Here is a 54,551-nt window from a genome sequence, read left to right as displayed (position 1 = left end):
ATCAAACGCGTGCGCTATGGCATCGAAGCCTATCCCGAACTTGATCGCTTGCCCAAGGCGGCGATGCCGCGATTGAAGTCTGCGCAAGGTGCCTTGGGCGACTGGCACGACTGCTGGCAATGGCTGGTCAGGGCCGAACAGGAGGCCGATTTGCAGCCTTGCGTTGCGGTCTGGAAAACCACCATGGCCAAGGCCGAAGAACGCGCCGACCGCGTCCTCGACAAACTCAGCAACGCCTGCTTCAAATCCTGAAACCACCGCAAATCCCTGTGGGAGCTTGCTCGCGATGACGGTATGACAGCCAATATCAATGTTGAATGTCACGGCCCTATCGCGAGCAAGTTCGCTCCCACAGGGATGGGTGTTGAACATGGAATCAGTGTTCCAGTCCTGCACGGCCTATCTGTCAGCCTATTTGGCCGGAATAAGCGCTGTGCCGTCCTCGCCGGCTGGTTAACATCCTTCCATCTTTTTCCGCACCGAGGTTCTCATGCGCTTTTCCGATCTGCTCGACGCTGTCCGCCGCCAGCCGCTGGAGCTGTCTATCCCGGCAGCGTGGGCTCAGGGGCGTGCCAGTTTTGGTGGTTTGGTGGCCGCGTTGCAATACGAAGCCATGCGCGCAAAAGTCCCGGCGGATCGGCCGGTGCGTTCGCTGGCGATTACCTTTGTCGGACCGGTCGAACCCGAAGTGCCGGTCAGTTTTGAAGTCGATGTGTTGCGCGAAGGCAAAGCCGTCAGCCAGGTGCTGGGCCGGGCGATGCAGAAGGGCCAAGTGGTGACGTTGATCCAGGGCAGCTTCGGTGCGTCACGACCTTCCGAAGTCGCGGTCGCGGCCGAACCTGCACCTGAAATGAAACACTGGGACGATTGTCAGGAACTGCCGTACATCAAAGGCGTACTCCCGGAATTCATGCAGCATCTGGCGATGCGCTGGAGTGTCGGCGGTCTGCCGTTCACCGGCAATAAGTCCCGTGAGATGGGTGGCTGGGTGCGTTTGCGCGGGGATGTGAAGGAAGAGGTGGTCAGCGAGTCGCATATTCTGGCGCTGGTGGACGCCTGGCCACCGGCCCTGCTGCCGCACCTGAACAAACCGGCGATGGGCAGCACGCTGACCTGGACCATCGAATTCGTCCAGCCGCTGCTGGAGTTGAGCACGCTGGACTGGTGTAAATACCGGGTTGAAATCGAGCATGGCGCCGACGGCTACGGCCATGCGGCCGCGAAACTGTGGAGCGCGGACGGTCAGTTGATCGCCATGAGCCGGCAGACGGTAACGATTTTCGCCTGATCAGTGACGACGGTGGCGCTCACGCCAGGCGCGCCACCATCCACCACTCAGAAAAAACCGTGGGAAGGTCAGGAACTGCTCAACCAGTAAGCGCGATAGCGCATCTTTGCGATCACTGAACGGCTCGGAGGCTTGCGCCTCCAGGCTATGGCCGTGGCGTTGCAAGCCCAGTGCGGCGATCACGCCAATGACACCGATGGCGAAGTTCGCGAAATTCAGGCCGAACACCCCGGAAACAATCAGCAGAAACGCCACGATGAACAGCGGCACGGCAATCAGGTGCAACACCAGATTGGTCGGGTGCTGGTGATTGCCCGGGTAGACGCGCCATTGCCAGGCGGGAAGGTTGGGGTCACGTTTGCCCATGATGCTAATCCTCGATCCATGTTGAACACATGATTGAAGAATAGGCGGGGCAAGGGCGGGCGGCGAATCGAGGTTGGCTATCGAAGTGATAGCGGTCATGGTCAATATTGATGTTGGAGCGGGCTGGCGCCTCCGCGGGCAAGTCGGATCGCCGCACCGCTCGCTCCTACAGTTCGTGCGCAGTTCCTGTAGGAGCGAGGCTTGCCCGCGAAGGGGCCCTCAAAGCTTGAGCTGTCCGATAGCCTTGCTCAATTCCCCGGCCAACGCCGCCAGTTCATTACTGGTAGTCGCCGAATCCACAGTCTGCTGCACGGTGTTTTCGGTCACATCCCGAATACTCACCACCGCCCGGTTCATTTCTTCCGCGACCTGACTCTGCTGCTCGGCCGCTACCGCAATCTGCGTATTGCTTTCGCGCATCTGCGCCACCGCGCTGGTGATTTGCGCCAACGCGACGCCAGCCTCCTGGGCCTGTTGCACGCAGTCGTCAGCCTTGAACGAGCTTTCCTGCATGAAATCCACCGCGTCCCGGGTCCCGGCCTGCAGCGCGGACACCATGAGGGTGATCTCGTCGGTGGACGTCTGGACACGCTTGGCCAGGTTGCGCACTTCATCGGCTACAACTGCAAAGCCGCGTCCCATTTCGCCGGCCCGGGCCGCTTCAATCGCTGCGTTCAGCGCCAGCAGATTGGTCTGCTCGGCAATGCTGTGAATCACGCCGACCACACCGTTGATTTTCTGACTGTCCTCGGCGAGACGCTGGATCATCTCGGCCGTCTGCTGCACGCCGCTGGACAACCCGGCGATGGATTTCTGCACCCGACTGACCACTTCCTGCCCGCTGCCGGCCAAGGTGTCAGCGGTTTGCGAGAGGTCGCGGGTCGCGCCGGCGTGTTGGGCGATGTGATAGACGGTGGCGGTCATTTCGTTGATTGCCGTGGCGGCCTGATCGGTTTCGCTTTGCTGGCCGAGCATGCCGTGACGCACTTCGTTCATGCTTGAAGCCAGCCGCGCCGCGCCGACATCCAGTTGCCGGGCGGTGCTGGCGACGGTGTTGACCACTCGCTGGTAACCGGCCTGCATTGCGTTGAAGGCATTGGCCATCTGCCCGACTTCGTCCTTGCAGGCCAGCGGCACACGGGCAGACAGGTCGCCGGTTTTCTCGACGTGGAGCATCACGTCTTTCAAGGTGTTGAGCTGACTCAGCAGGAACCGGATCAACAGCTGCGAAGCGCCAAGCATCGCCAGCATCAGGATGAACACCGCCACCGCGTAGTTGGCAAAGCGTTCGCCGAACACCTGGCTCAGGCTCGGACCGTAGGCGACCACCGCGACCTGCTGGCCGTCGGGGCGAGAGAGCACCTCGGCGCCCATTAACGGGTTGTCGCCGAACAGCGGCATGAAGTTGATCTCGACCCAGCCATTGGCTTCACCCAGTTCCAGCACCGGCTGCTCGTTCAGCAACGGCGCCTGCCCGCGACTGAAAAACAGCAGATGATCAGCCTTGGGCAGCGGTTGCCCGGCAGGCCAGGCGTTGAGCAAACGTGCCTGCGCCTGAGCCGAGGCTTGGGAGGCATGGCTGCGGGCCTGTTGCTCGAGTTGCACGGCGTACAACACCAGCATAAGCGTGGTAATGAAGGCGACCGCATTGACCGCCCAGAATTTGTATTTCAGCGAGATGTTGCTAAGCCAGGCACCCATGGAGGTCTTCTCTGATAGCGGAAACAGCATTGGCAAGGTGCCAGCATTGTGCCGCTATGCAGGAACTTAGATGTTGATGCAGGTCAACGAGCACCAAAAAACCCCTGTGGGAGCGAGCCTGCTCGCGATAGCGTCGGCACATTCAACATTGATGTGACTGACAGGACGCTATCGCGAGCAGGCTCGCTCCCACAGGGAGATTTGTGGTTACTGGGGGATTGAGGGCAGGCTGTAAAACGCCCGCGCGCAGGCAGTGGTGTGAGCGGCCAGATCCTCTTCCGTTTCACCCCGATGCAACGCCACTTCCCGCAGCACTTCAGTCAAATACGCCGGTTCATTGCGACCGTTCTTCGGCTTGGGTCGCAAGCTGCGCGGCAGCAGATACGGCGCATCGCTCTCCAGCATCAAACGCCCGCGCTTGATCTCCTTCACCAGCGGATGCAAATGCGTGCCCCGGCGCTCGTCGCAGATCCAGCCGGTGATACCGATGTGCAAATCCAGATCCAGGTAACTGAAGAGCGCCTTCTTTTCCCCGGTGAAGCAATGCACCACCGCGGCCGGCAGCTGATCACGGTAGTCACGGAGGATTTCCAGCAGTCGCTGACTGGCATCGCGCTCGTGGAGGAACACCGGCAGTTGCAGGTCGACTGCCATCGCCAGGTGTTCTTCGAGGACTTTTTCCTGCTGTGGGCGCGGCGAGAAATCGCGATTGAAATCCAGCCCGCATTCACCCACGGCTACCACGTTGGGTTCCTTGAGCAAACTGCGCAGTTGCCGGGCGCTGTCGGCGTTCCAGTCGCTGGCCGAATGAGGGTGAATGCCCGCGGTGGCGAACAGCCGCTGAGCCGATTCGTCCAGCTCCCGGCACAGTTCCAGTGCCTGTTCGCTGCCCTCGACACTGGTGCCGGTCAGGACCAATTGGCAGACCCCTGCGGCATACGCGCGATCGAGTACGGCCTGGTGTTTATCACCAAAACTGGGGTTGGTCAGGTTGACGCCGATATCGATGAGTTGCATGGTGCTACCTCGGACCAAAGGCCGGAAAGCATATCAGAGCTGTAGATTTATAAGAAAAGCCAAGAACTACAACGAGTTATAGCTGTCTCTTGATGCCGCGAGACACGCTGGGGTGGCCAATGTGCCATCACTGTGCCAGTCTTTCGCACTTTGTCAGCGCTCAAGGCGCTCTGTTTCTGTCGTTCGATTTCATGAAAATTCTTGAGATCGGCCCAGTATTCTTTCCGGAGAGTGGATGACACGTCCCTCGATTTTGCTTCTGCTGTGCTGTTCGTTGCTGCTGCCGATGCCGGCGGTTGCGCGTCTTGCCGGCCCGCTGCAGGCCGTGCCGGCGACCAAGGTCCGTGACCTGACGGAGATTCGCAGCAGTCGTGTGTTGCGGGTGCTGGTCAACCAGAGCCGCAACAGCTCCGGCGAAGTCCAGGGCCAGGCCATCGGCGTCGAATACCACCGCCTGCGCGCCTTCGAGCAATACCTCAACGGTCACGCCCGTGACGGTCAGGAAATCACCCTCAAGATCATTCCCAAAGCCAAGGATCAACTGCTCGGAGCCTTGCAGCGCGGGGAGGGTGACCTGGTCGCGCCAGGGGAGTTGCTCGATTTGCAACCGGGCCACGCGGTCAGCAGCAGCGAACCGATTGCCAGCAATATCCCGTTGGTGCTGGTGGGAATCAAAGGTGAACGCCGTTACACCCGAGTCGAACAACTCTCGGGTAAAACCCTGGCGCTGCCCACCGGCAGTGCTGCCGGGGACGCGGTCAGTCAGATCAATTCAAAGCTCGCCCTGCACAAACTGGCACCGGTGAAAATCGAATGGGTCGACCCCAGTCTGGCGGTTGAAGATGTTCTGGAAATGGTTCAAGGCGGGATCTTTCACCTGACCATCGTCGAGCAACCGATTGCCGAACGCTGGGGCAAGATCCTGCCCAAGTTGCGCTTCGACAAGCAGGTGCTGATCAGTGAGCCGGGCGAAGAGTTCTGGTTCGTGCGCCGTGACGCTTCGATGCTGCGCGCGAGCATCGATCGCTTCCTGACGACCTACAAAAAACCGTCGGACCAGGATGCGGCGTTCCTGCGAATCTATCGACGTTTGTATCAAGTGCACTATCCGTTGGCCAAGGCTGATCGGCAGCGTCTGGAAAAACTTCGCCCGGTGCTGCAAAAGCACGCGGAGGCCCAAGGCATGGACTGGCTCAACCTGGCGGCGCTGGCCTTCAAGGAGTCCTCGTTGCAACCCAATGCCCGCAGCGGTAGCGGCCCCACCGGACTGATGCAGATCACGCCTTCCGCGGCCCAGCGCGTCGGGGTCAGCAACATTCAGAACCTCGACGCCAATGTTCAGGCCGGTGCCAAGTACCTGGCGATGATCCGTCGCAAGTTCTTCGCAAGCCCCAAACTCAATGAGCGCGAGCGCATGGCGTTCGTGCTAGCGGCTTACAACATGGGACCGGAACGGGTGCAGGGCATGCGCGCCGAAGCCCGGCGGCGCGGCCTGAATCCCAATCAGTGGTTTTTCCAGGTCGAGCGCATTGCCATGGAGCAGGTGGGCATGGGCGCCGTCAGCTATGTGAATAGCGTGAACAAGTATTACCTGGCGTTCGATCGTGAGCGGGAGTCGTTGGAGCCTCAGGGACAGAAAGTTGCCTCACGGAAATGATCGGCTAAACTGATTGTTATGTCGCAATTATTGCGCTTTTAACATTGGTTTTATCGATTAATATAGCGGCCAACCCACACACAATCACAATGGATGACACAGCATGAGCTCACTGATCAACAAGGTACTGTTTACCCGCGCTGGCTACGGCTTGACCGTTCTGCGGATCTTCGTCGGCATCATCTTCGCCGCTCACGGCGCGCAGAAACTCTTTGGCATGTTCGGTGGCTACGGCATTGCCGGCACCGCGCAGTACATGGAAAGCCAGGGGCTGGCACCGGGTCACCTGATGGCGATCCTGGCCGGTGGTACCGAGTTCTTCGGCGGTCTGGCCCTGATCATCGGTCTGCTGGTACGTCCGGCAGCACTGGGTCTGGCCTTCCTTTCGCTGGTCGCCATTTTCACTGTGCACATCAGCCACGGTCTGTTCATGTCCAACAACGGTTATGAATTCGCCCTGGCCTTGCTCGGCGGCAGCATCGCAGTACTGATCGAGGGTGCCGGCAAACTGTCGGTAGACCGCGCAATCGCTGACTGACCGCTCTGGCTCAACGAAAAGGCCCGCATCACGCGGGCCTTTTTTGTTGCGCGTCATTCTTGACACTGTCCAGTCAGCTTCTCTAGGATGCTGCTCATGCGCCGATTTAAACAGCTACTTGCGGGGCGCCAGGTGACTCATCCAGTTGCCGATAGAAGCTTGAAACAGGCTTCGAAATACCGCTAAAGCGCTGGTTCGGTGTTGCCTCTCACCTGCCATGCAGACTTTTGAGGCAGAGACACGACTCGATGAATGCACTAAGCCCCGTTGTACGCCCCGCGCCGATCACGGCACACCTCACCCAGCGCAATCCAAAAATCCTGCTTGGCGGAAAACATCAGCCCACGCTCCTGCGTTATCTCGATGGCTGGCCACGTCGCACTGGCGGGCCCGCAGCGTTCCTGATCCAGTTTGTCGAAGACGGCGAATCGCTGGCGCGATTTGCCAGCGACAGTTTCGATCTGGCGGTGATTCAATCGCCCAGCGTTGAAGAGGCACCAGAAGTGATCAGGCAACTGACCCGGGTCGCCCGGCAAGGTTTGATTACGCGCCGCTGATGCTTTAGAGATATTCGATCGCCACGATGTACACGCACTGCTCACCGGTCGGTGTCTGGACCCGCACTTCGGCGTCCAGCGCCTTGCCAATGAGCGCACGGGCGAGCGGCGAGTCGATGCTGATCAGGCCCAGTTTCAAGTCCAGCTCATCCGGCCCGACGATGCGGTAGCGTGACTCTTTGCCGTCTTCATCTTCGATGGTGACCCAGGCGCCGAAGTAGACCTTGTTCGGGTCGCTGGGCTTCTCGCTGACGACCTTCAGTGCTTCGAGCCGCTTGGTGAGAAAGCGCACGCGACTGTCGATTTCGCGCAGCATCTTTTTGCCGTAGGTGTACTCTGCGTTTTCCGAACGATCACCCTGTGCCGCCGCCTCGCTGACCGATTGCGTCACCTGAGGCCGACGGACATGCCAGAGCTCATGAAACTCGGCCCGCATCCGCGCTTCACCTTCGGGGGTGATCAGCGCGGTGCCAGCGGTGCGGGGAGGGCGATAACGGCTCATGGCAACTTCTTGTGATGGAAAGGCCTTGAGTCTATCAACCCTCGCGCAACACTGTCAGGGGGCTGGCGTTCAACGCGCGCCGGGTACCGAATACGCCGGCGCCGCCAATCAGCACCGCGCCAATCAGCGGCAACACCAGCAGACACGGATGCGGATGCCACGGCAGGTCGAAGGCATAGCGGTAAAGCACCAGGCTGACCAGTTCCGAACCCAACGCCGCCAACAACCCGCTGACCGCGCCGAGCAAACCGAACTCGATCCGCCGTGCCTTGACCAGCAACTGCCGTTCCGCCCCCAACGCGCGCAACAGCGCGCCTTGGCGAATGCGCTCATCGAGGGTCGCCTGCAAGCCCGAGAACAACACGGCCATCCCCGCCGCCAATACAAACAGCAGCACATATTCCACCGCCAGGGTGACCTGGGCGAGGATGCTGCGTAGCTGCTCCAGCAAGGCTTCGACTTGCAGAATGGTCACTGCCGGGAAGGCCCGGGACAGGTCGACAATCTGCTGATCGTGACCGGCCGCCAGATAGAAACTGGTCAGGTAGGTCGCCGGCAAATCCTTCAACGTGCCGGGCTGGAAGATCATGAAGAAGTTCGGCTGGAAGTTGTCCCAGTTGATCTCCCGCAGGCTGGTGACTTTCGCTTCGCGATTGGCCCCGCCAACGGTAAACACCATGTGATCACCGAGCTTGAGCTTCAGGCTTTCGGCGACCTTGCCTTCCACCGACACGCCAGGCACGTTGTCGGGTGGCTGTTCGCTCCACCAGTTGCCCGCCGTGAGTTTGTTGCCTGTCGGCAGGTCCGCCGCCCAGGTCAGGCTCAGGTCGCGCTGGATGGCCCGATCCCCCGCCGAATCCTTGCTGACGATTTCTTGCACCGGCTCGCCGTTGATGCTGATCAGGCGTCCGGGTACTACCGGGTACAGCGGCGCCGATTGGGCTGACAGTTCGATCAGGCGATCGGTGAAGGCCTGTTTGTCGGCGGGCAAGATGTTCAGGGCGAAATAGTTTGGCGCGTTTTTCGGCAACTGGTTTTGCCAGGTATCCAGCAACTCGCCCCGCAGCAATGCAATCAGCGCCATGGACAACAGGATCAGACCGAAAGCCAGGGCTTGTCCCGCTGCCGCTAAAGGATGACGCAGCAGTTGGCCCAGCCCGAGGCGCCACGGCAATGAAGCGCGTGCCAGCATCCGACGCAGGCTTTTGAGCAGCAGTAACAGCAGGCCACCGAGGATCAACGCCGCAATGACACCGCCGCCGAGCAGGGCGAAGGTCAACACCAGATCGAGGCTCAGGCGCCACATGATCAGGCCGAGGGCGCCCAACGCGGCGCCATAGACCATCCAAGTGCTGGAAGGAATCGGCAGCATATCCCGACGCAGTACCCGCAACGGCGGCACTCGACCGAGTGCAGCCAGCGGTGGCAGGGCGAAACCGGCCAATGCCACCAGCCCGGTGCCGATCCCGGCAATGGCTGGAAACAACCCTCCCGGTGGCACATCGGTCGGCAACAAATCATGCAGCAGCGCGAACAATCCAAGCTGTGCGAGCCAGCCGAGGAGGGCGCCACCGAGGCTGGCGAGCAGGCCGAGGACCGTCAGCTGCAAACTGAACAGCACCATGGTTTCCCGGCGCGACAGACCCAGGCAGCGCAGCAAGGCACTGGCATCGAAGCGGCGGGTGGCGAAGCGCGTCGCCGACAGCGCCACGGCCACGCCGGACAGCAGAACCGCCACCAGACTGGCCATGTTCAAGTAACGCTCGGCCTTGCCCAGCGCGCCGCCAATCTGCCGGTTGCCATCGCGGGCATCCTGTATGCGCTGGTTGGCGGCCAGGCCGGGTTTGATGAGTTGACGATAGGTTTCCAGCGCTTCGGCTTTGCCGCGCCAGAGTTCGCGGTAACTGACCCGGCTGCCCGGTTGCACCACGCCGGTCGCGGCGAGGTCGCTGAGGTTGATCAGCACCCGCGGCGTGAGGCTGTAGAAATTGCCGGCACGGTCCGGTTCATAGGTCAGAACTCGCGCCAGTTTCAGGGTGCGCAGGCCGACATCGATGCTGTCGCCGATCTTCAGATCGAGCGCGGTCAGAAGCCGCGCTTCGACCCAGGCTTCGCCGGGTTTCGGTCCGCCACCGGCTTCTTCCGGGGCGAAGGGCGCTGGGGCGCTTTTCAATTCGCCACGCAGCGGATAAACGTCGTCGGCCGCCTTGATGCTGGACAGCTGAATGCCGTTGTCAGTGGCGATGACACTGGAAAACTCCACCACTTGAGCGTGTTCGAGTCCCAGCTCCGTGCCGCTTTTGATCTGTTCCAGTCGCGCGGGAGAGCTGCCTTCAAGCAACAGGTCGGCGCCGAGAAATTCGGTGGCGCGCAGCATCATGGCGCCGTTCAGGCGGGCACCGAAATAACCGATGGCGGTACTCGCCGCCACGGCCACCACCAACGCGAAAAACAACACGCGCAGTTCACCGGCACGGGCATCGCGCAGGAGTTGGCGGATGGCAAGACTGAACAGGCGCAACAGCGGCAGGCGTGCCATCAAGGCTCCAGAGGGGCGACCAGCAGGCCGGCTTCAAGGCGGATCAGGCGCCGGCAGCGATGTGCCAGGCGTTCGTCGTGGGTCACCAGCACCAAGGTCGTGCCGCGTTCCTGGTTGAGTTCGAACAACAAGTCACTGATGCGCTCGCCGGTGTGGCTGTCGAGGTTGCCGGTGGGTTCGTCGGCGAACAACACATCGGGTTCGGCGGCAAACGCACGGGCAATCGCCACGCGTTGCTGCTCGCCACCAGAGAGCTGGCGCGGCGAATGGGTCAGACGCTGGCCGAGGCCAACGCGCTGGAGCAATTGAGTGGCACGTTCACGGGCGTCTTTGCGGCCATCGAGTTCCAGCGGCAGCATGACGTTTTCCAGTGCGTTGAGACTGTCCAGCAGTTGAAAGGACTGAAACACAAAACCGACATGCTCGGCGCGAATGCGTGCGCGCTGGTCCTCATCGAGATTGCTCAGGCCCTGGCCGGCGAGGGTGACTTCACCGCTGCTCGGCAGGTCAAGGCCGGCGAGCAGGCCCAGGAGGGTGGATTTGCCGGAACCGGAGGCGCCAACGATGGCCAGGCTGTCGCCCTTGTTCAGTTCCAGGCTGAGTTCGTGCAGGATAGTCAGTTCACCTTCCGCGCTGGGGACCACTTTGCTGAGGTTCTTCGCGGTGAGAATGCTTGCGCCCATGGAGAATCCGATGCGAGTGTGGTTTTTGAGTGCTGGCCTGGCCTTGATGTGCATGGCCCAGAACGCAGCGGCGGGTACAGTCCTGATCGTTGGCGATAGTATCAGCGCCGGTTTCGGCCTGGATACCCGCTTGGGGTGGGTCTCGTTGCTTGAACAACGGCTCAAGCGCGAAGGTTTCGACGATAAAGTGGTCAACGCCTCCATCAGCGGCGACACCAGTGCCGGAGGCCAGGCGCGCCTGCCCGCGCTGCTTGCAGAGCATAAGCCTGAGCTGGTGATCCTCGAGTTGGGCGGCAACGACGGGCTGCGCGGAATGCCCCCGGCTAATTTGCAACAAAACCTTGCGTCGATGATCGACACCTCCAGGGACAGTGGCGCCAAGGTGCTTTTGCTCGGCATGCAGCTGCCACCCAACTATGGCGTTCGTTACACCGAGGCCTTTGCGAAGGTTTACAGCGCGCTGGCCGACGAGAAAAACATCCCGCTGGTGCCGTTTTTTCTCGACGGCGTGGGCGGTCATCCGGACTTGATGCAGGCCGACGGATTGCACCCGGCTGCCGGGGCTCAGGACAAGTTGCTGGAAAATGTCTGGCCGACACTGAAACCGCTGCTTTGACGCTTTTCTAGCGGCGGTGTTTCGGCTAAGGTGGCGCCCCCGATTTGGAGCCCCCGATGCCGCGTCCTGCCTGGTCCCTTTTTGCCTACCAACTGATCGAGCCTGACGAACAGCTGGATCTGTTCGCCTGCCAGGAAGTGCGGGTGCATCTGGTGACTCGTCAGCTGGAGCTGGGCGGCTCGGCCGATCGAACCTTGTGCGGTAGTCTGTTGCCCGCGCAACCGCGCTGGTCGAGTGTCGACCGCCGGGTGTTTCAGGACCAGCGCCTGTGTTCGCTGTGCCGGGCCATCCTGGAATCGCAAAAACGCGGCACCTCGCCGATCTGGCCAGAGTTGCGGTTCGAGCTGTAAAGCGTCAAAGATAGCTTGCTATCGGCCAACTCCCCGAAATTCCAGACTCCGGTGTACAATCGCGTTTTTATACCCTTGTCGATCATGCGAAGGATTTTCCGGATGTTGCCGCGTTTTCCTGCCGTCACCCGCTGCCTGTCTCTTGCCGCCCTTTGTGTGGCGGGCCCCGTAGCCGCATTGGAGCTGCCCCTGCCACCACCCGGTGAAGACATCATCGGTCAGGTGCAAGTGATCAAGGCCAAGTACGAAGACACCTTCGCCGACCTCGGCACCACCTACGATCTGGGCTATACGGAAATGGTCGCGGCCAACCCTGGCGTGGATCCATGGTTGCCGGGCGCTGGTACCGAGATCGTCCTGCCGACGCGCTTCATCCTGCCGCCGGGCCCGCGTGAAGGCATCGTCATCAACCTGGCTGAATACCGCCTCTACTACTTCCCGAAAGGCCGGAACGTGGTCTACACCTTCCCGCTGGGTATTGGTCGTGAAGGCTGGGGCTCGCCGATTGCCCACACCAGTATCACCGCCAAGACGCCGAACCCGACCTGGACCCCTCCAGCGTCGATCAAGGCCGAGCACGCCGCTGATGGCGATCCGCTGCCGAATGTCGTGCCGGCCGGCCCGGATAACCCTCTGGGGCCGTTCAAGTTCACCCTGGGCACACCGGGCTATCTGATCCACGGTTCGAACAAGAAGTTCGGCATCGGCATGCGCACCAGCCACGGCTGCTTCCGCATGTTCAACAACAACGTGCTGGAAATGGCGGGCATGGTGCCGGTCGGTACGTCGGTACGCATTCTCAGCGATCCGTACAAATTCGGCGTCAGTGGTGGCAAGGTCTATCTGGAAGCGCACACACCGCTGGACGACAAGGGCAACCCTTCTGTGGTCGACAAACACACGGCGGTGATCAACGCGATGCTCAAGCGTGAGGACATCACCAATAACCTGCGCATGAACTGGGATGTGGTCCGCGACGTGGTTGCCGCTGAAGATGGCCTGCCGGTGGAAATCGGAGTGCCGAACTCCTCGGCGCCAATGGTGACGAGTGCACCGATTGATCCGCTGCAGTAACGCTTGAAAAAAACCCGCCGACGCAGGCCGCGTCGGCGGGTTTTTTGTTGCCGACAGGAAACATCAGGCAATAAAAAAGCCGACCCATAAATGGGTCGGCTTGATAACAATCCCGAAGGATTATTACTTGCGGCTAGCTTTGTCCAGCATGCGCAGAGCACGCTCGTTAGCTTCGTCAGCAGTCTGTTGTGCTTTTTGAGCAGCAGCCAGAGCTTCATCAGCTTTACGGTAAGCTTCGTCTGCACGAGCCTGGGAGCGAGCTGCTGCGTCTTCAGTAGCAGTCAGACGTGCTTCGGTTTCTTTCGATACGCTGCTGCAACCGGTAGCCAGAACTGCGGCCAGAGCCAGAGCAGAGAATTTCAGAACGTTGTTCATCGTGTTCCCCTTCAAGGACTTTCTATTAAGTAGCTGTCTCCTCAGAGTGAGGAAATGGCCGGCGTACATACTACCCATTACTTCTAGTAAGTAAACTGACGTGTAGCAAGAAGCAAAAAAAATTGTAGGCGTTGATTCTTTTTCGAGCAACTTTTAACTGCATTGTTTAAAAAATATCCAGCTGGGAGGCCCGAGCTGAGCGAGCCGGCGAAAAAAAGTTCCGTGCACTCAGCGCTGTTTTTCTCAATCTTGGCTAAAGTCTGTCTATATGGATTCGTCCATACTTTTGTTCGGATTTTGCGCCGTGGCTCTCATAATCTTTAACCATCTTGATGGTGACTTTAAGAGCGCGCGTTCGTCTTAAGTCTCAACATCCGGCAATGTTCAGGCTATCGACCCGCGGATATCTTCGGTCGAGCCGTCCCTGCGTAACCCGGAGCAGCACCGCCACCTTCGCGCGATGACGAGCGTACCTTGAGCATTTTTGCCAATGGTGCCTACTATTTGATACGTGTCAGGTTGCGCGAGATCGGTGCAGCTCTTCTCGGTGTCCATTCAGGCACGGGGTGGCGTAGATGTTCCTTCGCCGGAAAAACATCGGTAAGGTAGGGGTCAGAATTCAAGACCCGCGAGGAGTAGTGATGAGCGAGGCGTTGTCCATCCACCATGACCAGGCTGGTCATCAGTTCGAGACCAGTGTGGACGGTCATCGTGCCTACCTGACCTATATGGATCTGGGGAAACAGACCCTGGATATCTATCGCACGTTCGTGCCCAACGCATTGCGTGGTCGCGGCATTGCGGCAGCCTTGACCGAGAAGGCGCTGGAGTACGCCGAGGAAATGGGCTACACCGTCATTCCTTCGTGTTCCTACGTGGAGCGCTACATGGAGCGTCACCAGCGGCATGCCGCCAAGCTGAGCCAGTAACCTCAAAATACGATCACAAAAAAACGCCGGGTTTAGCCCGGCGTTTTTGTATGCGGCGAAAAGTGATCAGGTGCGAGCACGTTTCGGCAGCACATCCTTGAGCTTGGCGTGCATGCTGCGCAAGGTGGTTTCAGTCGCGGACCAATCGATGCAGGCATCGGTGACCGACACGCCGTATTGCAGGTCAGCGAGGTCTTTCGGGATGGCCTGGCAGCCCCAATTCAGGTGACTCTCGACCATCAGGCCGATGATCGACTGGTTGCCTTCGAGGATCTGATTGGCGACGTTCTCCATCACCAGCGGTTGCAGGGCCGGGTCTTTGTTGGAGTTGGCGTGGCTGCAATCGACCATGATGTTCGGCTTGATCTTCGCCTTGTTCAGCGCTTGCTCGCAGAGCGCAACGCTGACCGAATCATAGTTCGGCTTGCCATTGCCGCCGCGCAGTACGACGTGACCGTAGGCGTTGCCCTTGGTGGTGACGATCGACACACCACCTTCCTGGTTGATACCCAGGAAGCGGTGAGGGCTGGAAACTGACTGCAGGGCGTTGATCGCAACCGTCAGGCCGCCATCGGTGCCGTTCTTGAAGCCGACGGCCGAAGACAGGCCGGAAGCCATTTCACGGTGAGTCTGGGATTCGGTGGTGCGCGCGCCGATGGCCGACCAGCTGATCAGGTCCTGCAAGTATTGCGGGGAGATCGGATCAAGGGCTTCAGTGGCGGTTGGCAGGCCCATCTCGGCCAGGTCCAGCAGCAACTGACGACCGATGTGCAGACCGTCCTGAATCTTGAAGGAGTCATCCAGGTACGGGTCGTTGATCAAGCCTTTCCAGCCGACGGTGGTGCGTGGCTTCTCGAAATACACACGCATGACCAGATACAGGGTATCGGACACTTCTGCGGCGAGCACTTTCAGGCGCTCGGCGTATTCGTGGGCAGCCTTGATGTCGTGGATCGAGCAAGGCCCGATCACGACGAACAGGCGGTGGTCGGTGCCATCAAGAATGTTGCGAATGACTTCGCGGCCCTTGGTGACGGTGCGCAGGGCCGCGTCGCTCAGAGGGATATCACGCTTGAGCTGATCGGGAGTGATCAGGGTCTCGTTGGAGGCGACGTTTAGGTCGTTGATCGGTAAATCAGCCATCGTTTACTCGTCAGGTCACGGGTGCCGGCCGCCAGCGAACCCGCGCGGCGGAGCACAGCAAATTAAGCGCGTCGGGGAGCCGAACCTTAGCGCGTTACGCGCCTGCTCGACAATGGGCAGACAGCGGTTTCGGGGGCATTCTCAGTAATTGAGCGCGCCGCTTAACCCAGCGCAGGCTGTGCAAATGCCTTGCGAACCGTGTCGTGAGAGAACTCGCCGGCATGCTCCTGGACCCAGTCGAGGGCCATGGCCTGAATATCTTGCAGGTCTTCGTGTGCATCACGCAGGCGACAATAACGTTCTATCTGGCAAACCTGCTCGCCCATTCGCGCACTGAACAGCATCTGTTCGTCGACGAAGGCGATGCCCACCAGATAGCCGTGCTTGCGGCGCAGGCACCAGGCCACATAACCCAGATACCGCAAATCGGGATTCAAGGTTGGCATGCGCACTTCCAGCGCCGTACCGTGGCGCCAGGCGCGGTGGTAATTGCAAGCCATGCCGCCGAGGCTGATAGTGTGCAGCCGTTGCCGCGAAATGCACTCATGCTTGAGCAACGTTAATTCGACGGGCACATCGTCAGGGTGAGGTAGAAAACGTCCCATGAACACGGACTCCATGTGTCGGCCATTTGACATTGTTTCCCCCAGTATAGTGGTCGAATTGGAACTGACCGATTTCGACGCCGACCAACGGCTGCTGGCGATGAGCGGTGTGTCGCTGGTGATTTTCACCAGTGTCGGCTGCGCCAGTTGCCGTTTTGCCCGTGAGCAATTGCCAAGACTTGATCTGGCAATCGACCGGCTGTGCTGGATTGATGCCGGGGACAATGGCGGGGTGGTCGAGCGTTATCAGGTTTTTCATTTGCCGGCGCTGTTTGTGGTGCGCGACGGTGAGTTCTTCGGGCCAGTACAGTCGCGCCTGACCAGCAGCGGGCTCAATGAAGCCGTGCGCCAGGCGCTCAGTCGAATTGCAGAGGAGTTGCCATGATGGGGGCAGTTGCCAAACCGACAATCGGTATTATCGGAACCGGCGCGATTGGCGGGTTCTACGGGGTGATGCTGGCGCGTGCCGGGTTCGATGTGCACTTCTTGTTGCGCAGTGAATTTGCAGCCGTCGCAGAAGGAGGGCTGCAAGTCGACAGTGCGGCGCATGGCGCACTGACGTTGAACCCGGTCCAGGCCTATTCATCCGCTGAAGACATGCCCGCTTGCGACTGGTTGCTGGTCGGCGCCAAAACCACCAGCAATGCAGACCTGGCGCCCGCCATCATTCAAGCCGCCGCACCGAATGCCAAAGTCCTGCTGTTGCAAAATGGCCTGGACGTCGAAGACAGCTTGCGCGACTTGCTCCCCGATTCCCTGCACTTGCTCGGTGGGCTGTGTTTTATCTGCGTCCATCGCGCAGGGGCTGGCGTCATCACCCATCAAGCGCTTGGCGCGGTGAATGTCGGCTACCACAGCGGTCCCGCAACCGATGAACAGGCGCGAATGACGATTGTCGAGGAGGGCGCCGGGCTGTTCCGCAGCGCCGGCATCGACTCTCAGGCCATGCCGAACCTGCACCAGGCACGTTGGCAAAAACTGGTCTGGAATATTCCTTACAACGGTCTGTCGGTTCTGCTTGGGGCCAGCACCACGCCGTTGATGGCCGATGCCGACAGCCGGGAATTGGTCCAGGCGCTGATGGCCGAAGTGGTTCAGGGGGCAATCGCCTGCGGTCACGACATACCGGCCGGGTACGCCGACCATTTGTTCAAGGTGACTGAGAAAATGCCCGACTATTGGCCGAGCATGTACCACGATTTCCTGCACAAACGACCGCTGGAATTGCAGGCGATTTACGCGCGGCCTCTGGCGGCGGCCAAGGCGGCGGGGTGCGAATTGCCGCGAATCGAAGCCTTGTATCGCAGCTTGAGTTTTATCGATCGACGCAACACGTGAGTCGATCAACCTGAGGGGGAAGGGCATGGCAAAGACTATCGACGACAAACTGGTGCTGGCGATCTCGTCGCGAGCACTGTTCGATCTGAGCGAAAGTCACAAGGTCTATCTGTCGAGCGGCGTCGAGGCCTACCGGCAATATCAGATCGAACACGAAGACGAAATCCTACAGCCCGGTGATGCGTTTCCGCTGGTGGAAAAACTGCTGAGCTTGAACGCCAGCCTCGGTCGGGCCCGGGTCGAGGTGATCCTGGTGTCGCGCAACAGCGCCGACACCGGCCTGCGGGTGTTCAATTCGATTGATCATTATGGCCTGGCGATTTCCCGTGCGGCGTTTGTCGGTGGGCGCAGCCCTTATCCGTACCTAAAGGCCTTTGGTTGCGACCTGTTTCTCTCCACCCATGCCGAAGACGTGCGCAGCGCGCTGGATGCCGGGTTCGCCGCGGCGACCATTCTGTCGGGCGGTGCCAGCCGTGCGGCCAGCGATGAACTGCGCATCGCCTTCGACGGTGATGCCGTGCTGTTTTCCGACGAGTCCGAGAGGGTCTATCAGTCCGGTGGCCTGGAAGCGTTTCAGGCCAGCGAACGCGAATCGGCCCGCGAGCCCTTGCGCGGTGGGCCGTTCAAAGGCTTCCTGGCCGCACTCAATCTGTTGCAGCGTGAGTTTCCCGATGACGCTTGTCCGATCCGCACTGCCCTGGTGACGGCACGGTCGGCGCCGGCCCATGAACGGGTGATCCGTACGTTGCGCGAATGGGACATTCGTCTGGACGAGTCGCTGTTTCTTGGCGGGCTGACCAAGTCGGCGTTTCTCGAAGCGTTCGCCGCCGACGTGTTTTTCGACGATCAGGCCGGCCATTGCGAGTTGGCCCGGGAAGTGGTCGCCACCGGTCACGTGCCTCACGGCATAAGCAACGAGCAAAAGGTTTAAGCCCACGGTTCAACGCGTTACGCGGGCCGTCGTACTCGCCAAGGCACTGCTAAGCTGAATCAAATCTCCGCCATGTTGGCACGCGAGGAGGTCATATGATTCGTTCAATGCTGTATGCCACTGACCTCGGCCTGTATGCACCGTTGGTGATGCAGCATGCCCTGGCGTTGGCGCGGACATTCAATGCCGACTTGTATGTGGTGCACGCCGTTGAACCCATGGGGTTGTTTGCTGAATCCGTGCTGCAGAGTTACCTCGATGAGCAGGCCTTGAGTGAGTTTCACAGTCAGGGCCTGAGCACGGTGATCGCCAGTATCGAGCAGCGGGTGCTCGACAGCTTTCGGGAAGAGTTGGGGGATGAAGGAGAGCAGGACCTGGAGCGGATTCAAGCGGTGCGGGTGCTGCAGGGGGACCCGTCACAAGTGATTCTCGACCAGGCGCAGAAACTCTCGGTGGATTTGTTGATCGTAGGTAGTCATAGCCATGGTGCTGGCGCGGAAACGCCTCTGGGCAGAACCGCTGCGCGGGTGTTGCAACTGTCTCGGGTGCCGGTTTACCTGGTGCCGTTGGTGGAACGTCGTCGCCAAGGTGATCGGTAGTGTCCTGCCTAGCAGGACACCAGAACACGAATAGTGGCAATTTGACAAAAAAGTTCTAGATTTATTCTTCAAACCATTAATATAGTTATATACCGTCGCTGATGCCCGTGGCGTCTACCTGCTTTGAGGGATTCATATGAAGCTTCAACAACTGCGCTACATCTGGGAAGTGGCGCACCACGACCTCAACGTTTCCGCTACAGCCCAAAGCCTTTACACCTCGCAACCGGGCATCAGTAAACAGATCCGCCTGCTGGAAGACGAATTGGGCGTCGAGGTTTTTGCTCGCAGCGGCAAGCACCTGACCCGCGTCACCCCGGCCGGCGAGCGCATCATCACCACCGCCGGCGAGATCCTGCGCAAGGTTGAAAGCATCAAGCAGATCGCCCAGGAATTCTCCAACGAGAAGAAAGGCACCCTGTCGATCGCCACCACGCACACTCAGGCCCGTTATGCATTGCCGCCGGTGATCAGCAATTTCATCAAGCAGTACCCGGACGTTGCCCTGCATATGCACCAGGGTTCGCCGATGCAAATCGCCGAAATGGCCGCTGACGGCACCGTGGATTTCGCCATCGCCACCGAAGCGCTGGAACTGTTCGGTGACCTGGTGATGATGCCGTGCTACCGCTGGAACCGCTGCGTGGTCGTGCCGCAGGGCCACCCGCTGACCAAGCTGTCGAAGCTGACCCTGGAAGCCCTGGCCGAATACCCGATCGTGACGTACGTGTTCGGCTTCACCGGCCGTTCGAAACTCGACGAAGCCTTCAGCCACCGTGGCCTGACGCCGAAAGTGGTATTCACCGCCGCCGACGCCGACGTGATCAAGACTTACGTTCGCCTGGGCCTGGGCGTGGGCATCGTGGCGAAAATGGCTGTTGACGCCAAACTCGACAGTGACCTGGTCATGCTCGACGCCAGTGACCTGTTCGAATCCAGCATCACCAAGATCGGTTTCCGTCGTGGCACCTTCCTGCGTGGTTTCATGTGCGACTTCATCGAGAAGTTCGCTCCGCACCTGACCCGCGAAGTCATGGCCAAGGCCATTCAGTGCCACAACAAGCAGGAACTGGAGGAGCTGTTCGACGGCGTCGAACTGCCGGTCCATTAATTCTTCTAGACCACCTCGGTAACAGCAAACTGTTGCCGAGCGCCCGCCACCAGAATCTCCACCTCGTCCCCTTCGAATTTGCCCAGCAGACTTTTGCCCAGCGGCGAGCGAGGGGTGATGACGGTGATCATTTGCCCCACCATATCGACTTTCAATCCCGCCGCGTCAGGGGCCAGAAACAGCCACTGCTCACGACCCTTTTCGTCTTCCAGACCGAGCAGGGCGCCGATTTCGATCCCGCGTTGTTCGTCATAAGGACGCAAGGTCAGATTCTGGCAAAGCGTGAGTGACTGCCGGATTTCTTCCACACGTCTGGCTTGTCCGGCGGCCAGATAAGACGCCTCCAGGCCCAGTGTGTCGTACTTGTTTTCGGCGATGTTTTCTTCGTGGGTCGCGGTTTCGTAAGCGGTTTGCGCGGCACGCTCGGCGATGTCGAGGTCGATCCGAAGCTTGTCGATAATCAACTGGTGGACGGTTTGTTTGTGCATAGAGAGCTTCATGGTCAGTCGCAGAATTGCAGGACGTTGGCGCGGCTTTTTTCGCTCGGCGCGGTCTGGTCCTGTTGCAGCCAGAACTGGCATTTCGGATTGGACAGATTGCGGCTGGTGCTGCGGGCCTGATCCATCCGTTGCTGCTGCTCGTTCTTGCGCAAGTTCTCTTCGTACTGTTCAAACAGCGGGCTCTGCGGCGGGATGTCCGGAACCGGTTGCACCACCACCGGCGGCTTGGCCAGTTGCTCTACCGCAGCGGCGACAGGCGCGAGTTGCTCGCTGAACAGCAGGCGCGAGGCGAGCCAGCAGGTTAGCGCGATCGCGAGAAATCCAAGCCACAGACCGAGGGCAATGCTGCCGGTCAATTGCAGCGCATTGAGCTGAATCGGCAACGGACGGCGCGGGTTGGGACGGTAGGGCATGGCTGCCTCCTGGCGGGTGGTCGCGGGCGAATGGCGATTGTCGCACGAAGAATAATCGCCGGCGGCTCTTCTGCGCGAGGTAATTTATGCGGACAATCGGCGCCTTTGCCAACGGGAGCCTGGAATGCCTGAAATGAACACCCGCTGGGATATTTTTTGCACCGTGGTCGACAACTTTGGCGACATCGGTGTGACCTGGCGCCTCGCCCGACAGCTGGTGGCCGAACATGCCGTGGCGGTGCGCTTGTGGGTCGATGACCTGCGGGCCTTCGAACGCATCTGCCCTGAAATCGACATCAGCGCCGCGCAGCAATGGCAGCAGGGTGTCGAGGTGCGTCAGTGGCCAACCGAGTGGCAACCCGCTGAAGCCGCCGATGTAGTGATTGCCGCGTTCGCCTGCCAGTTGCCAAGTGCCTACATGGACGCCATGGCCTCGCGGGAAAAGCCGCCGCTGTGGATGAACCTCGATTACCTGAGCGCTGAGAACTGGGTGATCGGCTGTCACGGTTTGCCGTCGGTGAAGTACAAGAGCGTGCAGAAGTACTTCTTCTTTCCGGGGTTCCAGAAAGGTACCGGTGGCTTGTTGCGTGAAAGCGGATTGCTTGAGCGTCGCCGGCAGTTTCAGCAAAACCCCGAGGCGCAGCGAGAATTCCTGCAAGGCCTGGGGATAGATCGCGCACCAAACGCTCAACTGATCTCACTGTTCGCCTACGAAAACAGCGGATTGGCCAGTTGGCTGGACGTGATGGCCGCTGATTCGAATCCCACGCATCTACTGGTGCCCGAAAGCCGGATTCTCGGGGATGTCGAACGCTGGCTCGGTGTCGATCAGCTGGCGGCCGGCGCGTTGCACGTGCGCGGTGAGTTGACCGTACAAGTGCTGCCGTTCGTCCGACAGGATCAATACGACCACCTGCTTTGGTGCTGCGATTTCAACGCCGTGCGCGGCGAAGATTCCTTTGTCCGCGCGCAGTGGGCTGGGCGTCCGCTGCTCTGGCACATCTATCAGCAGGACGAAGATATCCATCTGGACAAGCTCGATGCCTTCCTTGCGCTGTACACCCGAGGCCTGTCCGAGCCTGCCAGCGAGGCGATCAGTGGTCTTTGGCGTGCGTGGAATGCAGGTCAAAATATGTCTGACCACTGGCTGGCAACCCGTAAACACTGGCCGGAACTGCAAAAACACGCCGAGAAGTGGTGTCTGGAACAGGCCTTGCAGGCCGATCTTGCCGCAGCGCTGGTACAGTTTTATGTAAATTGGATATGATACGCGGCCTAGATTTTTGTAAATCCCATCCAAATTCGGATATTCGCAATGAAAACTGGTAAAGAACTGAAACCCGGTACCGTGATCCGTCTCGAAAACGATCCTTGGCTGGTTCAGAAAGCTGAATTCACCAAATCCGGTCGTAACAGCGCGATCATGAAGACCAAGCTGAAAAACCTGCTGACCGGTTACAAGACCGAGATCGTTTACAGCGCCGACGACAAACTGGACGACGTAATCCTCGACCGCAAAGAAGCGACCCTGTCCTTCATCAGCGGCGACACCTACACGTTCATGGACACCACTGACTACACCATGTACGAGCTGAACGCTGAAGACATCGAAGCCGTTCTGCCTTTCGTTGAAGAAGGCATGACCGATGTTTGCGAAGCGATCTTCTTCGAAGAGCGTCTGGTTTCCGTAGAACTGCCGACCACCATCGTGCGTCAGGTTGACTACACCGAAGGTTCCGCTCGCGGTGACACTTCCGGCAAGGTGATGAAGCCTGCCAAACTGAAGAACGGTACCGAGCTGTCGGTTGCTGACTTCATCGAAATCGGCGACATGATCGAGATCGATACCCGCGAAGGCGGTTCCTACAAAGGCCGTGCTAAATAAGCACAGCTTCAGGAATGAAAAAGCCCGACCATTGAGTCGGGCTTTTTTGTGCCTGCCAGAAACACGCAGTACTCCGTAGGAGCGAGGCTTGCCCGCGAAGGCGGTGTGTCATTCAACATTGATGTCGACTGACACACCGCTTTCGCGGGCAAGCCTCGCTCCTACAAGGTGTCGTTATTTCAGGTGTTGTTTCAGTTCTTCGGAAGCTTGCAGCATCGCGGAGCGCACCGCCGGCACCTGGCTCACCACGTTAAGCAAACCATAATCGTGAATCAGGCCGTTGTAGCGAACCGATGTGACCGGCACACCCGCCTCGTCCAGTTTGCGGGCATAGGCTTCACCTTCATCGCGCAACACGTCGGCACCGGCCGTCTGCACCAGCGCAGGAGGCAAACCCTTCAGTTGCGCGGTGGTTGCCCGCAGCGGCGAAGCGTAGATCTCGTTACGTTGCTTGGCGTCGGTGGTGTAGTTGTCCCAGAACCACTTCATCATGTTTCTGGTGAGGAAGTGCCCCTCGGCAAACTGATTGTAGGATGCGGTTTCGAAGCTGGCATCCGTCACCGGCCACAGCAGCACCTGGAATTTGATCGCCGGGGTGCCCTTGTCTTTGGCCATCAGCGCAACCACGGCCGCCATGTTGCCGCCGACGCTGTTGCCGGCCACGGCTAGACGCTTGCCGTCGACGTTGATCTCTTTACCGTGCTCGGCCACCCATTTAGTCGCAGCGTAAGCCTGGTTGATCGCCACCGGGTAACGCGCTTCCGGCGACGGGGTGTAATTGACGAACACCGCCGCTGCACCCGAACCCGTCACCAGGTCACGAACCAGACGTTCGTGGGTTGGGAAGTCCCCCAGCACCCAGCCGCCGCCGTGGAAGAACATGAACACCGGCAGCTCGCCTTTGACCCCGGCCGGCCGGACGATGGTCAGGCTGAGCGGTTGGCCGTCGACTTGAATGGTCTTCTCGCTGACATCGGCTTTTGGCAGTGTCAGTTTCACCGAGGCTTGCGCACCCACCAGTACCGCGCGGGCTTCTTTGGGGGTGAGTTGTTCCATCGGTTTGCCGGTGCCCGCATTCAGGACGTCGAGGAAGGCCTGGGTGTTGTGTTCAACCCCATCGCCTGCAAACGCGTGGCTGATGGACAAAGCGAGAAGGGTGCCGGTCAAGACTTTGCTGAAAGTGTTCATGTTCATTTCCTGTTCGGGCCTGGTAGTCAGCGATTAGACGGTAACGTGCAGGCGCACATCGACGTTGCCACGGGTAGCGTTCGAGTACGGGCAGACCTGGTGGGCCGCCTCGACCAGGCTTTGCGCGTCGGCTTGTTCAAGGCCCGGCAGACTGATGTGCAGGTCGATGTCCAGACCGAAACCGCCAGGGATCTGGCCGATGCCGACATGGGCGGTGATCGAAGCGTCGTTCGGGATGCTGCGCTTGGTCTGGCTGGCGACGAATTTCAGCGCGCCGATGAAGCAGGCGGAGTAGCCGGCTGCGAACAGTTGCTCAGGGTTGGTCGCAGCACCGCCGGCACCACCGAGTTCTTTCGGAGTAGCGAGTTTGACGTCGAGGATATTGTCACTGGAAACCGCACGACCGTCACGGCCGCCAGTGGAGGTTGCGATTGCGGTGTAGAGAGTTTGCATGGTGTGAGCCTCGTTTGGATTTTGGTGTTTTGCGCTAAATGTTTGCGCGCTAAGTAAGTGCGAGATGAATGTATCGCGCTAATATTTAGTGCGCAAGATAAATTTTTGAAAAAGTTTGGTTTAGTTTGGACGGGGTGATTGGAAGGGCCGGATTAGAGCTGTTTTGTCAGGATCTGCGATCGAAAAATTTTTGGAGAGGGGCGCGTAGAGTTTTTCGGAGCCACAAAGCAACTGTGGGAGCGGGCTTGCCCGCGATTGCAATGCCAGATCAGCCACCCATGTGACTGATGCACCGCTATCGCGGGCAAGCCCGCTCCCACAGGGATGTGTATGAGTTTTTAGATTAAAGGCTGTCTTGGAGGTTGCTGCGCAGCACTTGCAGCTCCGCTTGCAGTTTCTGCAATCGTTCAAGCGTCATGCCGCTTGCACCGAGGATGCACTGGGGCACGCTTCGCGCCTTGTCCCGCAAGGCTCGACCCTGTTCGGTCAGTTCGACAATCACCACCCGTTCATCCTCACGGCTGCGGGTGCGGCTGAGCAATCCCTCGACTTCCAGGCGTTTGAGCAAAGGTGTCAGTGAGCCGGGGTCTGTCAGCAGTCGCGTGCTGATTTCGCCTACGGTCAAACCATCCCGCTCCCACAGCACCATCATTGCCAGATACTGCGGATAGGTCAGGCCCAGCGCTTGCAGCAGCGGCTTGTATACCTTGGTCATCAGCAGAGACGTGGAATGCAGGGCGAAACACGCTTGATTGTCCAGCAGCAGGTCGTCGCAGTTATCAGTGGTGTTGCGGTCGGTGTTCATTTCAAAGCCTTGATCAGTGATCTTCATGAATCTAGCGGGCGAATCTTTAATGCGCCAGATAATTCTCGACTAGTGATGGACCAGCGTGTTTTGCAGGGCCAGATCCCACGGCGGAATGGGGCTGAAGCGGGTTTTCAGGTATTCCAGCAACAAACGGCTGCGTGAATTGGGTTGTTGCGACAGGCGCAGCGCATAGATGCCGGTTGTTTCCGGTGACGGCAGGCCGTTTTCACAAAACAGCGGCAGCAGCTCGCCACGCAACAGGTACTCGCTGGCCAGCCAGGTCGGCAAATGCGCGATGCCCAACCCGGCCAGTGCACCGCAGACCAGTGCCTCGGCATTGTTGGCACTCATGCGGATTCGCGCAGGGCGATGCAGGTGCATGTGCCCGTCGCGTTCAAAGCGCCAGGCGAAGGGTGGAGCCAGGCCGTCCCAGTCGAGGCCGTCATGTTCGATCAACTGCGCCGGCTCGGTCGGGATGCCGCGACGTTTCAGGTACTCAGGGCTGGCGCAGGCAATGCGCACCATACTCGCCAGCGGCGTGGCCACCAGCCGGGTGTCGGCCATTTGCCCGGCGCGCAGCACCAGATCGACCTTGCCGAGGTTCAGCCCCTGCATGTCGACAAAACTGTCGATCAAATGCAATTGCACATCGAGGCCGGGGTAGAGCGTCAGGAAGTCGGCAATCACCGGCGCCAGATGCCGGCGGCCGAACGCCGCTGGTGCATCAATCCGGATCAAGCCTTCCGGCGCGCTGCTCAGGGACACGGCTTCGGCGCGGGCCAGGCGCAATTCCGCCACGATCCTTCGCGCCCGTTCGGCAAACGCCAGGCCGGCGGGTGTCGCGCGCACCGCGTGGGTGCTGCGAATGAACAGTTGGCTGCCGACCGCATTCTCGAGGCTGTCGATACGCCGCGCCACGGCCGAAGGCGTCAGCGGATGCCGGCGGGACGCAGCGGAAAAGCTTCCGGTTTCCAGCACATCGAGGAACAGGCCGAGCTGATCGGTCAATTGATTGGGGTTCATGATTTGTCGGCGCTTGTGCGAAGTTGGCACAGCCATTGTGCGTTGCTGTGCGTTTCCCCGCCAGCCTCGACTGCGTAGGATGAATCACCTGACAAAAGGGAATATCGCCTGTGATTGAGTTCGTGATGTATCTAGCCTTTGGCGCAGCCCTGGGAACCCTCGGCGGGATATTCGGCATTGGCGGTGGATTGATCGCGATTCCGTTGCTCGGTGTGTTGTTCGGTCTCGATCAGCAAATTGCCCAAGGTACGGCGCTGGTCATGGTGGTGCCCAATGTGATGCTGGCGCTGTGGCGCTATCACCAGCGCAACCGCATTGAAATGCGTCATGCGCTGCCATTGGCTGCGATGGGCTTCTGCTTCGCCTGGATCGGCTCGATCTGGGCGGTAGGCATCGACGCACAAACCATGCGCGTGGGGTTTGTCGCGTTCCTGATTGCCCTGTCGGCCTACAACCTTGCGCGCATGTTCACCGCTAACGCACCGGTCTCTGCACAGATGCGTTATTCCTGGCCATGGTTGGGCGTACTCGGCGCAGCATCCGGCACCATGGGCGGGTTGTTCGGGGTCGGCGGTGCGGTCGTGGCAACGCCGGTGTTGACCAGCGTGTTTGGCACCACCCAGGTTGTGGCCCAGGGTTTATCCCTGGCTCTGGCGCTGCCCAGCACCGGTGTCACGCTGGTGACTTACGCGGTGCATCATCAAGTGGACTGGATGATCGGGTTGCCGTTGGCCGTCGGCGGATTGATGAGCATCAGCTGGGGCGTGAAGATTGCCCACGCCATGCCGGAGCGGCTATTGCGCGCTCTGTTCTGCGGTTTCCTGGTGCTGTGCGCGGTGATGCTCGCGTTTAAAGTTTGAAGCCTTCGACGATGTGCTCGGCCAGGCACTCGGTGATCGGTGACGGGTTGTGCAGGTTGCGTACGAGCATGATGCTGGCTTCCGGCAACAGCGGCAGGTCTTCGGCGGCGCCGAGGATGCGCATGTCCGGCGTTATAAGGCTTTCCAGTTGCGCGGTCACCGCGAGGCCCGCACTGACCACAGCCATCAACGCCGACAGGCTCGAACTGTTGTAGGCAATGCGGTAATCACGCCCCATCGCATCCAGCGCATTGCACGCCCACAGCCGGCAGAAACAATCACTGTTGAACATCGCCAGTGGCAGCGGCGTCTGCTCATGAGCGTTGAAGCATTGTGCTTCGGCCCAGACGAAACGTTCCTTGCGCAGCAACTGGCCGATTTCAGTGCCGGGCTCACGGGTAACGATGGACAAGTCCAGGTCTTGACGCTGCAACAGTTGCTTGGTTGATTCGCAGTGAACCTCGATCTGGATCAGCGGGTAGAACTTGGCGAAGCGCGACAGGATCCCCGGCAGGAAACGCATGACGTAATCATCGGGCGTGCCGATGCGCACGGTGCCGACCATGTGCGGCTCGCGCAGGGTATTGAAGACTTCGCTGTGGAGTTTGAGGATGCGCCGCGCGTAACCCAGCAATACCTGGCCTTCGGCGGTCAACTTGACCTGGCGTCCATCACGCTCGAACAGCTGGCGCTGCAACACGTCTTCTTCCAGACGCTTCATCTGCATGCTCACCGCTGACTGCGTGCGGTTGACCATTTCACCGGCACGGGTAAACCCACCCTGGTCGGCAATAGCGACAAAGGTGCGCAGCACATCAGTATCAATACTTGGGTACGCCGACATCCATCAATCTCCGAGATGGTTACCATCAGAAACATTCGTTGGATTGATCTTAGCCCTGAGGCGAGACTTGAGCCATCCCTAAAGGAGGGCAACAAGATGAAAGGTCAACACGAGCATGTAACGGCAGAAAAATTCTCAATCCACGCGGTATCCGATCTGCTGCACAAGTTTAGTCGCTGGTACGAACTTCACCGTGAGCGTGAACTGCTGGCGAGCTTGAGCGACGAAGCACTGAAGGACATCGGCGTGAGTCGTGCCGATGTGGAACATGAATCGGTCCGGCCGTTCTGGGATGATCCGATGCATAAATGATGAGGCCATTGCTACACAACTCCCTTCCCGGTGAGGTAGGTTGCGAGCAGACAAGGAGATGCTCATGCCCGCAACAGTGTCCTTTACCCTCAAACAGGCTCGTCGTCTGGCGCTGGCCGCCCAAGGGTTCAACGGGCGGCAACCGCCAGCGGCGATCAAACCGTTTCAGCTCAACCGGATGATCGAGCGGCTGGGCATTCTGCAGATCGATTCGGTCAATGCGTTGGTGCGTTCGCACTACCTTCCCTTGTTTTCCCGCCTCGGTAATTACTCCTCCGATTTGCTCGATCAGGCTGCCTGGAGTCAGGGCCGACGACGCACGTTGTTCGAGTATTGGGGCCATGAAGCTTCGTTGCTGCCCATGTCGATGTACCCCTTGATGCGTTGGCGCATGCTGCGTGCGACTCGCGGTGAAGACATCTATCAGCAATTGGCGCGTTTTGGTCGCGAGCAGCAGGACACCATTCGCCGGGTGCTGGCATCGGTTCAGGAACTCGGCGCACTGGGGGCCGGAAGCTTGTCGACCCGTCAGGAACGGGCTGGGCCGTGGTGGGACTGGAGCGCTGAAAAACATGCGCTGGAATGGTTGTTCGCCGCCGGTGAAGTAACGGTCGCCGGCCGCCGTGGATTCGAGCGGCTTTATGATCTGCCGGAACGGGTGATTCCTTCGGCGGTTCTGCAACAACCATTGCTCAGTGAGGCCGAGGCCCAGCGCGGGTTGTTGCTGCATGCCGCGACGGCATTGGGCGTCGGCACGGAAAAGGATCTGCGTGATTATTTCCGTCTGAACCCGGCAGACAGCCGGCCGCGTCTGGCGGAGCTGGTAGAGGCGGGTGAGTTACTGGCCTGCGAGGTTCAGGGCTGGCGGCAGCCGGCCTACTGCTTGCCCGAGCCGAAAGTGCCGCGCAAGGTCGAGGCCAGTGCCTTGCTATCACCGTTTGATTCGTTGATCTGGGAGCGCAGCCGCACCGAGCGATTGTTCGATTTCCGTTATCGGCTGGAGATTTATACGCCCCAGGACAAGCGGGTCTATGGCTATTACGTGCTGCCGTTTTTGCACAATGAACGGATTGCCGCACGGGTGGATCTGCGCGCCGAGCGAGCGTTGGGCCGGTTGGCGGTGCATGCCGTGCATGAAGAGGAACCGGGGCTGGACGAGGCGGGCATGCTGGCGTTGGCGGTCAATCTGCGGCAGATGGCGGATTGGCTGGGGCTTGAGCAGGTTCAGCTGAATTGCCCGCGGGCGAGTGCGGCGCGGTTGCGGGTGGCATTGGCACAGATCGATGGTGATTAACCTGGCCCCATCGCGAGCAGGCTCGCTCCCACAGTGGTCGGCGTCGTTCACACATTATGTGTCTGGCGCTAACCCTGTGGGAGCGAGCCTGCTCGCGATGGGATCGACGCGATTTAACGCCGGACTTGCTTCAGGGTTTCAGCAATCAAAAATGCCAATTCCAGCGACTGGTCAGCATTCATCCGCGGGTCGCAATGGGTGTGATACCGATCCGACAACCCGTCTTCAGTAATCGGCCGCGCGCCACCAATGCATTCGGTCACGTTCTGCCCGGTCATCTCGATGTGGATACCGCCGGCGTAACTGCCCTCCGCTTGGTGAACCTGGAAGAACTGCTTCACCTCGCCAAGGATCTGCGCGAAGTCGCGGGTCTTGTAGCCGCTGCTGGCCTTGATGGTGTTGCCGTGCATCGGGTCCGAGCTCCACAGCACCTGCTTGCCTTCACGCTGCACCGCGCGGATCAACGCCGGCAAGTGATCGCCGACCTTGTTCGCACCCATCCGCGCAATCAGGTTCAAGCGGCCCGGGTCGTTGTCCGGGTTGAGTACGTCGATCAGGCGAATCAGGTCTTCGGGGTTCATGCTCGGGCCGACCTTGACGCCGATCGGATTATTCACGCCACGCAGGAATTCGACGTGGGCGCCGTCGAGCTGACGGGTGCGGTCGCCGATCCACAGCATGTGCGCCGAGCAATCGTAGTAATCGTTGGTCAGGCTGTCGCGGCGCACGAAGGCTTCTTCGTAATTCAGCAGCAGCGCTTCGTGAGCGGTGAAGAAGCTGGTTTCGCGCAGTTGCGGCGAAGTGTCCATGCCGCAGGCGCGCATGAAGGCCAGAGTTTCATCGATGCGATCAGCCAGGTGGCTGTATTTCTCGGCCAGTGCCGAGTTGGCGATGAAATCCAGGTTCCACTTGTGCACCTGATGCAGGTCGGCAAATCCGCCCTGGGCGAAAGCACGCAGCAGGTTCAGCGTGGCCGTGGACTGGTGATAGGACTGCAGCAGACGCTCTGGGTCCGGCACGCGGCTTTTTTCGTCGAAGCCGATGCCGTTGACGATGTCGCCGCGATAGGCGGGCAGGGTCACGCCGTCGATGGTTTCGTCGTTGGCCGAACGAGGCTTGGCAAACTGGCCGGCCATGCGCCCGACCTTGACCACCGGGCAGCCTGCGGCGAAGGTCATGACGATCGCCATTTGCAGCAAGACCTTAAAGGTGTCGCGGATTTTTGCGGCCGAGAACTCGGCGAAGCTTTCGGCGCAGTCGCCGCCTTGCAACAGAAACGCGCGGCCCTGGGTGACCTGGGCAAACTGACGGCGCAACTCCCGGGCCTCACCGGCAAACACCAGGGGCGGATAACTCGCCAGGGTTTGCTCGACCTGCAGCAAATGCGCCGCGTCGGGGTAGTGGGGTTGTTGCTGGATCGGCAGGGCGCGCCAGCTGTCAGGGCTCCAGGGTTGGCTCATCACGGTCTCGGTTGTTTTACGCTCGGACGTTCATGTTATCAGCAAATTAGTGCGTGACCTGTTCCCGTTGCTTCGCGGACAATCGCGCCTTTGCCGCTTCATCTTGCGGCGGGCCCGGCAACAATCTGGAGACGAAATGACTGAGGAGCGCGTCGAGCATCTGCTCGCCGAGGTACAGGATGAGTTCGGCGTGATTCGCGTGCTGGAGGTGGCCGATTACCGTTTTCTCGAGTTCGGTGATGCCATCGAGCAGAGCTGCGTGTTCACGGCTGACCCGAGCTGGCTCGAGTACGATTACACCCGGGCGATGCTGATTGGCGCGCTGTGCCACGAACAGCCGGAAAGCGCGCTGTTTCTCGGCCTCGGCGCCGGCACGCTGACCCAGGCGTGCCTCAAGTTCCTGCCGCTTGAAGATGTCGAAGCCATTGAGCTGCGCCCCGACGTACCACGTCTGGCCATCGAATACCTTGGGCTGGATGACGATCCGCGGCTGTATATCCGCGTCGGCGACGCGCTGGAGTTGCTCGATACCGCTGAGCCGGCAGACCTGATTTTCGTCGACCTTTATACCGATGTCGGTCCGGGTGTCGGGCATCTGGCCTGGCGTTTTCTGGAAGACTGTCAAAAGCGCCTGAATCCGGGCGGCTGGCTGGTGATCAATCAATGGGCCACCGACGATGGCAAGCCGTTGGGCGCTGCGTTGTTGCGTGGCCTCTATCACCGGCATTACTGGGAGTTGCCGGTGAAGGAGGGCAACGTGATTTTGCTCGTGCCTTCGGAACTGGATCAGGAACTGGACATGGACGGGCTGATCGCCCGAGCTGAAGGGCTGGCGCCGCGGTTGGGGTATTCGTTGCAGTCGTTGATCAAGGCGATTCGCCCCGCGACATAAGTTGTTGCTCTTTCGGGCCTCTTCGCGGGCAAGCCTCGCTCCTACAGGGCTTGCGTGATCCCGTAGGAGCGAGGCTTGCCCGCGAAGAGGCCCTTACAGCCGATACATCACTTAGATCCCTTTGAAGATGCCCGGACGCTTCTCGACCATCGACCGCACACCCTCCCTGGCATCCTCACTCGCCAACAACTTCTTCACCAGCCGCGGCAACCCCTGCGCCGCTGCCGTTTCCCCTTCATAGCGCGCCTGCCGGGCCGACATCAACGTCGCCTGAACCCCCAGCGGCGCCTGCCGGGCAATCCGCTCAGCCAATTCAATCGCCCGTGGCAGCAGATCCTCGCTGGCCATGACTTCCTGCACCAATCCCAGGTGCAAGGCATCGTGAGCATCGAATTCATCGCCGGTCAGCAGCCAGCGCATGGCATTGCCCCAGCCGGCGACTTGATGCAAACGCAACGTGGCGCCACCGAACGGGAAGATCCCGCGCTGCACTTCCTTTTGGGCGAAACGGGTGTTGCTGGCGCAGAGGTTGATGTCGGCGGCCAGCATCAGTTCGATGCCGATGGTCAGGCAATAGCCTTGCGCGGCGACAATCACCGGTTTGCTTACCCGCGGGCCGGCAAACACGCCCCACGGATCGCACCCGCCGGGCGGCGCCTGCCAGCCGTCGGCCAGGGCCGCGCTGGCATTGATCAAGTCGAGCCCGGCGGTGAAATGTTCACCATGAGCGAACACTATTGCCACCCGCGCCTCACTATCGGCCTCGAACTCGCCGTAGGCCAGACTCAGTTCGTTGAGCAGGTCGAGGTCGAAGGCGTTGCGTTTGGCCACCCGATCCAGGCCGATCATCAGGACATGGCCGTGTTTTTCACGGGTGACACGACTGGAGCCGGGCTGATTCATGGAGCATTTCCTCGGGCGGGAAGGGTGTGCCAGACCGCAGGTCTGCGTCACAAGGATGAACCGTTTTAGCGCCATCGCCAGCAGGGCCGGGCCTTTGAAAAATAGACTGTTGCACGATTATCCGCAAAGCCTGTGACACAACGGTGTATACGTCAGTTTTCCGACAAATAATGCTCCCTTTTTGGGCGAATTCCGGTATAGTGCGCGCCGGCCTTTAACCGGGCCGCGTTTAGGTAGCGCAATTTCCCGAAGTCAGCTTCGGCTGCACGTCCGCACAGCGGACTCTCCCTTGACGAATCTTTTTCATTCATTCGTTTTCGCAAATCCCCGCCGACAAAGCAGCCAGGGCGACTCTTGAGTCTTACACGGCATGCGCAGCTTTGGAGCATGGGTCTTTGCGGATGCACTTAGAGGCAGACCCATGACCCAGGAAACCGGCGGCTTCGCCGCTTTTAATCTTAATCCGAATATTCTTGCAGCCGTCATCGCGACTGGCTACGAAGAGCCTTCGGCTATTCAGCAGCAATCGATCCCGATCATCATGGCCGGCCACGACATGATTGGCCAGGCGCAAACCGGTACGGGTAAAACCGCCGCGTTCGCCCTGCCGATCCTGCACCGCATCGATCCTGCCAAGCGCGAGCCGCAAGCCCTGATCCTGGCGCCAACCCGTGAGTTGGCGCTGCAAGTAGCAACCGCTTTCGAAACCTACGCCAAGCAAATGCCGGGCGTTACCGTTGTGGCCGTTTACGGCGGCGCCCCTATGGGTCCACAACTGAAAGCAATCCGTAATGGCGCACAGATCGTTGTCGCCACGCCGGGCCGTCTGTGCGACCACCTGCGTCGTGACGAAAAAGTCCTGTCGACCGTGAACCACCTGGTTCTCGACGAAGCGGACGAAATGCTCAAACTGGGTTTCATGGACGACCTAGAAGTTATCTTCAAGGCTCTGCCACCCACCCGTCAGACCGTATTGTTCTCGGCCACCCTGCCACAGTCGATCCGTGCCATTGCCGAACGCCATCTGCGCGATCCGCAACACGTGAAGATCCAGACCAAGACTCAGACCGTTACCGCGATCGAACAGGCTCACCTGTTGGTTCACGCTGACCAGAAGACCTCGGCTGTATTGAGCCTGCTGGAAGTGGAAGACTTCGACGCCCTGATCATGTTCGTGCGCACCAAGCAAGCGACCCTGGACCTGGCCAGTGCCCTGGAAGCCAAAGGCTACAAAGCCGCTGCGCTGAACGGTGACATTGCTCAGAACCAACGTGAGCGCGTGATCGAATCCCTCAAGGATGGCCGTCTGGACATCGTTGTGGCGACCGACGTAGCTGCTCGTGGCCTGGACGTTCCGCGTATCACTCACGTGTTCAACGTTGATATGCCTTACGACCCGGAATCCTACGTTCACCGTATCGGCCGTACTGGCCGTGCCGGTCGCGAAGGTCGTGCATTGCTGTTGGTGACTCCACGTGAGCGCCGCATGCTGCAAGTGATCGAGCGTGTAACCGGTCAGAAAGTTGCCGAGGTCCGCCTGCCGGATGCTCAGGCTGTTCTCGATGCCCGCATCAAGAAACTGACCAACAGCCTGTCGCCGCTGGTGGCTGATGCCGAATCGACTCACGGTGATCTGCTGGATCGCCTGACTGCCGACATCGGTTGCACCCCGCGTGCACTGGCCGCTGCTCTGCTGCGCAAGGCAACCAACGCTCAGGCGTTGACCCTGGCTGCGATCGAGAAAGAACGTCCACTGGTGCCGAACAATGCACCGCGTGGCGATCGTCCAGAGCGTACCGGTGATCGTCCGGACCGTGGTGATCGTGAGCGTCGTGCTCCGGTTGCACTGGCTGAAGGCCGTGCTCGTTGCCGTACCGCGCTGGGTGCGCGTGACGGTATCGCCGCGAAAAACCTGCTGGGCGCCATCCTCAACGAAGGTGGTCTGGCCCGTGAAGCCATCGGTCGCATCCAGGTGCGTGACAGCTTCAGCCTCGTCGAGCTGCCGGAAGATGGTCTGGAAAAACTCCTGACCAAACTGAAGGACACTCGCGTTGCCGGCAAGCAGTTGAAGCTGCGTCGCTATCGCGAAGATTGATCCGTTCTCGGGCTGATTGATCGAACATAAAAAATCCCCGACTGGTTCGGGGATTTTTTTGGCCTGCTGTTTGTGCATGGGCTGGAGACCGAGTGGGCCCCATCGTCGGAACGCCGCCCGGAGCCGGCTCGCTCCCACAGGGGATCTCTGTAATACACAGATATTGTGTTCACTGAAGATCTACTGTGGGAGCGAGCCGGCTCCGGGCGGCGTTCCGACGATGGGAGCGACTCGGTCTACCGGTCAGCCGAAACGGTAGATGTCCATCCCCAGCGCCCCCATGGTGAACCCTTGATGGGCAACGCCGAACTCACCCCCAGCCCCACGAGCAAAATACAACGGCAACAAATGCTCATCGCTGGGATGGTTGCGCACCGCATTGGGCGCCTGTTGACGATAATCGTGCAACGCGGCTTCATCGTTGGTCGCGAGCTTTTCAATCATCCAGTCGCGAAACGTTTTGGCCCACGGTTCGACGCTTTCCGGGCCGGCGTGCCAGTCCAGTTCTCGCAGGTTATGGGTGATGCTGCCAGAACCGATCAACAATACGCCGTGTTCGCGCAGGCTGGCCAGGGCATGGCCGACCCGGGTTTGCAGGGCAGGGCCGCCACGGGTGGGCAGTGAGACTTGCACCACGGGGATGTCAGCCTGCGGATACATCAATGACAACGGCACCCAGACCCCGTGATCGAACGGCCGCGTGGCATCGATGCGCGAAGGCAGTCCATCGGCCTTCAACAACTCCACAACCTCTGCCGCCAGCTGTGGATCGCCCGGCGCCGGGTATTGCACCTCGAACAGGGCCTTGGGAAAGCCGCCGAAGTCATGCCAGGTTTCAGGCCGGGGATTGCCGCTGACCAGCAGCTCGCTGCTTTCCCAGTGCGCAGACACAATCACGATGGCTTTCGGTTTCGGCAATTCTGCGGCCAGGCGAGCCAGGGCGGGTCCGCTGGCGCCTGGTTCCAGTGCCAACATGGGCGAGCCATGGGATATGTACAGGCTGGGGAACATGAATGACCTCCTGAGGGGTAAGATGGCAGCATCTTCAGTCAGATCATTGATCTAAATCTAATATAAGTTTTAGCGTCTTTTGATCGAATTTTCGGGATTAATTATGCAGCCGGAGTTTTGGCACAAGCGGTGGACGTCGAATCAGATCGGCTTTCACCTGCCGGAAGTGAATCCATATCTGCAACGTTACTGGCCGCAGCTGGGCCTGGAGGAGGGCGCGCGCGTATTGGTGCCGTTATGTGGGAAAAGCCTGGACCTGCTGTGGCTGGCGAAATGCGGTCACGAAGTGTTGGGTATCGAATTGTCGGAAAAGGCTGTGGAAGATTTTTTCCACGAGCATCAATTTGACCCGGACGTCAGCGACCAGGGTCCTTTCACGGTCTACCGGGCGGGTTCGATCGAGGTCTGGTGTGGTGATTTCTTCGCGTTGACTGCCGGCGATGTCGCCGATTGCAGCGCGCTGTACGACCGCGCGGCGTTGATCGCCTTGCCGCCGACGATGCGTGAGCAATACGCCGAGCACCTGAAGCGGATTCTGCCGAAGGATTCGCTGGGGCTGTTGATTACCCTGGATTACGAGCAGGCGCAAAAGGACGGCCCGCCGTTTGCCGTGCTGGATGACGAAGTGCAACGGTTGTTCGGGGCCACCTGGGAGCTGAAGATTCTGGAAGACCAGGATGTGCTGGGCGAGAGCTGGAAGTTTGTCGAGAGTGGTGTCACGCGGCTTGAAGAGCGGGTTTATCGGGTTTCCAGTCGATAGCTTGTGTTGTTAATGCCGGCCCCATCGTCGGAACGCCGCCCGGAGCCGGCTCGCTCCCACAATGGAATGCATTCCCCTGTGGGAGCGAGCCGGCTCCGGGCGGCGTTCCGACGATGGGGCCCTGATAGGCACTACAAAAATCATCTGACAAAAAAAGGCCCGCAATCACTGCGGGCCTTTTCTTTTAATGCGTAGTACGGAAGCTATCAGCCCCGACGACGCAACGCGTCAATACGCTCTTCCAGCGGCGGGTGGCTCATGAACATACGAGCGAACCCTTGTTTGATGCCGCCGTTGATGCCAAAGGCATTCAGCGTATCCGGCATGTGCACCGGCAGGCCCTGTTCGGCACGAAGGCGTTGCAAGGCACCAATCATTGCGCTGGTACCGGCCAGGCGTGCACCGGCTTCGTCTGCGCGGAACTCACGTTTGCGCGAGAACCACATGACGATGGAGCTGGCCAGGATACCCAGGACCAGTTCGGCGAAGATGGTCGCCACGTAGTAGGCGATGCCCTGGCCTTCTTCGTTCTTGAAGATCACCTTGTCGACAAAGTTGCCGATGATCCGTGCGAAGAACATCACGAAGGTGTTCACCACGCCCTGGATTAACGCCAGGGTGACCATGTCGCCATTGGCCACGTGGCCGATTTCGTGGGCCAGAACGGCCTTCACTTCGTCCGGCGAAAAACGCTCGAGCAAGCCCTGACTGACCGCGACCAGTGCGTCGTTCTTGTTCCAGCCCGTCGCGAACGCGTTGGCCTCGTAGGCAGGGAAAATCCCGACTTCGGGCATCTTGATCCCGGCTTCGCGGGACAGTTGCTCGACGGTTTGCAGCAGCCATTGTTCGTGACGGGTGCGCGGCTGGCTGATGATTTGGGTGCTGGTGCTCATCTTCGCCATCCACTTGGAGATGAACAGCGAGAACAGGGAACCGGCGAAACCAAAGACCGCACAGAAAATCAGCAGCTGATTGAGGTTGAGATCAACCCCGTTGGCCGCCATGAACCCGTTGAAGCCGAAAAGGCTCAAGGTGATGCTGGCAATCAGCACGACCGCCAGGTTAGTGGCCAAAAACAGCAGGATGCGCATCATGGTTGTAGAAATCTCCTCATGCTAAAGATGTAGCGTACTGCGGGGTATATAAGGTGCTGCACCGGGCTATTCAACCGAGTGACTATTTCAAACTGTGTCCTACGGCAACAGTCTAGCTGCTTGAAGGGCATTTCCGACGGGGATGCCGGATGCGTTTGACAGTCAATTCGCGTCGCAGGCCCCGTCTTTGTTAGACGCGGCCACGAAGCAGTGCATCAATCTGCGATAAGCGCAGTGATGTCTGGCAGGGCGCAAAGATATGTTGCTGAATTAATCACCGTGCGACAGACGCACGCGTCGCACGGTGAATATCAGTTTACTGACGGTAGGATTTGAGGAAGTTGCCAATCCGGCCAATGGCCATGTCCAGGTCGTCCACCCGTGGCAAGGTCACGACACGGAAGTGATCCGGCCAAGGCCAGTTGAAGGCCGTGCCTTGGACCACCAGCAGCTTCTCGGAGAGCAGCAGGTCGAGCACGAACTTCTCGTCGTTGTGGATCGGGCAGACTTTCGGGTCGATCCGCGGGAACGCATACAACGCGCCCATCGGCTTGACGCAACTTACGCCCGGAATGTCGTTGAGCAATTCCCAGGTGCGATTGCGCTGCTCCAGCAAGCGACCTTGCGGTAACACCAGGTCATTGATGCTCTGATAACCGCCGAGTGCGGTCTGGATCGCGTGTTGGCTCGGCACGTTGGCACACAGGCGCATGTTGGCCAGCATGTCGATGCCTTCAATGTAGCTCTGGGCGTGGTGTTTCGGGCCGGAAATGGCGATCCAGCCGGAACGGAAACCGGCAACGCGATAGGACTTGGACAGACCGTTGAAGGTCAGGCACAGCAGGTCCGGGGCCAGGGACGCGGTGCAGATGTGCACGGCATCGTCGTATAGGATCTTGTCGTAGATCTCGTCGGAGAACACCACCAGATTGTGCTGGCGAGCCAGTTCCAGCATGCCCAGCAGCACTTCCTTCGAATACACCGCGCCGGTCGGGTTGTTCGGGTTGATGATCACCAGGGCCTTGGTGTTCGGGGTGATCTTGGCCTTGATATCGGCCAGGTCCGGCCACCAGTTGGCCTGCTCGTCGCACAGGTAATGCACCGGGTTGCCGCCGGACAGGCTCACGGCCGCGGTCCACAATGGATAGTCAGGCGCTGGCACCAGCACTTCGTCGCCATTGTTCAGCAATGCCTGCATTGACATCACGATCAGCTCGGAAACGCCGTTGCCCAGGTAGATGTCTTCAATGCCGACGCCTTCCACCTGCTTTTGCTGGTAGTACTGCATGACAGCCTTGCGCGCACTGAACAGGCCTTTTGAGTCGCTATAGCCCTGGGCGGTCGGCAAGTTGCGGATCACGTCCTGAAGGATTTCGTCCGGCGCTTCGAAACCAAAAGGCGCCGGGTTGCCGATGTTCAGCTTGAGGATGCGATGACCTTCCTCTTCCAGGCGCTTGGCGTGCTTGAGCACTGGGCCGCGAATGTCGTAGCAGACGTTGGCGAGCTTGTTCGATTTGCTGACCTGCATGGCGATGTGTTCCCGAAAATGAACGATCCAGGCGGCGTATGAACTACCGTACTGGGAATCCTGCGTATTCACACAGGCCCGGCGCCTTGAGAGGCAGCACCCATAAATCCGTTTGAATGCGCGTGGTCTGGCTGCCAGACTGGCGTTTGACGAGGCGCAATCATACGTGCCGCCCGATCCGTGGAAAAGGTACAGATCGGGCTTTTTCAGCTGCTGAGGTGTGACAATGGAAAAGTTGGAAAAAACCCTGGAAGAATGGAAGGCGATGCTCGATCCAGAGCAGTACAACGTTTGCCGTCTCAAGGGCACCGAACGGCCGTTCTCCGGCAAATACAACGACACCAAAACTGACGGCGTTTACCACTGCATCTGCTGCAACGAGCCGCTGTTTGATTCGAAAACCAAGTTCGACTCCGGCTGCGGCTGGCCGAGCTTCTACGCGCCAATTGGCGAGAGTGCGATGGTCGAGATCCGTGACGTCAGCCACGGCATGATCCGCACTGAAGTGGTCTGCGCCAAGTGCGAGGCGCACCTGGGGCACGTGTTCCCGGATGGCCCGCCGCCGACCGGTCTGCGTTATTGCATCAACTCGGTGTGCCTGGACCTGGTGCCGCGCGCCTGATGCGGGCCCCGTAGGAGCGAAGCTTGCTCGCGAAGGCGTCCTGACATTCAACACTGATGTTGACTGAACTGACGCCTTCGCGAGCAAGCTTCGCTCCTACAGATGTTCAGGGTTCAACAATTTAAATTGCACACAATTCAATTGCTCGCTATGTTCAGTGCTTGTTCCTTTATATCGAGCCCAAGCCATGAGCGACAACCTGCTGACCATCCCGGTTACCACCATCAAAGGTGAACAAAAGACCCTGGCCGATTTCGCCGGCAAAGCCGTGCTGGTGGTCAACACCGCCAGTAAATGCGGTTTCACCCCGCAATACAAAGGTCTCGAGGAGTTGTGGCAGACCTACAAGGATCAAGGCCTGGTGGTGCTCGGCTTTCCCTGCAATCAGTTCGGCAAGCAGGAGCCGGGGAACGAAGGCGCGATTTCCGAGTTCTGCGAGTTGAACTTCGGTGTCAGTTTCCCGCTGTTCAAGAAGATTGATGTCAACGGTGCCGGCGCCCATCCGCTGTTCGTGCAGTTGAAAAAACGTGCACCGGGCGTGCTGGGTTCCCAAGGCATCAAGTGGAACTTCACCAAGTTCCTGATCGGCAAGGACGGCCAGTTGGTCAAGCGTTTCGCTCCGGCGACCAAGCCGCAGGACCTGAGCCGCGAGATCGAAGCCCTGCTCAAATGAACACCTTGTCAGTCGACTCCCTGAATCTCGACAGTCAGCTGTGCTTCAAGCTGTATGCCGCTTCTCGGGCGGTCATCCGCGCGTACAAGCCGATGCTCGATCAACTTGGCCTGACCTATCCGCAATACCTGGCGATGCTGGTGTTGTGGGAATGGCAGGAGGCGGCGCCGGAACAGCCGACGGTCAAGGCGCTGGGCGAACGCCTGGCGCTGGATTCCGGCACCCTGACGCCGTTGCTCAAGCGTCTTGAGCAGCTGCAACTGGTGCAGCGCCAACGTTCGGCGCGTGATGAGCGCGAGGTGCACCTGAGTCTTTCGCCCACCGGCAAGGTCTTGCGTGATCAGGTCGGGCCGCTCAAGACCCGGTTGTTGTGCGACAGCGGCGTCGATCTGGATCGCCTGAATGATCTGCGCGACGGTCTGGATCAACTGTTGGGGCAAATCAAAGCGCTGTCGTAGTCGGTATCCACAGGTCGAGCAGGGCGGCCAGCTCTTCACGGCGAAAGGGCTTGGCCAGGTAATCGCTCATGCCCGCCACACGGCAGCGTTCGCGTTCCTCGGACATGGCGTTGGCGGTCAAGGCAACGATGGGCAATTGTGGCCAGCGCCCGCTGCGACGGATTTGCCGACTGGCCTCATAGCCATCCATCACCGGCATGTTGCAGTCCATCAGCACCAGATCGAATTCATTGTGCTCGAGCTGATCCAGGGCTTCGGCACCGTGAGCGGCGACGATCACCTCGCAACCGAGTTTGCCGAGCATGCCCTTGGCCACCAATTGATTGACCGGGTTGTCTTCCACCAGCAGGACGCGTCCGCGTCGTTGCGGGGTAAGGGCTTCGACCCGGGCACCGTTGATCAGGTTGCTTTCCGGCTGCAGCACCCGGCGCAATGTCTGGTAAAGCGCATTGCGCGCCAGAGGTCGTGCCTGTTGTTGCAAGGGCGCCAAGGCACTCGCTTCTTCGCTGGGCATGAAGCTGCCATAGGCGGTCACCAGCAGAATCGGGGCGTCGAGGGTCGGGCGCAGGCCAAACAGGCATTCGGGACAGTCAGTGATCAGCACATCCGGGTCGAGGCCGATAAACGAGTCATCAATGGAGCGTTGTTGGTAGTCCAGGCCCCAGCCGGGCAACAGATTTTTCAACAGTTCCGCCAGGCCACTGTTGGCAGCAGTGATCGCGATGACCTTGCCCGGTAAAGGCTGCGGGGAAATGGCCCGGGTGTGGCAGGGTAACGGCAGGTCGGCGCAGAACTGGCTGCCGAAACCCGCTTCCGAGCTGATGGTCAGACGCCCCTGCATGGCTTCGCAGAGGTTATAGGTCAGCGCCAGGCCCAACCCGGTGCCGCCGAACTGCCGGGTGATACCCGCGCCCGCCTGCGTGAACGGCTGGAAGATTTTGACCTGAGCATCCTGGGCAATCCCGATACCGGTGTCGCAGACTTCGATTCTGACGCCATCTTCAAACGTTGAAAGACGCACATCGACCCGACCGAAACGGGTGAACTTGAGGGCGTTGGACAACAGGTTGCTGACGATCTGCCGGACGCGCGTCGGGTCCCCCAGCACCAGCGCTGGAAAGTGCGGGTCGATCAGACAGGTCAACTCGACGCTGGGCGCGGCGTTCTGAGACAGCAGGTTGGCGGTGTCTTCGATCAGCGACCCGAGGTCGAACGGAATGTGTTCGAGTTCGAGCTGGCCGGCATCGAATTTCGACAGGTCGAGAATGTCGTTGAGCAGTTCCACCAGCACTTTGCCCGAGTCATGGGCGATGGACAGCTGTTGCTGTTGTTCGGCATTGAGCGGGCCGTCCAGCGAGAGCGCGATCATGCCCAGCAGGCCGTTGAGCGGCGTGCGGATTTCATGGCTCATGTTGGCGAGGAACACCGAGCGTGCTTCGGCCATATCGAGGGCGGTGCTGCGTGCGACTTCCAGTTCCTGGTTGGATTGGCTGAGCCTGGCGTTGATCGCCTTGAGTTCCGCGGTGCGCGCCGAGACGATGTTTTCCAGTTGCCCGAGGTAGTCGGTCAGGCGGTTTTCGGCGTTGCGTCGCTGCTGGATTTCGGTGGCGATGTTCTCGAATTGCTGGTTGGCCACTTTGACCAGTACACCGATTTCATCGTTTTTATGCCCGCTCGGGTATTCCAGCCAGGTCGGTTCCGCGCTGCGCGGATCGCGTCCGCTGAGTTCGCGGATAACCCGCACCAGCGGTTTCGTCAGCATCACGTAAAACAGCGCCAACAGGATGCCGGTCAGGAGCAGGCTGCGAGCGAAGCCGTTGAGCAGCGTCACCTCCGCCCGGCGCAGGAAGCGGCTGCCGTAGGCGTAGGTATCGACTTCCAGTCGCAAGGTGCCGAGGGATTCGTCCGGCAAGTGGTCAAGGTAGAGACGGTCTTCAAACTGGCGGTTGGCGCCGAACAGGAAGTCGCTGATCATTCGGTAATTGTTTTGCTGGGTCGGACGTTTGACGCTGGCCAGAACGGTACCGTTGTTGTCAATCAGTTGCCCGCCGACGATCGCCGGTGAGCGCAGCAGGCCCATGGTCAGTTCCTGAGCGAGTTCGGCGTCGATGTTGTAGGCGATGCGGGACGCGGGGTTATGGCTGATTTCAAGCAAAGACAGTATTTCGCGGTTGATGGAGGCGTCTTCGCTGGCATAATCGATGCCTATTTGCAGCAGACTGAGCAGCGTGCCCAGAATAAAACCGACCAGCACAGTCAGCCTGGCTTGCTTGTAAGACAGCCGGTGGGTGAATTTGATATCCATGGGGTGTTGAACCACTTCCGTTTCCCTTCGCTGCTCAAGCATAGTCGATCATGCATGGATACCGTTGTTCTCGCGAGCCCTTGTGCAACAAGGGATGAACCGGATACCGAACGCTGTGTACCGTCGCTGTAATGCCATCATCACTGTGAACGTGCCCGAGGAGAAGACGTGGATTCCCGATTGAATGCTTTTCTTGAACGCGCCGATGCCGTCCTGGCCCGTATCGAACCGCTCTTGCCTGCACATCGGCAAGCCATCGACTGGACGCAATGCCTGGCTGCACGCTGGCAGCGCGAGGGCCGCAGCGGTTTTCTGTTGCCGCTGCACGTCAGCCTCGACACGCGGTTGTCCGACCTGATCGGTGTCGACCGGCAAGTGGAGCAACTGGGGCGCAATACCCGGCAGTTCCTCGACGGCATGCCCGCCAACCACGCACTGCTCTGGGGCTCGCGCGGCACCGGCAAGTCGTCGCTGGTGCGCGCCTTGCTGTCCGAGCACGCCAAGGCCGGTCTGCGGCTGATCGAGATCGAGCGCGATCATCTGGCGGACCTGCCGCGCGTGGTCGAACAGATCGCCAAGCTGCCTCAGCGTTTCGTGCTGTTCTGCGATGACCTGTCGTTTGAATCGGGCGAAGGCGACTATCGCGTGCTCAAGAGCGTGCTCGACGGTTCTCTGGAACAGGCGCCGGATAACGTGTTGCTCTACGCCACCTCCAACCGTCGCCACCTGGTGCCGGAAAAGGAAAGCGATAACGAAAACTGGAAAAGGGTTGACGGCGAACTGCATCCCAGCGAGGCGGTGGAAGACAAGATCGCGCTGTCGGACCGTTTTGGATTGTGGCTGTCGTTCTATCCGTTTACTCAAGAGCACTTCCTTAATGTCGTCGAGCACTGGATCGGTCAATTGGCCGAGAAATCCGGTCTCGAGTGGCAGCGTAACGAAGACCTGGACATCCTCGCCGTGCGCTGGGCCACGGGCCGGGGCAATCGCAATGGACGCTGCGCGTATCAATTTGCCCGCTATTGGGTAGGGCTGAAGCTGTTGGAGCACAAAGCATGATCGATTTACAGAAGAGCGGCCAAGGCCTGGACGGTTACGGCATGTTATGGGCGCAGCTGGAGTCGTTGTTGGCGGACGAGCGTGACTTCATTGCCAACGCCGCACAGTTTTCAGCGTTCCTGTACAGCCAGCTCGACGACCTGAACTGGGCCGGTTTCTACCTCAATCGCAACGAAGAACTGGTGCTGGGCCCGTTTCAGGGGCAAATCGCCTGTGTACGCATTCCGTTCGGTCGCGGCGTGTGCGGGACGGCGGCGGCGACCTTGCAGACCCAGCTTGTCGAAGATGTTCACGCGTTCCCCGGGCACATTGCTTGCGACAGCGCATCAAACAGTGAACTGGTTGTGCCGCTGGTCAAGGACGGCCGCCTGATCGGTGTGCTGGACCTCGACAGTCCGAGCCTGGCGCGGTTTACCGCTGACGATCAAGCCGGTATCGAGCAACTGGCGGCGATTTTCCTGCGACTGACCGATTGCTGATCACGCCCTCAAACCGGCCTTGACCAGCAGGCTTGACGGGTCGACTGCATCGATCTGTCGTGGATCGAGGAATCGGTCGGCGTACTGCAAATAGATTCCGGCGTTGATGAACAGACCGAACAACTCTGGATCGATATGGGCATCACGGCACATGGTAGCCATGATGCCCAGCGCTTCGCTCAAGGATTTAGCCTTCTTGTAGGGGCGATCGGCGGCGGTCAGCGCCTCGAAAATATCGGCAATCGCCATCATCCGTGCCGGCAGGCTCATTTCTTCGCGTTTCAACTGTTTGGGATAACCGGTGCCGTCCATTTTCTCGTGATGGCCGCCGGCGATTTCCGCGACGTTGTTAAGGTGGCCGGGGAAGGGCAGGTGGCTGAGCATCAGGATCGTCTGCACCATGTGGTGATTGATGATGTAACGCTCCTCGCGGGTCAGCGTGCCTCGGGCGATGCTCAGGTTGTAGAGTTCGCCCCGGTTGTACTTGTAGTGCGGCACATCGAGCTTGAAACCCCAGGGATTGTCTTCCGGGATCAGCTCGCTTTCGGCGCGTTCGAACAAGTGCTCGGGCTTGTCCGCCAACAGCGGCTCGCTGACCGGCAAGGTCGGTGCCGGGGTTCCTGCCTGGCGGCGGTTCTCTTCCCAGGACACGCCGAGTCGATCGTCCAGGGTTCGGGTCCAGTTGCGCTGGGCAATGCTGCGCAGTCGTTGCAGATCGGCCTCGGCCATGGCCTCTGCGCCCAGATTGCAGCGGGCGACGAAGGCGAAATCATCATCCAGCCCGGCCAGGTTGGCATTGCGCAATTCGGCCAGGTGCTGTTCGTCACCGCCCAGGGCAATGGCCTGCCAATAGTTGATCCAGGCATCACGCTTGAGGACTTCGAAACGAGTGCGGATTTCATGGATGCGGTCGTTCAGGGTCTCAAGTTTGGTGGCTTTATCGACCACGTATTCAGGTGTCGTGACCTTTCCGCAGTCGTGCAGCCAGGCCGCAATGTGCAGTGCTTCCCACTCGTCTTCGGTGGGTTGGTAGTCGCTGAAGGCCGGGTCCTGACTGGCGGCTGCCGCCTGGGCAAGCATCAGAGTCAGTTCCGGCACTCGCTGGCAGTGACCTCCGGTGTAGGGGCTCTTGGCATCGATCGCACCGGCCAGCAGTTGAATGAAGGCGTCCAGCAATTGTTTCTGCTTGGTTTGCAGGCGCTGGCTTTCAATGCACACGGCGGCCGCGCCGGAAACAGCCTGGAGAAAGGCGATGCGGTCCGGGCGAAGTTTTTCCAGGTCGCTTTGTGCACCGCTGTCGGTCAACAGCAGGGTCAACAGGCCCACGGTTTCGTTGTGCCGATTGTGTAAGCGGATGCCGATCAGGTGAACCCGGGGGCATTCCAGCGCGAGCATCACCTTCTGCAAATCCCCCGCCTGTTCGAAACCCAGATTGGTGACGACATTGTCGGCGTTCGACAACTGCTGCAACCACTGAGGACTCTGCGGGTCCTGGAGTTCATGTCCTTGAACACCGAACGACGGCAATGCCTGTGACGTGCCATTGATGACCAGGCCTTGGGGCTCCATGCGATCGCTGTCACGCTCGCGCAGGTAAATCAGACCGGCCTGTGCCTGGCCGATCTTCACGGTTTCAAACAACACCCGCTGCAGGAGTGGCGCGAAGCGGGTCTCGGCGCTCAGGCTATCGGTGATCTGGAAAAAACTACCCAGGGTGTCCTTCATTCGCGCCATCGACACGCTCAGCTGATCAATTTCAAGCACCGGCGAACGACGGCCGATCGGAACGTTGAAATTGAAACTGCGAACAGCATCGGCTTCCTGAACCAATGCGCGCAGCGGCTTGACCAGGACTCTTGAAGTCAACCATCCCACGGGCAGGCACAGCAGCAATGTCGTCAGCGTAATCAACGCGCCTTGCCAACGCATGCGGTAGGCATCGGCGAGCAATTCGTCCTCTGGCACCAGCAACGCCAATTGCAGGCCCTGTGGTCCGCCCTCCGTCATGCTGCTGCGCGCCACGATCCATTGACGACCGGCGGCGTCCAGACGATTACCGGCGGGAGGACGGGTGAGCAGGGCACCGAGGCCGGGGCTCAGGTCGGCCGCCTTGTTCAGGCGAGCGGTCTTGTCGTCGATGATCAGCTTGCTGCTGTCGGGGTAGGCGATCGCATTGCCCTGGGCATCGAACAGCACGATTTCGGTATGGGGCGTCACCACATGTTTGGCCAGGGTGGCCGACAACTCAGCCAGCGTCAGGTCGGCGCCCATCACCGCATTCTCACCACTGCGCCGGGCCAGGGTGGTGCCGACGTTGTGGGTGGAGAAAAAAACGTAGGGTTCGGTGGTGATTTGGCCCACATCGCCGAGCGCGCTGGAGAACCAGGCGCGGGTACGGGGATCGAAGGTTTCGTCGGGATTGTCCTGACGGTTGAGGAGTGTCAGGGATTGATCAAAAAACAGGGATTGAGAGCGGATCTGACCACTGCTGCCATTGTGCTCGATGCTCCAGACTTGAAACGCCGCCGTGTCCGGGGCTTTCAGGGCGGTTCTCAGGGCTGTGGTCCGTAGGGGGCGAACCATGAAAAAGTCGCCGTTGTCGTAGCCCAGGTACAACGATGCCAGGTTGGGGTTGTCCTTGAGCGATTGGCTGAAAGGCTGAAGCAACTCCAGTCGCTGCTCCAGATCCGGTGCCCGGGTTGCCGGATAGTCCGCCAGCAGGCTCAGTAGATGACGAATCGGTTCATAGGTGCCTTGCAGGTCCAGGCGGACATCCTGCTCGATGCGATTGAAGAGCTTTTCACTGCTGGAAAGAATGATCTGCGTGGTTTGGCCGTAATTGAAAATGCCCAACACCACGCCGGTCAGCAATAACAGGAAGGTGAACATCACACTGATATGGATGTGCAGGGGAAACCGGCGTTGATCCGGGCGCAGTGGGCTGGGCATTGCGGGTCTCTCCATGATGGTTAACACACTGCTCAGCGTCCAAGCATAGTTAAGGCTCCATCATTCTGCTTTTGTCGTTTTGGCCTATCTGTTGTTGCAATGCCTGCTCCAGTTCGAGCATGGCGCGGTCCAGGGCCTTGGTGCAATTAACGACTTCGTCAGGGTGGGACACTTCATGACAGGCGTTTTCGAGCGCCTCGCAGCTGTCGATCAACCGGCAGGCCTGGACGATTCGCGCAGCACCCTTGATTTTGTGGGCAACGTCGATGAAAGACTGCCGGTCCTCTGAGGGGGACAACGCCAGCAACTCTTGCCGGTCCAGACGGTTGCTGTTCAGTAATTCGGACAACAACCGGTGGTCCAGTGTCGGGCTGCCACCCGTTAACAGGTGCAGCCCTGCAAGGCTGAAGGCTGGGGCGCGGACCATCGGCGCAACGCCTCCAACCCATTGACTCAAAGCTGTCAGGCTGAGGGGTTTGAACAGGCAGTCGTCCATTCCGGCGAGTTTGCAGCGTTGGATTTCCTCGGGCTGTGCATTGGCGGTGAACCCCAGCACGGTACAAGGCCTGCACTGGGTTTGTTGTTCATGTTGGCGAATGGTGCGAGCCAGTTCGTATCCATCCATGATCGGCATGTTGCAATCGACAATCACCAGATCGAACAACTCGTCCTTCCAGGCTTTCAACCCCGCTTCGCCATCCGGTGCGGCGCTGGAGCGATGCCCCAGGAACTCCAGCTGCTGGCACATGAGCAAGCGATTGGCGGGATGGTCATCGACCACCAGGACGTTCAGCGTAGCCGCGGTTGCATGGATAGGCGGTTCAGCGGTTTTCGTCACCCGCTCGGCTGGCAGCGTTGCAAGGTTCAGCGAGACCTGGACCTGAGTACCGATACCGGCCTGGCTGCTCAATTGCAGGCTGCCGCCCATCATCTCGCACAGACTGCGGCTGATCACCAGGCCAAGCCCCGCACCGCCTCTGACGGACTGCCCGGTATTATCGGCCTGGGCAAAAGGCTCGAACAAACGCCGTTGATCCTGTTCACTGATCCCTACACCGCTGTCCTCAACCTGCAACTGCAGCAACATCCGCTCGGGTTCATCGGTCGGATGCAGCTCGACCACAATCCGGACCTGACCCTGTTCGGTGAACTTGATGGCGTTGCTCACCAGGTTGGACAGCACCTGCTTGAAGCGCATCGGGTCCAGCAGGACATCGGGGGGTGGTTCGGCAGGGTTGAAGTCCAGCCGCAGGCCAAGATTTTTCTGGCGGGCCAGTCCGTCGAAGATCCGCACCACCGACGCCACGGTTTCTCCCAGGTTGACGCGTTCCGGGCTCAGGCTCAGGCGCCCGGATTCAATTCGCGCAATATCAAGAATGTCCCCGATCAGGTTCAGCAGGTCTTTCGCCGAGTGGTAGGCCACGTCAATGGCCGGGCGATCCGGATGGCGGTGATCGATACGCTTGAGGGTCAGTTCGAGCATGCCGATGATTGCGTTCATCGGCGTTCGGATTTCATGACTCATGGTCGCCAGAAAGGTGCTTTTGGCGCGGTTGGCTTCATCCGCACGCTCTTTCGCGGCACGCAGGTCATCGAAAAGTTGTCGCCGCTCGCTGATGTCGATCCAGCCGCCAATGATGCCTTGTACTTCACCGCTGGAGTCCCGGTAGGGAAGTATCCAATGATAAATCGTCAGCGAGCGGTCACCGATATGCAATGGCCGGTCGAGAATCAACGGCACGCCTTCGGCCACGACGCGTTGGTAATCCGCCTGATATTCATGAGCTTCAAATGAGTTGCTCATGCTGCCCTGCATGACGGTTTTACCCATCACGTCTTCGCGTCTGGCGCAAAAGGTCTCCAGGTAACTGTCGTTGCAGCTTTGCAGCAAACCCTGGCGATCACGCACGTAGATGGGATGAGGCGTTCCGTTGACCAGCGACCGCATGAATTCGAGTTGGTCGTTCAAGGCGAGCTCGGCGGCCAGACGCTGATTGATCTGACGACGCATGTAAGCGTTCCAGGTGACGGAAATCAGTAGAAGCACGCCGATACCGAGAACGATCTGATAGAACACCCGGTGATAGTTGCGCCAGGTACTTTGCGAGGCCGACGAGTAGCCTCGCCAGCGGCTGTTGATAATGCCCAGCTCTTCCGGTGCGATGCTCATCAATGCCTTGTCGAGGATCGAACCCAGCTCTTTGGCGTCGCGCCCGGTCGCCAGGGAGAACGCGGCTTGCCGGGTGCCGATGGTGGTGCTGATTTGAAGTGTGTGCTCGAAAATTCGCGATGAGATGAAATAGTTGGCAATCACCAATGAGCTCACTGCACCTTCAGCCTGACCCTCGGCGAGTAATTCCACGGCGCTGAAGGTGTCCGGCGTTTCGATCAGATGGATTCGCGGGAACTCGCGGCGCAGGTAATCCGCCATTGGATTGCCTTGGGCGATGGCCAGGCGCTGGTCCTTTAGCTGCGTCAGGTTTGACGGGCTGCCGGCCGCTTTGCGAGTCAGCAGGACAACGGAGTTTTCCAGGTAAGGGCGGCTGAAGTTCAGCATCGTTTCACGCTGCGCGCTGGGGAGCAGAGCGGCGATCAGGTCGGCCTGGTTGCTGTTGACCTGCTCGATCATTTCGTCATCGTTGCGGCTGCGATGGATCTCAAAGCGTAAACCGGTGCGCAATCTGATCAACTCGAGCAAGTCGGCAGAGACGCCCCGAAAGTTGCCGTCGCTGTCGAAAAAGGTCAGCGGTGCCAAGGCCTCGTTGACCACGACCCTCACAACGGGATGGAGTGCCAGCCAGCGTTCTTCGCGGTCGGAGAGTTGCAGTTTCTGATCGGTGAGAAGAATGTCACTGCCCGCACTCCAGCGTTTGGCGATGTTTTCTCGCTCGCTGCCAGGGGTCGCCTTGAGGATTGCGTTAATGATCCCGAGCAGATCCCGGTTGTCCTTATGCACGGCAAAGCTGAAACCGTGGGCCTCGTGTTTACCGAAGTTGGCCATGCGGATGTTGTTCAGATACCCCTTGTTGATCATGTAATGGGTGGAAATGGTGTCGCCAAGAAAAACATCGGCCTGGTCGAAAGCCACCGCATTGATTGCATTCTGGTAGGAGGGGTAGGAGGTGATGATCGCTTTCGGGTACAGGGCCCTGACTTCGTCCAGCGGCAGATAGTGATAGACCATGCTCAGCCGCAGCCCGGCGAGGCCATCGCTCAGGGATCTTGTTTCTCCTTCTCGCGTCACCAGAACCGGTTGATCCACGGCATAGGGCGTGGACAGTACAATATCGGCATTGCGGGCTTCAAAACCATTGGCGCTCCCGAGCATGTCGACCTCGCCTTTTTCCAATGCCTCGATCGCGTCTCCCCGGGACGCGTAGCGCTGCACCTTGACTGGCAAACCGGTGGCCTTGCCCAGGATGCCCGCGTAATCAGCGGTGAAGCCTTCGTAGTCGTGGCCACTGATGGTCAGGTCGAAAGGAGGATAGTCAGGGGCAGAGGTGCCCAGAATCAGTTCACGCTTGTTGTTAAGCCATTGTTGTTGCGATTTATCCAGCTGGACTTCCATGTGTCCGGTCATTGAACGACTGAGCAGGGTGTAATGCTCACTCGCAGTCTGTGCCGCGTGCACTGAGGTGCTCAGGCATAAACCCGCGGTCAGCAGTATCAGATAATCCTTTATACGACTGGGCATCCTGTCTCTCACACTAACGCGTTGCGTTTTGCCATATCAATGAGTTCAACGAGTGACTTGGCTTTGAGTTTTTGCATGAGGCGCTTTTTATAGGTGCTGACAGTCTTGTTGCTCAGAAACATGCCCTTGGCAATTTCCTTGTTAGTCCGGCCCTGGGCAAAAAGTTGCAATACCATCAACTCCCGGTCGTTGACTGACTTGAATAACTCCAGATCGGCGTATCGCTCATCGTCAGCACGAACAGGATTCAAGGCCTGGCTGGGGAAATAGTTGTAACCTGAAAGTACTGCCTTGATTGCGCTCACCAGTTCACTCAAGTCTTCCTGTTTGCATACATAACCTGATGCGCCAGATTGCATGCAGCGAATACCGAAAAGTGTCGGGCACTGGGCAGTCAACACCAGTGTTTTGAGGGGGGTACTCATTGCGTTGAAACGGGAGAGAACTTCCAGGCCATCCAGTTTGGGGATGCTGATGTCGAGAATGACCAGGTCGGGCATGCATTCACGAACCATCTGCATGGCGTCGACCCCATTATCAGTTTCGCCGACGACTTTGTAACCCTCATGTTCGAGCAACATTCGGACGGCAAGACGGATGACAGGGTGATCGTCGACAATAAAAACGGAGTTCATAATCAAATCCCATACGCGCTCAAATAAAGCGGGCACCTTAGCTCAGATAGTTGAGAGGGGCATGAACTGACGGGCCTGTAGTGGCAATATAGGACAATTCCTACAGAGGAAGAAGAAACGGACTACGGATCAACTAGGTTTCGCATGAGGACCTGTGAAAGTGTTGTATGCGTGTCCGGGTCATCGGAGAGGTTGGTTTATAGTGTTTTATTTGTGTTTTAAGTGTTGGGTTTTAGTGTGTAATTGTTGCTGTGCTTTTATAAAGACGCCAAGGTCAATAACTTTCTAAAGTCCGATTGTTTCAGGGGTTTGATCAAATAGCCCAGTAACGGCAGTCCGTGTTTACCGGCCATTCTTTCAAGACCGTCCAGTTCAATGGACGTCAGACTGCTCAGCAGTATTGCCTGCCTGATCATTCCCCGCTGGCTGGCGAATTCGATCAAATCAAGACCGGAAAGGTCAGGCAAGCATTGATCGCACAGAAGGATGTCGAAGGGCTGCGACGACTTGGACATTAGCTGCAATGCCGCTTCGGCGCTGTGAGTTGCGGTGAGTTGAGTGAAGCCGTAACTCTCCAGCAGGTATTGGGTCGCCCTGAGCTGAAAGGGATGGTCTTCCACCAGCAAGATGCGCCAATCGTGTTTCAACATAGAATTTTTCATGCTTCATCTGTGGTGCAGAGGGAGCGTGATTATTTCGCGAACAGGCCGTTCAATCGATCAGTCGGCTCTGCACAAGCTGTAGGGCGATTCCGTTGACGCTGCGATTGAAATGAAAAATGCGCAGAAAATCGATCGGCCGCTCAGGAGGCCCGATGCGGCTGATCGATGTAGGCTCATCCGTGGCTTGAACGACCGGTCATTTCCAGAGCCATTTGACTGGCATAGCTGTCGGTCATGCCGGCGATGAAGTCGATCATTCTCAGGAACGAGGTGTGCAAAGGACCGTGAGGATCGGGCGCATTGTTGCCCAGCAGGTCGAGGATGCGGCGACTCTTGAAGGACGGTGTTCGACCGTTGTGTTGTTCCAGTGCCGCGCCGCAGAACGCGTTGAGCAAGATTTCGAGCGTGGTGTAAGCCCCGATTTCGTGCAGCGTCTTGCGCTTGTCCTGGAAGATCTTTTTGCGCGCCATGTCTTTGGCATTCAGGACACAGCGCTTGGCCGGACCGTGCATGTGCTCCACCAGATCGCCGGGCAGTGTGCCAGCCAGCAGCGAGTCCTGTTGCTCGACGAAAGCCCGGGCGGCGGCATTGGTCAGGTGCTCGATGGCCTTGCCCCGCAGGATCGCCAGTTTGCGCCGGCGCGAATCCAGTGGGCCCAATTGGCGATAGGTTTCCGGAAGATCGTCGCCCACAAGATCGAGCAGCAAAGACTCGACTTCGGCGTACTCCAGCAACTCCATTTCCAGACCATCTTCCAGATCGATCAGCGCGTAACAGATGTCGTCCGCGGCCTCCATCAGGTACACCAGCGGATGGCGCGCCCAGCGTTGGTCCTCCAGTTGCGGCAGGCCGAGTTTAAGAGCGATCTGCTCCAGTAGCGGGAGCTCGCTCTGATAGCAGCCGAACTTGTGCTTCTTGTAGCCCAATGAATCGGCGTGCTTTGCCGTCCATGGGTACTTCAGATAAGTACCCAGCGTGGCGTAGGTCAGCCGGGTGCCGCCGTCGAACTGATGGTACTCAAGCTGGGTGAGCACCCGGAAGCCTTGGGCATTGCCTTCGAAATTCAGGAAGTCATTGCGTTCGACTTCGCTCATGGCGTCCAGCCAGCCACGGCCGGCGGCTTGCTGGAACCAGTGACGGATCGCGTCTTCGCCGGAGTGCCCGAAAGGCGGATTGCCGATGTCATGGGCCAGGCAAGCCGATTGCACCACCATCCCCAGGTCGCTCGGTTCGCACCAATCGGGCAGGGCGCTGCGAATGGTCTCACCGACGCGCATGCCCAGCGATCGACCCACGCAGCTGACCTCCAGCGAGTGGGTCAGGCGCGTGTGAATGTGATCGTTGCTGGACACCGGATGAACCTGAGTCTTGCGCCCGAGGCGGCGAAAAGCTCCCGAGAAAATGATGCGGTCGTGGTCTTTGTGAAAAGGGCTGCGGCCGAGTTCTTCCGGGCTGTGCAGAGGCTTTCCGAGGCGTTCGCGGGTAAGCAGGGTTTGCCAATCCAAGGCTGGACTCTCCGTCAGATGACTGAGCCTCTAGCTTCCGGGTTCAGGCCTGCGCCTGCAAGCGGAACTAGAGCCCGGCGGCGTCGATGTCGATGAGCAGCAGTCGCTCGCCGTTGTCGAAAAATTGCCCGGCGGTGAGGCAGTACTGATTGCTGGTAGCATCACGGTAGGTCGTGGACAGTGTCAGGCGCCGCTCTTCCCAGCCCTCGGCCAGCAAGTGATAAAAGTACGGTCTCCACGACCAGTTATGGCCCAGGTAGCGGTTGTC

55 protein-coding genes (2 of these 55 running past the window's edge) are annotated in these 54,551 nt (G+C 59.3%); 27 read left to right on the top strand and 28 right to left on the bottom strand.

The window, feature by feature from the left end:
* Together ACYZT6_RS18395 and ACYZT6_RS18390 are read left to right on the top strand one after the other, a co-directional pair.
* A protein-coding gene (locus tag ACYZT6_RS18395) for a CHAD domain-containing protein (protein ID WP_462028104.1) crosses the window boundary here: on the top strand, positions 1–252 show its 3' end. 516 nt of this gene lie to the left of the window's left edge; the window shows 252 of its 768 coding nt (coding positions 517–768); the start codon falls outside the window, past its left edge; the stop codon is at positions 250–252.
* Positions 253–490: 238 nt separating this feature from the next.
* On the top strand, positions 491–1,288 hold the full coding sequence (locus ACYZT6_RS18390) for an acyl-CoA thioesterase (RefSeq protein ID WP_462028103.1): 798 nt from the start codon (positions 491–493) through the stop codon (positions 1,286–1,288).
* Here the strand turns inward: ACYZT6_RS18390 and ACYZT6_RS18385 are convergent, their stop codons facing one another.
* The 3 genes from ACYZT6_RS18385 to ACYZT6_RS18375 form a co-directional block, all read right to left on the bottom strand.
* Complete coding sequence (locus tag ACYZT6_RS18385; RefSeq protein WP_462028102.1) at positions 1,289–1,654, bottom strand: terminase; 366 nt, start codon at positions 1,652–1,654, stop codon at positions 1,289–1,291. It abuts the gene before it with no gap.
* A 219-nt stretch (positions 1,655–1,873) separates the two neighbouring features.
* Complete coding sequence (locus tag ACYZT6_RS18380) at positions 1,874–3,355, bottom strand: methyl-accepting chemotaxis protein (RefSeq protein WP_462028101.1); 1,482 nt, start codon at positions 3,353–3,355, stop codon at positions 1,874–1,876.
* A gap of 207 nt (positions 3,356–3,562) precedes the next feature.
* Positions 3,563–4,372 (bottom strand): TatD family hydrolase, encoded by an 810-nt coding sequence (locus tag ACYZT6_RS18375; RefSeq protein WP_462028100.1) that lies wholly within the window; start codon positions 4,370–4,372, stop codon positions 3,563–3,565.
* A 235-nt stretch (positions 4,373–4,607) separates the two neighbouring features.
* Here ACYZT6_RS18375 and ACYZT6_RS18370 point away from each other — a divergent pair, with 235 nt between their 5' ends.
* The 3 genes from ACYZT6_RS18370 to ACYZT6_RS18360 all read left to right on the top strand — a co-directional run bounded on the left by ACYZT6_RS18370 (position 4,608) and on the right by ACYZT6_RS18360 (position 7,124).
* Complete coding sequence (locus ACYZT6_RS18370) at positions 4,608–6,029, top strand: MltF family protein (protein WP_462028099.1); 1,422 nt, start codon at positions 4,608–4,610, stop codon at positions 6,027–6,029.
* A 103-nt stretch (positions 6,030–6,132) separates the two neighbouring features.
* Positions 6,133–6,567 (top strand): DoxX family protein, encoded by a 435-nt coding sequence (locus tag ACYZT6_RS18365; protein WP_462028098.1) that lies wholly within the window; start codon positions 6,133–6,135, stop codon positions 6,565–6,567.
* A gap of 248 nt (positions 6,568–6,815) precedes the next feature.
* On the top strand, positions 6,816–7,124 hold the full coding sequence (locus ACYZT6_RS18360) for a hypothetical protein (RefSeq protein WP_010461613.1): 309 nt from the start codon (positions 6,816–6,818) through the stop codon (positions 7,122–7,124).
* Positions 7,125–7,128: 4 nt separating this feature from the next.
* Here the strand turns inward: ACYZT6_RS18360 and greB are convergent, their stop codons facing one another.
* The 3 genes from greB to ACYZT6_RS18345 are packed head-to-tail and all read right to left on the bottom strand — an operon-like array spanning position 7,129 to position 10,848.
* Positions 7,129–7,626, bottom strand: a complete 498-nt coding sequence (gene greB / locus ACYZT6_RS18355) for a transcription elongation factor GreB (RefSeq protein ID WP_033057207.1) — start codon at positions 7,624–7,626, stop codon at positions 7,129–7,131.
* A gap of 34 nt (positions 7,627–7,660) precedes the next feature.
* Positions 7,661–10,165 (bottom strand): ABC transporter permease, encoded by a 2,505-nt coding sequence (locus ACYZT6_RS18350; RefSeq protein ID WP_462028097.1) that lies wholly within the window; start codon positions 10,163–10,165, stop codon positions 7,661–7,663.
* Complete coding sequence (locus tag ACYZT6_RS18345) at positions 10,165–10,848, bottom strand: ABC transporter ATP-binding protein (RefSeq protein ID WP_109633656.1); 684 nt, start codon at positions 10,846–10,848, stop codon at positions 10,165–10,167. The genes ACYZT6_RS18350 and ACYZT6_RS18345 overlap by 1 nt, the downstream gene beginning before the upstream one ends.
* 10 nt (positions 10,849–10,858) lie before the next feature.
* Here ACYZT6_RS18345 and ACYZT6_RS18340 point away from each other — a divergent pair, with 10 nt between their 5' ends.
* From ACYZT6_RS18340 to ACYZT6_RS18330, 3 genes are all read left to right on the top strand, one after another.
* Entirely contained in the window at positions 10,859–11,464 is a 606-nt protein-coding gene (locus ACYZT6_RS18340; protein WP_462028096.1) for an arylesterase, read from the top strand.
* Between the two features lie 56 nt (positions 11,465–11,520).
* The gene (locus tag ACYZT6_RS18335) at positions 11,521–11,814 is read left to right on the top strand and encodes a hypothetical protein (protein WP_003226812.1); all 294 of its coding nucleotides are present in this window, start codon (positions 11,521–11,523) and stop codon (positions 11,812–11,814) included.
* A gap of 102 nt (positions 11,815–11,916) precedes the next feature.
* Positions 11,917–12,888, top strand: coding sequence for a L,D-transpeptidase family protein (locus ACYZT6_RS18330; protein ID WP_462028095.1), 972 nt, complete (start codon positions 11,917–11,919; stop codon positions 12,886–12,888).
* A gap of 123 nt (positions 12,889–13,011) precedes the next feature.
* Here the strand turns inward: ACYZT6_RS18330 and oprI are convergent, their stop codons facing one another.
* Positions 13,012–13,263: an outer membrane lipoprotei OprI gene (oprI, locus tag ACYZT6_RS18325; protein WP_002553018.1), complete on the bottom strand. Its 252-nt coding sequence runs from the start codon at positions 13,261–13,263 to the stop codon at positions 13,012–13,014.
* Positions 13,264–13,904: 641 nt separating this feature from the next.
* On the opposite strand from oprI, the gene ACYZT6_RS18320 reads away from it, so the two are divergent.
* Positions 13,905–14,192: a GNAT family N-acetyltransferase gene (locus ACYZT6_RS18320; RefSeq protein WP_010461341.1), complete on the top strand. Its 288-nt coding sequence runs from the start codon at positions 13,905–13,907 to the stop codon at positions 14,190–14,192.
* 66 nt (positions 14,193–14,258) lie between these two features.
* On the opposite strand, the gene ACYZT6_RS18315 is transcribed toward ACYZT6_RS18320, so the two are convergent.
* Entirely contained in the window at positions 14,259–15,335 is a 1,077-nt protein-coding gene (locus ACYZT6_RS18315; protein WP_462028094.1) for a 3-deoxy-7-phosphoheptulonate synthase, read from the bottom strand.
* 161 nt (positions 15,336–15,496) lie between these two features.
* Entirely contained in the window at positions 15,497–15,940 is a 444-nt protein-coding gene (locus tag ACYZT6_RS18310) for a PilZ domain-containing protein (RefSeq protein WP_462028093.1), read from the bottom strand.
* Between ACYZT6_RS18310 and ACYZT6_RS18305 the strand changes: the two genes are divergently transcribed.
* The 5 genes from ACYZT6_RS18305 (at position 15,939) to cysB (ending at position 19,919) form a co-directional block, all read left to right on the top strand.
* Positions 15,939–16,325 carry a thioredoxin family protein gene (locus ACYZT6_RS18305; RefSeq protein ID WP_461975468.1) on the top strand — a complete coding sequence of 129 codons (387 nt, stop codon included), beginning with the start codon at positions 15,939–15,941 and terminating at the stop codon, positions 16,323–16,325. The two genes, ACYZT6_RS18310 and ACYZT6_RS18305, sit on opposite strands and share 2 nt — an antisense overlap.
* On the top strand, positions 16,322–17,278 hold the full coding sequence (locus ACYZT6_RS18300) for a putative 2-dehydropantoate 2-reductase (protein WP_462028092.1): 957 nt from the start codon (positions 16,322–16,324) through the stop codon (positions 17,276–17,278). The genes ACYZT6_RS18305 and ACYZT6_RS18300 overlap by 4 nt, the downstream gene beginning before the upstream one ends.
* A 25-nt stretch (positions 17,279–17,303) precedes the next feature.
* A complete protein-coding gene (locus ACYZT6_RS18295) occupies positions 17,304–18,209 on the top strand; it encodes a 5'-nucleotidase (RefSeq protein WP_462028091.1) in 906 nt (301 codons plus the stop codon).
* Between the two features lie 95 nt (positions 18,210–18,304).
* A complete protein-coding gene (locus ACYZT6_RS18290; RefSeq protein WP_462028090.1) occupies positions 18,305–18,808 on the top strand; it encodes a universal stress protein in 504 nt (167 codons plus the stop codon).
* Positions 18,809–18,944: 136 nt separating this feature from the next.
* Positions 18,945–19,919: an HTH-type transcriptional regulator CysB gene (cysB, locus tag ACYZT6_RS18285; RefSeq protein ID WP_008148549.1), complete on the top strand. Its 975-nt coding sequence runs from the start codon at positions 18,945–18,947 to the stop codon at positions 19,917–19,919.
* Between the two features lie 5 nt (positions 19,920–19,924).
* Here cysB and ACYZT6_RS18280 read toward each other — a convergent pair whose 3' ends face one another.
* The gene (locus tag ACYZT6_RS18280; RefSeq protein WP_462028089.1) at positions 19,925–20,407 is read right to left on the bottom strand and encodes a GreA/GreB family elongation factor; all 483 of its coding nucleotides are present in this window, start codon (positions 20,405–20,407) and stop codon (positions 19,925–19,927) included.
* A gap of 14 nt (positions 20,408–20,421) precedes the next feature.
* The gene (locus ACYZT6_RS18275; protein WP_462028088.1) at positions 20,422–20,832 is read right to left on the bottom strand and encodes a hypothetical protein; all 411 of its coding nucleotides are present in this window, start codon (positions 20,830–20,832) and stop codon (positions 20,422–20,424) included.
* A gap of 124 nt (positions 20,833–20,956) precedes the next feature.
* Between ACYZT6_RS18275 and earP the strand changes: the two genes are divergently transcribed.
* Together earP and ACYZT6_RS18265 are read left to right on the top strand one after the other, a co-directional pair.
* Complete coding sequence (gene earP / locus ACYZT6_RS18270; protein WP_462028087.1) at positions 20,957–22,099, top strand: elongation factor P maturation arginine rhamnosyltransferase EarP; 1,143 nt, start codon at positions 20,957–20,959, stop codon at positions 22,097–22,099.
* A gap of 48 nt (positions 22,100–22,147) precedes the next feature.
* Positions 22,148–22,717, top strand: a complete 570-nt coding sequence (locus ACYZT6_RS18265) for an elongation factor P (protein ID WP_007943632.1) — start codon at positions 22,148–22,150, stop codon at positions 22,715–22,717.
* 174 nt (positions 22,718–22,891) lie between these two features.
* Here ACYZT6_RS18265 and ACYZT6_RS18260 read toward each other — a convergent pair whose 3' ends face one another.
* The 4 genes from ACYZT6_RS18260 to ACYZT6_RS18245 all read right to left on the bottom strand — a co-directional run bounded on the left by ACYZT6_RS18260 (position 22,892) and on the right by ACYZT6_RS18245 (position 26,189).
* Positions 22,892–23,905, bottom strand: coding sequence for an alpha/beta hydrolase (locus tag ACYZT6_RS18260; RefSeq protein WP_462028086.1), 1,014 nt, complete (start codon positions 23,903–23,905; stop codon positions 22,892–22,894).
* A 33-nt stretch (positions 23,906–23,938) separates the two neighbouring features.
* The gene (locus ACYZT6_RS18255; RefSeq protein WP_010461312.1) at positions 23,939–24,358 is read right to left on the bottom strand and encodes an organic hydroperoxide resistance protein; all 420 of its coding nucleotides are present in this window, start codon (positions 24,356–24,358) and stop codon (positions 23,939–23,941) included.
* A gap of 343 nt (positions 24,359–24,701) precedes the next feature.
* Positions 24,702–25,163: a MarR family winged helix-turn-helix transcriptional regulator gene (locus ACYZT6_RS18250; protein ID WP_462029977.1), complete on the bottom strand. Its 462-nt coding sequence runs from the start codon at positions 25,161–25,163 to the stop codon at positions 24,702–24,704.
* A gap of 69 nt (positions 25,164–25,232) precedes the next feature.
* Complete coding sequence (locus ACYZT6_RS18245) at positions 25,233–26,189, bottom strand: LysR family transcriptional regulator (RefSeq protein ID WP_462029976.1); 957 nt, start codon at positions 26,187–26,189, stop codon at positions 25,233–25,235.
* A gap of 125 nt (positions 26,190–26,314) precedes the next feature.
* Here ACYZT6_RS18245 and ACYZT6_RS18240 point away from each other — a divergent pair, with 125 nt between their 5' ends.
* Positions 26,315–27,049, top strand: a complete 735-nt coding sequence (locus ACYZT6_RS18240) for a sulfite exporter TauE/SafE family protein (protein WP_462028085.1) — start codon at positions 26,315–26,317, stop codon at positions 27,047–27,049.
* On the opposite strand, the gene ACYZT6_RS18235 is transcribed toward ACYZT6_RS18240, so the two are convergent.
* Positions 27,039–27,893 carry a LysR substrate-binding domain-containing protein gene (locus ACYZT6_RS18235; RefSeq protein ID WP_462028084.1) on the bottom strand — a complete coding sequence of 285 codons (855 nt, stop codon included), beginning with the start codon at positions 27,891–27,893 and terminating at the stop codon, positions 27,039–27,041. The genes ACYZT6_RS18240 and ACYZT6_RS18235 overlap by 11 nt on opposite strands.
* Positions 27,894–27,989: 96 nt before the next feature.
* On the opposite strand from ACYZT6_RS18235, the gene ACYZT6_RS18230 reads away from it, so the two are divergent.
* Positions 27,990–28,205 (top strand): DUF1127 domain-containing protein, encoded by a 216-nt coding sequence (locus ACYZT6_RS18230; RefSeq protein WP_133838411.1) that lies wholly within the window; start codon positions 27,990–27,992, stop codon positions 28,203–28,205.
* Positions 28,206–28,269: 64 nt separating this feature from the next.
* Entirely contained in the window at positions 28,270–29,499 is a 1,230-nt protein-coding gene (locus ACYZT6_RS18225; RefSeq protein WP_462028083.1) for a winged helix-turn-helix domain-containing protein, read from the top strand.
* Positions 29,500–29,612: 113 nt separating this feature from the next.
* On the opposite strand, the gene ACYZT6_RS18220 is transcribed toward ACYZT6_RS18225, so the two are convergent.
* Complete coding sequence (locus ACYZT6_RS18220) at positions 29,613–30,959, bottom strand: class II 3-deoxy-7-phosphoheptulonate synthase (protein WP_461955056.1); 1,347 nt, start codon at positions 30,957–30,959, stop codon at positions 29,613–29,615.
* Between the two features lie 136 nt (positions 30,960–31,095).
* Between ACYZT6_RS18220 and ACYZT6_RS18215 the strand changes: the two genes are divergently transcribed.
* Positions 31,096–31,851 carry a spermidine synthase gene (locus ACYZT6_RS18215; RefSeq protein WP_462028082.1) on the top strand — a complete coding sequence of 252 codons (756 nt, stop codon included), beginning with the start codon at positions 31,096–31,098 and terminating at the stop codon, positions 31,849–31,851.
* 111 nt (positions 31,852–31,962) lie between these two features.
* On the opposite strand, the gene ACYZT6_RS18210 is transcribed toward ACYZT6_RS18215, so the two are convergent.
* Positions 31,963–32,754: a crotonase/enoyl-CoA hydratase family protein gene (locus ACYZT6_RS18210; RefSeq protein ID WP_462028081.1), complete on the bottom strand. Its 792-nt coding sequence runs from the start codon at positions 32,752–32,754 to the stop codon at positions 31,963–31,965.
* Between the two features lie 421 nt (positions 32,755–33,175).
* Between ACYZT6_RS18210 and ACYZT6_RS18205 the strand changes: the two genes are divergently transcribed.
* Positions 33,176–34,849 carry a DEAD/DEAH box helicase gene (locus ACYZT6_RS18205; protein WP_123510266.1) on the top strand — a complete coding sequence of 558 codons (1,674 nt, stop codon included), beginning with the start codon at positions 33,176–33,178 and terminating at the stop codon, positions 34,847–34,849.
* Positions 34,850–35,092: 243 nt separating this feature from the next.
* On the opposite strand, the gene ACYZT6_RS18200 is transcribed toward ACYZT6_RS18205, so the two are convergent.
* On the bottom strand, positions 35,093–35,860 hold the full coding sequence (locus tag ACYZT6_RS18200) for a DODA-type extradiol aromatic ring-opening family dioxygenase (protein WP_462028080.1): 768 nt from the start codon (positions 35,858–35,860) through the stop codon (positions 35,093–35,095).
* Between the two features lie 103 nt (positions 35,861–35,963).
* Here ACYZT6_RS18200 and ACYZT6_RS18195 point away from each other — a divergent pair, with 103 nt between their 5' ends.
* A complete protein-coding gene (locus tag ACYZT6_RS18195) occupies positions 35,964–36,620 on the top strand; it encodes a thiopurine S-methyltransferase (RefSeq protein WP_462028079.1) in 657 nt (218 codons plus the stop codon).
* Between the two features lie 206 nt (positions 36,621–36,826).
* Here ACYZT6_RS18195 and htpX read toward each other — a convergent pair whose 3' ends face one another.
* Together htpX and ACYZT6_RS18185 are read right to left on the bottom strand one after the other, a co-directional pair.
* A complete protein-coding gene (gene htpX, locus ACYZT6_RS18190) occupies positions 36,827–37,714 on the bottom strand; it encodes a protease HtpX (RefSeq protein WP_059403635.1) in 888 nt (295 codons plus the stop codon).
* A gap of 316 nt (positions 37,715–38,030) precedes the next feature.
* Positions 38,031–39,242, bottom strand: a complete 1,212-nt coding sequence (locus tag ACYZT6_RS18185) for a pyridoxal phosphate-dependent aminotransferase (protein WP_008030363.1) — start codon at positions 39,240–39,242, stop codon at positions 38,031–38,033.
* A gap of 226 nt (positions 39,243–39,468) precedes the next feature.
* Between ACYZT6_RS18185 and msrB the strand changes: the two genes are divergently transcribed.
* The 3 genes from msrB (at position 39,469) to ACYZT6_RS18170 (ending at position 40,995) form a co-directional block, all read left to right on the top strand.
* Positions 39,469–39,864: a peptide-methionine (R)-S-oxide reductase MsrB gene (gene msrB, locus ACYZT6_RS18180; RefSeq protein WP_462028078.1), complete on the top strand. Its 396-nt coding sequence runs from the start codon at positions 39,469–39,471 to the stop codon at positions 39,862–39,864.
* A 187-nt stretch (positions 39,865–40,051) separates the two neighbouring features.
* On the top strand, positions 40,052–40,537 hold the full coding sequence (locus tag ACYZT6_RS18175) for a glutathione peroxidase (RefSeq protein ID WP_438659299.1): 486 nt from the start codon (positions 40,052–40,054) through the stop codon (positions 40,535–40,537).
* Positions 40,534–40,995, top strand: coding sequence for a MarR family winged helix-turn-helix transcriptional regulator (locus ACYZT6_RS18170; RefSeq protein WP_462028077.1), 462 nt, complete (start codon positions 40,534–40,536; stop codon positions 40,993–40,995). The genes ACYZT6_RS18175 and ACYZT6_RS18170 overlap by 4 nt, the downstream gene beginning before the upstream one ends.
* Here the strand turns inward: ACYZT6_RS18170 and ACYZT6_RS18165 are convergent.
* On the bottom strand, positions 40,979–43,300 hold the full coding sequence (locus tag ACYZT6_RS18165; RefSeq protein WP_462028076.1) for a hybrid sensor histidine kinase/response regulator: 2,322 nt from the start codon (positions 43,298–43,300) through the stop codon (positions 40,979–40,981). The two genes, ACYZT6_RS18170 and ACYZT6_RS18165, sit on opposite strands and share 17 nt — an antisense overlap.
* A gap of 168 nt (positions 43,301–43,468) precedes the next feature.
* Between ACYZT6_RS18165 and ACYZT6_RS18160 the strand changes: the two genes are divergently transcribed.
* Together ACYZT6_RS18160 and ACYZT6_RS18155 are read left to right on the top strand one after the other, a co-directional pair.
* A complete protein-coding gene (locus ACYZT6_RS18160; protein WP_462028075.1) occupies positions 43,469–44,359 on the top strand; it encodes an ATP-binding protein in 891 nt (296 codons plus the stop codon).
* A complete protein-coding gene (locus tag ACYZT6_RS18155; RefSeq protein ID WP_094468350.1) occupies positions 44,356–44,838 on the top strand; it encodes a GAF domain-containing protein in 483 nt (160 codons plus the stop codon). Before ACYZT6_RS18160 ends, ACYZT6_RS18155 begins: the two co-directional genes overlap by 4 nt.
* Here ACYZT6_RS18155 and ACYZT6_RS18150 read toward each other — a convergent pair whose 3' ends face one another.
* The 6 genes from ACYZT6_RS18150 to ACYZT6_RS18125 all read right to left on the bottom strand — a co-directional run.
* Positions 44,839–47,787 carry an HD domain-containing phosphohydrolase gene (locus ACYZT6_RS18150; protein ID WP_462028074.1) on the bottom strand — a complete coding sequence of 983 codons (2,949 nt, stop codon included), beginning with the start codon at positions 47,785–47,787 and terminating at the stop codon, positions 44,839–44,841. It lies immediately after the preceding gene.
* Between the two features lie 49 nt (positions 47,788–47,836).
* Complete coding sequence (locus ACYZT6_RS18145; protein ID WP_462028073.1) at positions 47,837–51,481, bottom strand: transporter substrate-binding domain-containing protein; 3,645 nt, start codon at positions 51,479–51,481, stop codon at positions 47,837–47,839.
* Positions 51,482–51,489: 8 nt separating this feature from the next.
* Positions 51,490–52,116, bottom strand: a complete 627-nt coding sequence (locus ACYZT6_RS18140; protein ID WP_094468347.1) for a response regulator transcription factor — start codon at positions 52,114–52,116, stop codon at positions 51,490–51,492.
* Positions 52,117–52,373: 257 nt separating this feature from the next.
* Positions 52,374–52,778, bottom strand: a complete 405-nt coding sequence (locus ACYZT6_RS18135; RefSeq protein WP_462028072.1) for a response regulator — start codon at positions 52,776–52,778, stop codon at positions 52,374–52,376.
* Between the two features lie 173 nt (positions 52,779–52,951).
* Positions 52,952–54,283 carry a deoxyguanosinetriphosphate triphosphohydrolase gene (locus tag ACYZT6_RS18130; RefSeq protein ID WP_461987553.1) on the bottom strand — a complete coding sequence of 444 codons (1,332 nt, stop codon included), beginning with the start codon at positions 54,281–54,283 and terminating at the stop codon, positions 52,952–52,954.
* 67 nt (positions 54,284–54,350) lie between these two features.
* A protein-coding gene (locus ACYZT6_RS18125) for an EAL domain-containing protein (protein ID WP_462028071.1) crosses the window boundary here: on the bottom strand, positions 54,351–54,551 show its 3' portion. 963 nt of this gene lie beyond the right edge of the window; 201 of the gene's 1,164 nt are visible here — the last part of the coding sequence; its start codon lies off the right edge, out of view — the gene reads right to left on this strand; it ends in the stop codon at positions 54,351–54,353.

The organism is Pseudomonas sp. RT6P73, from assembly GCF_054897715.1.
The sequence above is the reverse complement of the archived record's forward strand: the minus strand, read 5'-3'. Positions and strand labels throughout refer to the sequence as shown.

Coding starts and splice junctions, on each gene's coding strand:
- ACYZT6_RS18320 (WP_010461341.1), top strand. CDS start 13,905: ATGAGCGAGGCGTTGTCCATCCACCATGACCAGGCTGGTCATCAGTTC.
- ACYZT6_RS18265 (WP_007943632.1), top strand. CDS start 22,148: ATGAAAACTGGTAAAGAACTGAAACCCGGTACCGTGATCCGTCTCGAA.
- ACYZT6_RS18150 (WP_462028074.1), bottom strand. CDS start 47,787: ATGCCCAGCCCACTGCGCCCGGATCAACGCCGGTTTCCCCTGCACATC.
- ACYZT6_RS18345 (WP_109633656.1), bottom strand. CDS start 10,848: ATGGGCGCAAGCATTCTCACCGCGAAGAACCTCAGCAAAGTGGTCCCC.
- ACYZT6_RS18230 (WP_133838411.1), top strand. CDS start 27,990: ATGAAAGGTCAACACGAGCATGTAACGGCAGAAAAATTCTCAATCCAC.
- ACYZT6_RS18250 (WP_462029977.1), bottom strand. CDS start 25,163: ATGAACACCGACCGCAACACCACTGATAACTGCGACGACCTGCTGCTG.
- ACYZT6_RS18140 (WP_094468347.1), bottom strand. CDS start 52,116: ATGAACTCCGTTTTTATTGTCGACGATCACCCTGTCATCCGTCTTGCC.
- earP (WP_462028087.1), top strand. CDS start 20,957: ATGCCTGAAATGAACACCCGCTGGGATATTTTTTGCACCGTGGTCGAC.
- ACYZT6_RS18185 (WP_008030363.1), bottom strand. CDS start 39,242: ATGCAGGTCAGCAAATCGAACAAGCTCGCCAACGTCTGCTACGACATT.
- ACYZT6_RS18335 (WP_003226812.1), top strand. CDS start 11,521: ATGCCGCGTCCTGCCTGGTCCCTTTTTGCCTACCAACTGATCGAGCCT.
- ACYZT6_RS18365 (WP_462028098.1), top strand. CDS start 6,133: ATGAGCTCACTGATCAACAAGGTACTGTTTACCCGCGCTGGCTACGGC.
- ACYZT6_RS18330 (WP_462028095.1), top strand. CDS start 11,917: ATGTTGCCGCGTTTTCCTGCCGTCACCCGCTGCCTGTCTCTTGCCGCC.
- ACYZT6_RS18155 (WP_094468350.1), top strand. CDS start 44,356: ATGATCGATTTACAGAAGAGCGGCCAAGGCCTGGACGGTTACGGCATG.
- ACYZT6_RS18350 (WP_462028097.1), bottom strand. CDS start 10,165: ATGGCACGCCTGCCGCTGTTGCGCCTGTTCAGTCTTGCCATCCGCCAA.
- ACYZT6_RS18360 (WP_010461613.1), top strand. CDS start 6,816: ATGAATGCACTAAGCCCCGTTGTACGCCCCGCGCCGATCACGGCACAC.
- ACYZT6_RS18255 (WP_010461312.1), bottom strand. CDS start 24,358: ATGCAAACTCTCTACACCGCAATCGCAACCTCCACTGGCGGCCGTGAC.
- ACYZT6_RS18280 (WP_462028089.1), bottom strand. CDS start 20,407: ATGCACAAACAAACCGTCCACCAGTTGATTATCGACAAGCTTCGGATC.
- ACYZT6_RS18305 (WP_461975468.1), top strand. CDS start 15,939: ATGAACACGGACTCCATGTGTCGGCCATTTGACATTGTTTCCCCCAGT.
- ACYZT6_RS18195 (WP_462028079.1), top strand. CDS start 35,964: ATGCAGCCGGAGTTTTGGCACAAGCGGTGGACGTCGAATCAGATCGGC.
- ACYZT6_RS18210 (WP_462028081.1), bottom strand. CDS start 32,754: ATGAATCAGCCCGGCTCCAGTCGTGTCACCCGTGAAAAACACGGCCAT.
- ACYZT6_RS18215 (WP_462028082.1), top strand. CDS start 31,096: ATGACTGAGGAGCGCGTCGAGCATCTGCTCGCCGAGGTACAGGATGAG.
- msrB (WP_462028078.1), top strand. CDS start 39,469: ATGGAAAAGTTGGAAAAAACCCTGGAAGAATGGAAGGCGATGCTCGAT.
- ACYZT6_RS18370 (WP_462028099.1), top strand. CDS start 4,608: ATGACACGTCCCTCGATTTTGCTTCTGCTGTGCTGTTCGTTGCTGCTG.
- htpX (WP_059403635.1), bottom strand. CDS start 37,714: ATGATGCGCATCCTGCTGTTTTTGGCCACTAACCTGGCGGTCGTGCTG.
- ACYZT6_RS18220 (WP_461955056.1), bottom strand. CDS start 30,959: ATGAGCCAACCCTGGAGCCCTGACAGCTGGCGCGCCCTGCCGATCCAG.
- ACYZT6_RS18275 (WP_462028088.1), bottom strand. CDS start 20,832: ATGCCCTACCGTCCCAACCCGCGCCGTCCGTTGCCGATTCAGCTCAAT.
- ACYZT6_RS18245 (WP_462029976.1), bottom strand. CDS start 26,189: ATGAACCCCAATCAATTGACCGATCAGCTCGGCCTGTTCCTCGATGTG.
- ACYZT6_RS18385 (WP_462028102.1), bottom strand. CDS start 1,654: ATGGGCAAACGTGACCCCAACCTTCCCGCCTGGCAATGGCGCGTCTAC.
- ACYZT6_RS18240 (WP_462028085.1), top strand. CDS start 26,315: ATGTATCTAGCCTTTGGCGCAGCCCTGGGAACCCTCGGCGGGATATTC.
- ACYZT6_RS18235 (WP_462028084.1), bottom strand. CDS start 27,893: ATGTCGGCGTACCCAAGTATTGATACTGATGTGCTGCGCACCTTTGTC.
- ACYZT6_RS18170 (WP_462028077.1), top strand. CDS start 40,534: ATGAACACCTTGTCAGTCGACTCCCTGAATCTCGACAGTCAGCTGTGC.
- ACYZT6_RS18200 (WP_462028080.1), bottom strand. CDS start 35,860: ATGTTCCCCAGCCTGTACATATCCCATGGCTCGCCCATGTTGGCACTG.
- ACYZT6_RS18300 (WP_462028092.1), top strand. CDS start 16,322: ATGATGGGGGCAGTTGCCAAACCGACAATCGGTATTATCGGAACCGGC.
- oprI (WP_002553018.1), bottom strand. CDS start 13,263: ATGAACAACGTTCTGAAATTCTCTGCTCTGGCTCTGGCCGCAGTTCTG.
- ACYZT6_RS18290 (WP_462028090.1), top strand. CDS start 18,305: ATGATTCGTTCAATGCTGTATGCCACTGACCTCGGCCTGTATGCACCG.
- ACYZT6_RS18340 (WP_462028096.1), top strand. CDS start 10,859: ATGCGAGTGTGGTTTTTGAGTGCTGGCCTGGCCTTGATGTGCATGGCC.
- ACYZT6_RS18310 (WP_462028093.1), bottom strand. CDS start 15,940: ATGGGACGTTTTCTACCTCACCCTGACGATGTGCCCGTCGAATTAACG.
- ACYZT6_RS18315 (WP_462028094.1), bottom strand. CDS start 15,335: ATGGCTGATTTACCGATCAACGACCTAAACGTCGCCTCCAACGAGACC.
- ACYZT6_RS18145 (WP_462028073.1), bottom strand. CDS start 51,481: ATGCCCAGTCGTATAAAGGATTATCTGATACTGCTGACCGCGGGTTTA.
- ACYZT6_RS18165 (WP_462028076.1), bottom strand. CDS start 43,300: ATGGATATCAAATTCACCCACCGGCTGTCTTACAAGCAAGCCAGGCTG.
- ACYZT6_RS18375 (WP_462028100.1), bottom strand. CDS start 4,372: ATGCAACTCATCGATATCGGCGTCAACCTGACCAACCCCAGTTTTGGT.
- ACYZT6_RS18205 (WP_123510266.1), top strand. CDS start 33,176: ATGACCCAGGAAACCGGCGGCTTCGCCGCTTTTAATCTTAATCCGAAT.
- ACYZT6_RS18295 (WP_462028091.1), top strand. CDS start 17,304: ATGGCAAAGACTATCGACGACAAACTGGTGCTGGCGATCTCGTCGCGA.
- ACYZT6_RS18225 (WP_462028083.1), top strand. CDS start 28,270: ATGCCCGCAACAGTGTCCTTTACCCTCAAACAGGCTCGTCGTCTGGCG.
- ACYZT6_RS18260 (WP_462028086.1), bottom strand. CDS start 23,905: ATGAACACTTTCAGCAAAGTCTTGACCGGCACCCTTCTCGCTTTGTCC.
- cysB (WP_008148549.1), top strand. CDS start 18,945: ATGAAGCTTCAACAACTGCGCTACATCTGGGAAGTGGCGCACCACGAC.
- ACYZT6_RS18175 (WP_438659299.1), top strand. CDS start 40,052: ATGAGCGACAACCTGCTGACCATCCCGGTTACCACCATCAAAGGTGAA.
- ACYZT6_RS18135 (WP_462028072.1), bottom strand. CDS start 52,778: ATGAAAAATTCTATGTTGAAACACGATTGGCGCATCTTGCTGGTGGAA.
- ACYZT6_RS18380 (WP_462028101.1), bottom strand. CDS start 3,355: ATGGGTGCCTGGCTTAGCAACATCTCGCTGAAATACAAATTCTGGGCG.
- ACYZT6_RS18390 (WP_462028103.1), top strand. CDS start 491: ATGCGCTTTTCCGATCTGCTCGACGCTGTCCGCCGCCAGCCGCTGGAG.
- greB (WP_033057207.1), bottom strand. CDS start 7,626: ATGAGCCGTTATCGCCCTCCCCGCACCGCTGGCACCGCGCTGATCACC.